38 protein-coding genes (1 of these 38 only partly in view) are annotated in these 57671 nt (G+C 43.8%); 17 read left to right on the top strand and 21 right to left on the bottom strand.

The genetic code is table 11. The annotated features are described in order from the left end of the window. Positions 1-444 carry the start of an NADP-dependent oxidoreductase gene (locus AC59IL_RS25145; protein WP_496554971.1) on the bottom strand. It extends 492 nt beyond the left edge of the window, so only the first 444 of its 936 coding nucleotides appear in the window; its start codon is at positions 442-444; its stop codon lies beyond the left edge, outside the window. An 86-nt stretch (positions 445-530) separates the two neighbouring features. Between AC59IL_RS25145 and AC59IL_RS25140 the strand changes: the two genes are divergently transcribed. After that, positions 531-1385: an AraC family transcriptional regulator gene (locus tag AC59IL_RS25140; protein WP_496554970.1), complete on the top strand. Its 855-nt coding sequence runs from the start codon at positions 531-533 to the stop codon at positions 1383-1385. A gap of 78 nt (positions 1386-1463) precedes the next feature. On the opposite strand, the gene AC59IL_RS25135 is transcribed toward AC59IL_RS25140, so the two are convergent. Together AC59IL_RS25135 and AC59IL_RS25130 are read right to left on the bottom strand one after the other, a co-directional pair. Further along, entirely contained in the window at positions 1464-3071 is a 1608-nt protein-coding gene (locus tag AC59IL_RS25135) for a tyrosinase family protein (RefSeq protein WP_496554969.1), read from the bottom strand. Between the two features lie 23 nt (positions 3072-3094). Beyond that, entirely contained in the window at positions 3095-3559 is a 465-nt protein-coding gene (locus AC59IL_RS25130; protein WP_496554968.1) for a hypothetical protein, read from the bottom strand. 479 nt (positions 3560-4038) lie between these two features. On the opposite strand from AC59IL_RS25130, the gene AC59IL_RS25125 reads away from it, so the two are divergent. Further along, entirely contained in the window at positions 4039-4263 is a 225-nt protein-coding gene (locus AC59IL_RS25125; RefSeq protein ID WP_496554967.1) for a hypothetical protein, read from the top strand. A gap of 467 nt (positions 4264-4730) precedes the next feature. Here the strand turns inward: AC59IL_RS25125 and AC59IL_RS25120 are convergent, their stop codons facing one another. After that, positions 4731-5027 (bottom strand): hypothetical protein, encoded by a 297-nt coding sequence (locus AC59IL_RS25120; protein WP_496554966.1) that lies wholly within the window; start codon positions 5025-5027, stop codon positions 4731-4733. Positions 5028-5467: 440 nt separating this feature from the next. Between AC59IL_RS25120 and AC59IL_RS25115 the strand changes: the two genes are divergently transcribed. From AC59IL_RS25115 to AC59IL_RS25105, 3 genes are all read left to right on the top strand, one after another. Continuing rightward, positions 5468-5821, top strand: a complete 354-nt coding sequence (locus AC59IL_RS25115) for a hypothetical protein (RefSeq protein WP_496554965.1) — start codon at positions 5468-5470, stop codon at positions 5819-5821. 225 nt (positions 5822-6046) lie between these two features. Further along, positions 6047-7543 (top strand): 2OG-Fe(II) oxygenase, encoded by a 1497-nt coding sequence (locus AC59IL_RS25110; protein WP_496554964.1) that lies wholly within the window; start codon positions 6047-6049, stop codon positions 7541-7543. A 79-nt stretch (positions 7544-7622) separates the two neighbouring features. Beyond that, positions 7623-8084 (top strand): hypothetical protein, encoded by a 462-nt coding sequence (locus tag AC59IL_RS25105; protein ID WP_496554963.1) that lies wholly within the window; start codon positions 7623-7625, stop codon positions 8082-8084. A 103-nt stretch (positions 8085-8187) separates the two neighbouring features. Here the strand turns inward: AC59IL_RS25105 and AC59IL_RS25100 are convergent, their stop codons facing one another. Next, on the bottom strand, positions 8188-10122 hold the full coding sequence (locus AC59IL_RS25100) for a Kelch repeat-containing protein (protein ID WP_496554962.1): 1935 nt from the start codon (positions 10120-10122) through the stop codon (positions 8188-8190). Between the two features lie 358 nt (positions 10123-10480). Here AC59IL_RS25100 and AC59IL_RS25095 point away from each other — a divergent pair, with 358 nt between their 5' ends. Further along, positions 10481-11059 (top strand): hypothetical protein, encoded by a 579-nt coding sequence (locus AC59IL_RS25095; RefSeq protein ID WP_496554961.1) that lies wholly within the window; start codon positions 10481-10483, stop codon positions 11057-11059. A gap of 204 nt (positions 11060-11263) precedes the next feature. Here the strand turns inward: AC59IL_RS25095 and AC59IL_RS25090 are convergent, their stop codons facing one another. The 10 genes from AC59IL_RS25090 to AC59IL_RS25045 all read right to left on the bottom strand — a co-directional run bounded on the left by AC59IL_RS25090 (position 11264) and on the right by AC59IL_RS25045 (position 36267). Next, on the bottom strand, positions 11264-16018 hold the full coding sequence (locus AC59IL_RS25090) for a LamG-like jellyroll fold domain-containing protein (RefSeq protein WP_496554960.1): 4755 nt from the start codon (positions 16016-16018) through the stop codon (positions 11264-11266). Between the two features lie 231 nt (positions 16019-16249). Beyond that, the gene (locus tag AC59IL_RS25085) at positions 16250-18043 is read right to left on the bottom strand and encodes a RagB/SusD family nutrient uptake outer membrane protein (protein WP_496554959.1); all 1794 of its coding nucleotides are present in this window, start codon (positions 18041-18043) and stop codon (positions 16250-16252) included. 48 nt (positions 18044-18091) lie between these two features. Then, on the bottom strand, positions 18092-21214 hold the full coding sequence (locus AC59IL_RS25080; protein WP_496554958.1) for a SusC/RagA family TonB-linked outer membrane protein: 3123 nt from the start codon (positions 21212-21214) through the stop codon (positions 18092-18094). A gap of 41 nt (positions 21215-21255) precedes the next feature. Next, positions 21256-22968 carry a RagB/SusD family nutrient uptake outer membrane protein gene (locus AC59IL_RS25075; RefSeq protein WP_496554957.1) on the bottom strand — a complete coding sequence of 571 codons (1713 nt, stop codon included), beginning with the start codon at positions 22966-22968 and terminating at the stop codon, positions 21256-21258. An 11-nt stretch (positions 22969-22979) separates the two neighbouring features. Continuing rightward, positions 22980-26018, bottom strand: a complete 3039-nt coding sequence (locus AC59IL_RS25070) for a SusC/RagA family TonB-linked outer membrane protein (protein WP_496554956.1) — start codon at positions 26016-26018, stop codon at positions 22980-22982. 547 nt (positions 26019-26565) lie between these two features. Beyond that, a complete protein-coding gene (locus AC59IL_RS25065; RefSeq protein WP_496554955.1) occupies positions 26566-29097 on the bottom strand; it encodes a zinc-dependent metalloprotease in 2532 nt (843 codons plus the stop codon). 21 nt (positions 29098-29118) lie between these two features. Further along, positions 29119-30489: a RagB/SusD family nutrient uptake outer membrane protein gene (locus AC59IL_RS25060; protein WP_496554954.1), complete on the bottom strand. Its 1371-nt coding sequence runs from the start codon at positions 30487-30489 to the stop codon at positions 29119-29121. A gap of 13 nt (positions 30490-30502) precedes the next feature. Further along, entirely contained in the window at positions 30503-34159 is a 3657-nt protein-coding gene (locus tag AC59IL_RS25055) for a SusC/RagA family TonB-linked outer membrane protein (protein WP_496554953.1), read from the bottom strand. A gap of 156 nt (positions 34160-34315) precedes the next feature. Next, positions 34316-35566, bottom strand: a complete 1251-nt coding sequence (locus AC59IL_RS25050) for a FecR family protein (RefSeq protein WP_496554952.1) — start codon at positions 35564-35566, stop codon at positions 34316-34318. 107 nt (positions 35567-35673) lie between these two features. Continuing rightward, a complete protein-coding gene (locus AC59IL_RS25045; protein WP_496554951.1) occupies positions 35674-36267 on the bottom strand; it encodes an RNA polymerase sigma factor in 594 nt (197 codons plus the stop codon). Positions 36268-36446: 179 nt separating this feature from the next. Between AC59IL_RS25045 and AC59IL_RS25040 the strand changes: the two genes are divergently transcribed. From AC59IL_RS25040 to AC59IL_RS25030, 3 genes are all read left to right on the top strand, one after another. Further along, on the top strand, positions 36447-36896 hold the full coding sequence (locus AC59IL_RS25040; RefSeq protein WP_496554950.1) for a MarR family winged helix-turn-helix transcriptional regulator: 450 nt from the start codon (positions 36447-36449) through the stop codon (positions 36894-36896). Positions 36897-37035: 139 nt separating this feature from the next. Beyond that, a complete protein-coding gene (locus AC59IL_RS25035) occupies positions 37036-37959 on the top strand; it encodes a DUF6268 family outer membrane beta-barrel protein (protein ID WP_496554949.1) in 924 nt (307 codons plus the stop codon). A 26-nt stretch (positions 37960-37985) separates the two neighbouring features. Next, positions 37986-38210 (top strand): hypothetical protein, encoded by a 225-nt coding sequence (locus AC59IL_RS25030; RefSeq protein WP_496554948.1) that lies wholly within the window; start codon positions 37986-37988, stop codon positions 38208-38210. 69 nt (positions 38211-38279) lie between these two features. On the opposite strand, the gene AC59IL_RS25025 is transcribed toward AC59IL_RS25030, so the two are convergent. Further along, positions 38280-39329, bottom strand: coding sequence for a hypothetical protein (locus AC59IL_RS25025; RefSeq protein WP_496554947.1), 1050 nt, complete (start codon positions 39327-39329; stop codon positions 38280-38282). Between the two features lie 368 nt (positions 39330-39697). On the opposite strand from AC59IL_RS25025, the gene AC59IL_RS25020 reads away from it, so the two are divergent. Genes AC59IL_RS25020 through AC59IL_RS25010 form a run of 3 tightly spaced genes read left to right on the top strand, consistent with a single transcriptional unit; the run spans position 39698 to position 45638 of the window. Further along, positions 39698-40231, top strand: a complete 534-nt coding sequence (locus AC59IL_RS25020; protein ID WP_496554946.1) for a YfiR family protein — start codon at positions 39698-39700, stop codon at positions 40229-40231. 33 nt (positions 40232-40264) lie between these two features. Then, entirely contained in the window at positions 40265-42538 is a 2274-nt protein-coding gene (locus AC59IL_RS25015; protein ID WP_496554945.1) for a TonB-dependent receptor plug domain-containing protein, read from the top strand. A 22-nt stretch (positions 42539-42560) separates the two neighbouring features. Further along, the gene (locus tag AC59IL_RS25010) at positions 42561-45638 is read left to right on the top strand and encodes a response regulator (protein ID WP_496554944.1); all 3078 of its coding nucleotides are present in this window, start codon (positions 42561-42563) and stop codon (positions 45636-45638) included. Positions 45639-46207: 569 nt separating this feature from the next. Here AC59IL_RS25010 and AC59IL_RS25005 read toward each other — a convergent pair. Next, positions 46208-46696 (bottom strand): hypothetical protein, encoded by a 489-nt coding sequence (locus AC59IL_RS25005; RefSeq protein ID WP_496554943.1) that lies wholly within the window; start codon positions 46694-46696, stop codon positions 46208-46210. A gap of 199 nt (positions 46697-46895) precedes the next feature. On the opposite strand from AC59IL_RS25005, the gene AC59IL_RS25000 reads away from it, so the two are divergent. After that, complete coding sequence (locus AC59IL_RS25000) at positions 46896-47714, top strand: helix-turn-helix domain-containing protein (RefSeq protein ID WP_496554942.1); 819 nt, start codon at positions 46896-46898, stop codon at positions 47712-47714. 43 nt (positions 47715-47757) lie between these two features. On the opposite strand, the gene AC59IL_RS24995 is transcribed toward AC59IL_RS25000, so the two are convergent. From AC59IL_RS24995 to AC59IL_RS24980, 4 genes are all read right to left on the bottom strand, one after another. Continuing rightward, entirely contained in the window at positions 47758-48210 is a 453-nt protein-coding gene (locus tag AC59IL_RS24995) for a YybH family protein (RefSeq protein WP_496554941.1), read from the bottom strand. Between the two features lie 85 nt (positions 48211-48295). Beyond that, the gene (locus tag AC59IL_RS24990) at positions 48296-49171 is read right to left on the bottom strand and encodes an MBL fold metallo-hydrolase (protein ID WP_496554940.1); all 876 of its coding nucleotides are present in this window, start codon (positions 49169-49171) and stop codon (positions 48296-48298) included. 424 nt (positions 49172-49595) lie between these two features. Continuing rightward, on the bottom strand, positions 49596-50837 hold the full coding sequence (locus tag AC59IL_RS24985) for an MFS transporter (RefSeq protein ID WP_496554939.1): 1242 nt from the start codon (positions 50835-50837) through the stop codon (positions 49596-49598). 37 nt (positions 50838-50874) lie between these two features. Then, positions 50875-51543, bottom strand: a complete 669-nt coding sequence (locus tag AC59IL_RS24980; RefSeq protein ID WP_496554938.1) for a FadR/GntR family transcriptional regulator — start codon at positions 51541-51543, stop codon at positions 50875-50877. Between the two features lie 473 nt (positions 51544-52016). On the opposite strand from AC59IL_RS24980, the gene AC59IL_RS24975 reads away from it, so the two are divergent. The 4 genes from AC59IL_RS24975 to AC59IL_RS24960 all read left to right on the top strand — a co-directional run. Then, on the top strand, positions 52017-53459 hold the full coding sequence (locus tag AC59IL_RS24975) for a hypothetical protein (RefSeq protein WP_496554937.1): 1443 nt from the start codon (positions 52017-52019) through the stop codon (positions 53457-53459). A 583-nt stretch (positions 53460-54042) separates the two neighbouring features. Next, positions 54043-54222, top strand: a complete 180-nt coding sequence (locus AC59IL_RS24970; protein WP_496554936.1) for a hypothetical protein — start codon at positions 54043-54045, stop codon at positions 54220-54222. A gap of 157 nt (positions 54223-54379) precedes the next feature. Continuing rightward, the gene (locus tag AC59IL_RS24965) at positions 54380-55567 is read left to right on the top strand and encodes an ATP-binding protein (RefSeq protein WP_496554935.1); all 1188 of its coding nucleotides are present in this window, start codon (positions 54380-54382) and stop codon (positions 55565-55567) included. After that, a partial coding sequence (locus tag AC59IL_RS24960; RefSeq protein WP_496554934.1) for a tetratricopeptide repeat protein occupies positions 55560-57671 on the top strand: 2112 nt, incomplete at its 3' end. The genes AC59IL_RS24965 and AC59IL_RS24960, both read left to right, overlap by 8 nt.

The following is a 57671-nucleotide window of genomic DNA, read 5'->3' as shown; positions in this document are numbered from 1 at the left end:
TACCCGCTGACCTTTAACTACATTGGCATTTTTTACCAATGCCTGATAAGCGGTGAGCGCCGCTAACGTTGCGGCGGCAGCCTGTTCAAAGGAGATGTTCGCAGGTTTCAATGCCAGCTGATTGGCCGGCACCGCCACATACTGTGCATATGCTTTACCATGACCGGGAAAATTCACCATACCAAATACTTCATCCCCAGGCTTGAAATCACCCGTATTACCTTCAACTACTACACCGGCGATATCCCAGCCCAGGATGAGCGGGTTTTCTGTTTTAAGCATTTCATATCTTCCTTTGCCTGAGCGCGTTTTCACATCTGCAGGGTTAATGCTGAACGCTTTTACTTTAACAAGCACCTCCCCTTCCCGGATGGTGGGTTTCTCTATTTCCACAACTTGAAGATTTTCAATTCCTCCAGGCTGTGCCAATACTATTGCTTTCATATATTCCCTATTTTGTTGTGTAAAATTATACCAGACAAAACTCATAATTTTGGTATAAACATTACATTTTCCGGTAAATTCATGACATGAATAAAGAAAATTTGCACGAACCTTTTTCAATTATTTATAAAACACTGCACGAATGTGAGAAACAGGCACATCAACATAGTTTCTTTGAACTGGTGTATATCGTTTCAGGAACGGGTACCCAATGTATCAACAAGAGCAACTTTAACTACCGTGAAGGGCATATGTTTCTCATAACACCGGAAGATTGCCATTCTTTAGAGGTAGCAACGACGACCACATTTTTCTTTTTACGCTTCAACAACATTTACCTTAAGGAGGGCGGACTTCCCAAAGAAAATATTCAACGGCTGGAATTCATTCTTCAAAATGCCAATCATCGCCCTGGCTGTATTTTGAAAAATCAAACCGACAAGCAGTTGGTACGACCGATGATAGAAGCGATCATCCGCGAATATGCGAACAGGGATATTTATAATAGAGAGCTGATACAGCAATTGGTGAACACGTTGATCATAGTTGTAGCACGTAATATTGCCAAATACCAGCAGGTTGAAATATCCGAACATACAGAAGAAAAGGCACTTGACATCCTTCATTATTTACAGCGGCACATTTATGAACCTTCGAAGCTACGTGCTGAACACATCAGCAAGGAGTTCAACATTGCGCCCGCCTACCTGAGCCGGTATTTTAAGCAACATACGGGGGAAACCATGCAGCAGTACATAGCCGGTTATAAAACAAAACTGATACAGCACCGTTTACAGCACAGTGATAAACGCATTAACGAAATCGCAGAAGAGTTCAATTTTACAGATGAAAGCCACTTAAACAAATTCTTTAAAAACCAGGTGAGCGTAAGTCCCAAAGAGTATAGAAGGAAGTTGAAAGCGCAGACTGAAAACGCCTAAAAATGATCTCCCTATAAAAAACTAAAAGCCACCCCGGTTGAAGGGATGGCTTTTAGTTTTTGCAAAACAGTGACTACCCTACCGTATTTCAATACGCGGTTCTTTGGGCGCATTCAAAGCTTCGGCAAAACGCAAACCACCGCCCTGCGTGCGTTTGCGAATGATTACCTCCAGCTTCATCTGATCAACCTGCTCGCTCCGGAAAGCATGTAATGGAAAAGCAGATTTCACTTCAAGATGGGTTTGACAGTTGGCGCATCGCATCACATTCCAGCGGCTGAGAATGGAATCATAACCCACCAGCACTTTTTTACCATCAATATTTGCATAAAGCTCTATGATAAACGACCCGTTGATGGGCGCACGGCTGAGGCCCGACACGTAGGCATTCCGGGTGCTTTGGCCCGGAGCCGCCATAAACGCTTCCTGCGGCTCTTCGAGCGAGCCGGGGCTGTAGCTATAGCCCAGCTGCTTTTCTATATTGATGCAATCATTCGACGTATACACTTTGGCTTTGCCATCTATTGTTTTTGTAAACGGGTACAACGGCGAATCGAGGTCAAGGATCGTATTAGGCGGAAAACCGGGCACAGGCTGCTGCGCATCGCTTGAATTGGTGCCCGGATAAAAAGGTATCACATCGAGGTGATCGGTATGACCGTTTTGTTTTTGCCACAGCCAGAATACCCGGTCCACATTGCAATGGTGAAAATAGAATATAGGATCCAGTCCGGCGGTATCATTCTCGCCCATATCGCCATTGGCATCATTGATGGCCGACAGATCGCCCTGGCCGGGCACATCAAATCCACCAACGGCAAGGTGTATGTCGTTGTGCGGCGCTTCTAGTGCAACTACCGGTGTACCTCCCTGCTGGTTATTCCATTCGCCGGCGGAGGTTTTGTTTGAAAACACCGTGTAGTTTGGCGCTTTCAGGCAGTCTTTATACAGCTGGGCTACATTGGCTGGCCGGCTGGTTTTGCCATCGGAACCGGTATACGTTTCATTGTGCAACCAGGCCAGTACATTTTTATTGAGGATGCCGGTATTGGTATTCCAGTCAGGATACTGTGCATTGTGAATGGCCGTTTTCGTGCGTGCTTCTTCGGTACCAACCAGGCCCGACAACGGATAGCGCACCGTTTCGTAGCCTTTGGGTTTGCTGTAAATGCTATCGTCACCCACCACTTTGTCGGTAATATTCACCGGCAGTACAAATGAACGAAGCGGGTTGGGAATAGTTTTACCGTCGAGCACAAAGAATTTATCAGTTAGTATAGTGGGGATGCCGTTCTGCAAACTATATTCATCGGTTTCGTCCCAATAAGGCAGGGCCACGCTTTCACAACCCTCAATGCTTCGCAGGGCTTCTTCCAGTTTGATCAGGTAAACCCGGTGCCAGGTAGGGAACAGAATATTGCCATGGTTACAATAGCCACCCCAATAGGCGCTGTCGGTAGACCCGGGCCCACGGAACGGCTCGCCATGAAAACCGCCGAGTGTGAAAAAAGACATGGGATGGTTGAAAGGAAGTTCCTTAATACCCTTCCATGCGCGCATCAGGTCTTCGAGCGGTTTTTTATTACCATTTTCGTATTCGCGTTGCAGCTCCAGTAAAGAGCGGCGAACCCTTACGGCTGATTTTTTTTCCTTTTTTGGAACCATTTCGGTTGATTGCTTTTCCATTGTACAATATTTGATTGTGATTTTTAGTTGGTTTTATAAACAGGCGCCGCAGGCCGTGCAGCAATAAAGTTGCTCAACAGCGACCCGGCAGCGATGGCGAGCATACCGCCAATCAGTACATATTTGTCACCGGGGAAATACAATCGGGCAATGATGATGGTGATGCCGCCGGCCAGGCTAACGGCAAAGGGCAGGTAACCTTTCGTAGCAGCTTTTTTGTACAATACAAACACATGAATGCCCAGCAGCACTATCAACAGCGGCAGCAGCCAGGGCAGGTATGGCAGTCGCGCCAATCCCACACTACCGAACATGCTCATATAAGCCGCCCAGCACAGCGGACATTTTGGAAAAAACGCTATGACCAAACTTAGCAGCAGCGACAGCAGGGTTTTGGAGGTTTTCTGTGCACCGTTTACCAGCTTTGTTTCTGCCACAGGCGATGTTGTATGGCAATGGCAGTCCCGGCCATCATGCGTATGACTCATGGAGCAATATTTTAATTGATTTGATGGAATCTTTCTGCTGCCGGTTGGTGATCCGATACGGGTGTTGGGAAACGTTTTACGAAGGTGCGGCGTAAATGCTTAATCAGAAACCTGATGCTCCGGATCATTTATTACGCTACCTGAAATAATGATGAAGAAGCTTACGGAAAAGAAACTGAACGTTGAAAATGCGTTACAAGATAAGGCATGTTGGTTAACGATAGTACCGTTTTTTAACGGTAATTAGGAGGATGATAAAGGTTAACGTATGGCCGGTAATGTTTAAAAGCGGCTTATCTTATATGAAAAGAAAAAGAACCGGCAGTTGTACACCCTGCCGGTTGCAATCGCTAAAACGATGTTTACAATGAAGCAACAATACTTAGCGGGTATCCCGGCAGGTATTACAGATTACTCAAACTACCTTGTGTGTACCTGCCCCATCCCCTTGTAAGCAAACAAAATTTGCTTTTAGCACGATGTTCATCAAAATTGATCACATTGCTTACGATGTAGCGCACATGAATGGTGTAATAGATAACATTTTACACCAAATGGAGCACATGACCGGCAAAGTAGATAACATGTCCCCCCATGTAGAGCACATAACCGGAAAAGTAGATAACATTGTCTTCGATGTAGAGCACATGTCAAACGGAATAGTGAACATTTTTAAAAATGTGCGATATTTTTTTGCGTTGTAAGCTATCTTTTTTGTTTTTGTATTCAACATAGCCGGTTTGCGCTCATGTTTTGAAGCCAATGTGCGCAACAATGCCGGCCTGATGTTCAACAATGCAGTTTTGCATTTGAACAATGATGGTTTCTGACTTAACATTCATGCTTTTGGTTGCTACCTGGAGGTCAGGATGTGCTACAATTGGGGATAGTGTGCTACAATGGGGTGAAGGGTTCAAACAATGGAGAGCTGGGGGTAAAGATGAGTGCGTGAGGGTGATACAATGATTGAAGGAGGCGATGCAGTTTGGGGCGTGAGTGCTACAACAGGCGTGTCTGGTCCATTTTACTTTGGTTAAACGGCATTTTTTGATAATTAATACAGCAAAATCCCAAACCGTTAAGTTTGGGACTCGTTTTTATGTTGTTTGTCTTTGGGAATTTATCCTTGTACCCCTGGTGGAGTGGAGTTCGAACCATGTGATTGAATCTTTTAGCTTGTGCGTTGCAAAGCCGGGATAAATATCGCATGAACAGGAAAGGTTTCTACTTTTGGCTGGCTCGTGATTCCTATTTTCGCAACTTCAGGCATCAGGCGGTTTTGAATGAAGCCGTTCATTTCATCCAAAGATTCCCAAATGTCTGTTACATGAATGGCATTATTGCCAAACGCAGCAACATGAAAAACTGCGCCGCCGGGAATGTTCCCTTCCCAATGAACAATTTTCCTAAGTTCTTCATAATTGGCTGGCGTGATGCCTTCCCATTTCATTAACATTACAATTCTCATAACATGTAAGTTTTGGTGAAAAATAAATCCTATTCAGGAGGCTTTTTCGCCACTATTTTAAATGGCGGTCTGCCTTCAATTTCGCTTTTATCCTGCCAAACATCAATGGATGTCAGGAAGAGTCATACTTAATTTTCTTCTTTCCTGTTTCAGGTTTTGCCGTTACTTAGGTATAACTAACAAGGAACAGGTTTTGCGATGGTTGGATATTCAGTTTTCCCTCATGCTGGCATTGGGATGGGGTGCAAAAATGAAATTGCAATTCAATAAGACCAGACACCGAGATTACAAAGATTTGAAGTAATAAAAGCAGGTGTTTTTCACGTATTTTATTTGCCAATTATTCAGTAAAAAAGCCCCTGTAACTCACAACTTTTTTGGCTCTTTTGTAATTTTACAGAGGATGCGTCTTTTTTTTTAACATAAAAACGGAGGTTTAAATGAAAGCCTTAAAGCTTCTATTAGTATGCCTCATGTGTTGGGTAAGCAGCAGTCTCGCTCAGCCAAATCCGAGTGCGGGTAAAATCAACCATTACCTTGTACAGTCTCCACATAGCCAGGAGCAGTGTATGAAAGCAATGGATGAAATGAAAGCCCGTGGCGATCAGTATCTTTCAAAGTTTTATTTTGGTTGCATGTCAGGCGATCATACAGCTTATGCATTTCTTGAGGCACCATCAGAAGATGCTGCCCGGAAAATGCTGCCGCAAGACCTTCAGCAAAATGCCAGGATCACGAAAGTTGACAAATTTTCTACCGCTCAAATTGAAAAAATGCATAAAAAAATGCGTTGAGTCTGAGGCAAAATATCAGGCGGTGGCGGCTGCCATCGCCTTTTTTCATTGATAGCATATATATACCCTATCGGGAAGAGCGAACCCGGCCCCCACTCCCAGGTCAGGCTTTCCATTGGGGGTGCTTTATCTTTTCAGGCAGGCTATTTTGACCCTGGAAATAAATTTTGATAAGTTTGAAACGAATTAGTAATAACCCAAAACGCCGGAATCAGCGTTACTCTTATGAATTCAAAGATAGAAATACAGCACTTGTTACCCGACGCTTCATTTATATGCTTCGTAATTCCTGCGCTGTTTAACAAAAGCGAATGCGAAAGATTATTGAGTTCAAATGTTAAGGACTCGTTTCAGAAGGCTATTTCCAATTACCCCGTTTATTATCGTAACAATGAGCGGCTGGTAGTAGACGACGAGGAATTATCAGCTTATCTGTTTGAGAAAGTAAAGCCGTATTTGCCTCAAACAATTGAAATAAGGTCAGATATTCAGGCTGAAAACGATCATTGGACCTTATCAGCGTTGAATAGCCGGTTGCGGTTTTGCAAATATTCGGCCAACCAGTACTTTCACCGGCATCTCGACGGGGTATATTATCAATCAGAAACGAAACAGTCGAAACTGACATTTATGATTTATCTCAACAGTGCTGCTGATTTTGAAGGCGGCAGAACACTGTTTTATAAGACTAAAGAGGCGCCGGAAACCTGGGCAGTATATATTCCCCGGCAGGGTGACTTAATCGTTTTCGATCATAATGTTTGGCACGAAGGCGAAATGCTGGTGAGTGGAGAAAAATTTGTTCTAAGAAGTGATATAATATATAGTAAAAATGATGCAAATAAAAACAGGCTACCTTTTGAAGCACACCTCGGATACATTTGGAAAATAAAGATGATTGATGAGAATACTATACTAAGCGGAGGAAGAGATAAGGTAATAAATGTTTGGAATAAAGAAGGGAAGCTGATTGAAAGCCTTCATGGACATGCGAACTCTATTTTTTTTATTGAAAAGATAAATGAGCAGGTATTTATTTCCGGATCAAGGGACAAACAGATTAAAGTTTGGAAAAGAAAAAATAATACGCATTTCGAATTGCAGGGAACGATTAGTATTCATTCGGCTGTTGTATTGACATTATGCAGGCTTTCGGAAAACTCTTTTGCTTCCGGCAGCGGCGACAATACCATTAAAGTGAGCAATCTGGAAGGTGAGGTAGCGCAAATATTAACAGGACACGAAGGTTGGGTATGGCAAATAATATCCCTGAATAACTTTTTTATCGCCTCCTGCTCAGAAGACAATACGGTGAAAATATGGGATTATCGTAAAGGAACCGTAATAAATACCTTTTCCGATGATTGCGCTACCATATGTTTAAGTTACGATGCCGCATCAAACAGGCTTGCCGGCGGAACATTACAAGGTGATATTGTAATAAGAGAACTGACAAATGATTTTAATGAAATCAGAACAAGGAGAATAAAAGCCCACAAAGGAATTATCAGAACAATAATAAATTTAAACGGCTCACTGATAGCCAGTGGCGGAGAAGACAATCTGGTGAAAATCTGGAATATTGAAAGCGGGGAATGTATTGCAACGCTTACTCATCATAATTTTGTTCAATCCTTAGAATTAATAAGTGAAAACAGCTTGTTAAGCTCTTCGTATGATGGAAAGATTTGTATGTGGAACATTCAGGCTGAGGTAGAATAACCCTCAAATATTGTTTCCTGATTAAAAATAGCGTATAATAGCAGAAATACACGATAGTTACCCTTACAAAAAGACCAATATGAAAACAACAAAAATAAATATTCCCCGACCTTGCTCCTTTGGCTGGGACAATATGACTTTGACGGAAAACGAAAAAGGCCGGCACTGCTCCTCCTGTAACAAAATAGTGGTTGACTTTACAAAAATGACCACAGATCAGCTTATCGACTTTTTTGAAAAAAATAAAGGAACAAAGGTTTGTGGTCACTTTAAAACAATTGACACTACTTCACACACCTGGTTTCAAAGACCTATATTAAATTTATATAATCATATTGGCAATACCTACCGACAAGGTGTTGTTAAGACGCTCGGACTTTTTGTGGTTGGCGTTATGATGACAATGACCGGGTGCGCAGACCAAACGGAAGGAGAAGTGATGGACCCAAATTACCGTGACACTTTATCGCATGCAGACTCTGCAAAAGCCATGACACCAGACACGACCAGGACTACACAAATCAAAAATAACGGCAACTAACACGGGTTGTAAACTCTATCAAAAGCGTTTTCATGGTAAAATAAAAAGCATCCCGCCCATGGCAGGATGCTGTGAATTAAAGAAGGTTTTGAAGAAATAACGTTTACTGTTTTACAACCGTAAATACTTTACCGTTCGAAAGCTGAAGCCATACCACCCCGTTGGGCAGATTATGCAAATCAATTTGCTGCTGCGGGCTGGTTATACGAATTTCCTTCACCAACCTGCCACCTGCATCGTATAATTTAACAAGGGTATTCAGCAAACTGTTATCGTTCGTTTGCAAAACAAGGTTGTTGCCTGCCGGATTTGGATAAACGCTGATACTACTGTTGCCTGTAACGCCCTGCACCAAAATAATCCGGGAGTAAGTCACAAATCCATCCACATCTTCGGTTTTTATCCGGTAATACCAGGAAGCACCATTGGGGTGATTGTCTGTAAACGAATACCGGTTATTACCGGTTCCTGCTGCGGCAACTATTCCTACAACCCTAAAATCAGTTCCGTTGCTGCTTCGTTCTATCCTGAACCAGGCCGTATTTAATTCATCTGTGGTTTGCCACAACAGCAGGTTATCATTGCTGTGATGCATGCCCTGCAGGGAAATATCTCTTAAAGGCAATGCATTCAATATGCTGAATTTCCAAAGATCATTAAAATCGCCGGCAATGCCGGTAGTGCCGCCGAAGATCCAAATATTGCCGGCGCCATCTATCCATCCGCTCTGACCGTCACGCCCTCCTGGTTTATTGGTAGCAGCCCCTACACCTTTTGTGCCGTACACGCCCGTGCTGCCTAATGTTTTATCACCGCTTACCCAGGTCCATTTGCCGGTAGAAGGCGTATATGCCCACAGGTCGTTCAGCTCACCTGCAGACCCTGACGCGCCATATCCCACTCCGCCAAAAAACCAGAAATTACCATTGGCGTCTGTCATCTCGCTTTGCCCCCACCGTGCTCCGGGTTTATTGGTAGTAGCCCCTGTACCCGCCGTGCCATAAACCCCGCTATTGTTTTGCGTATTATCGCCACTGACCCAGGTCCACTGGCCGGTACCCACATCATACTTCCACAGATCATTATAAAAGCTTCTGTTGAAGTTAACATCAGTACCGCCCCCAAAGATCCAGAAATTTCCGCTGGCATCTACCCAGGCGCTGTTACGCCTTCTGGGGCCGGGCTTATTGGCAGCGTCTGCAATGCCCCGGGTCCCATATACGCCGGCGGGCCTCACCGCATCATCACCGCTAACCCAGGTCCATTGACTGGTAGTGGTATTGAACATCCATAAGTCGTTTAGTTCCCCACCACTATTGGGGGTGCTGTTAAATCCGAACCCGCCAAAGATCCAGCAATTACCGCTGGCATCTGCCCAGCCTGTTACATCGGTTCGTGCTCCGGGTATATTCGTTGCAGCCGCTATTCCCTTTGTGCCGTATACTCCTAAGGTGCCTGAGGCATTTTGTTGTGCATCGCCACTCACCCATGTCCACAAACCGGTAGCAGGATTATACTTCCATAAGTCATTCAGGGTCGCCAGGTGGCCCCCGCCATCAACGCCAAATCCCCCATATAGCCAGAAATTTCCGGCGGCATCTGTCCAGGAGGCTTGTCCATATCTTGCTCCAGGTTTATTAAGGGCGTCTGCCGCCCCTTTGGTGATATATAGCCCACTGTTGTATGTACTATTATCCCCGCTTACCCAGGTCCACTGGCCGGTGGCTGTAGTATACTTCCACAGATCGTTATAGTAATCCGTATTATGATCTTCGCCGCCAAAGATCCAGAAATTGCCATCGGCATCCACCCATTTACTATTATAGTCCCTGTTGCCGGGCTTATTGGTGGCGTCAGGTATTCCCATCGTTCCATAAACCGGGGTATTATTTGTGGTACTATCGCCACTGACCCAGGTCCATACATTCGTCGTTTGAGCGTTTAATTTAGTAAGTACTATAAAAGTGGTTAATAAGAAAACGGATTTCCTAAGAAAGTTTTTTTTACATAAATCTTTGAAAAGTAAAGGTGTCATCATAGCCTATCGGATTTTATGAGGTGGGCAAAATATTTAGCGGCGCAAGTAACACTATTACCAAACGTCGGTTGCATTCGCCCGATATATATGATAAAGCCTTATACTCTTTTCGCTTCAACTCAACAGTTATTAAATAAATTGTTTCTCCAATAAATACTACTTAATAGTTGGTGTATTGCAACTATGAAAACTTATTGTTTAATTACCTTTCCGATATACTCACTACTCCTCCCTGCACAACATCGACCAACACAAAAGCTTGTTAAATTTCGTATGCAGGAGCGCAGAATTATGAGTATGCCGACATAATTTCTATATTACGTCATACCCAATGCGCGCTCAAAATTCATGAATGCTTATGAGCAAATTTGCTATTATTATACTCCTGCTGTGCAGTCAATTAACCTATGCTCAAAAAAATATACTTGAATTTAAAAAGGGAAAAAAAGTTATTGCCAGATATTGGCAGGGTACAGAAATAGCCTTCCTGTTACAAGATGAAGAATGGCAAAAGGGCATCATCAAAAAAGTCACTAATGATTCTATATATATCCAGCCTTCAGTAGTTCACTATTACCTGATGGGTACAGACACCTCAACATTCAATACAAGAGGTTTTTGTATAGCCGAAATTCGCGCTATGCCTAAGAAGGGTCTTTTAATAGACTTTAAAGATGGGCGCTTCCAAATATCCAGAACAGGAGGACACATACACTGGTATTGGGTAAAGAGCGGTGTATTGTTTAGAGCTGGAGCGGCCCTATATTTGGGCGTGGCCCTGATAAACGGACTTACTAAAAGTGAAAACAAAATAACAGCCGGCGAAATTGCTTATAGCGCCGGTGTATTTGGTTTCGGTATGCTGCTAAAATATTTATATCACCCTTATCTGAGAATTGGAAAAAAATATCATTTTAAAGTATTGAGCTTATCCTGAACCTTTACAATGAAAATTAAGGCTTCGCACATGCGCATCCTTCGGTTACGCTCAGGAAAAAAAGCTCCGCACAGCAAACCGAACAGTTATCCGGAAACCGAATAGTTATTCCCGAAGCTTTTTCTGCAAAAAAAGAGGTTGCCTCAAAATATGAGACAACCCCCTTGCTTTTACAAACCGATTGCTTAAAATAAAAAAAGCGTACTACTCCTTCACCATTTTTTTGATGATGTGCTTTTGCCCATTGACCACCTGTACGTAATACATACCGGCGGGCTGGTTTTCCATAGGTATATAAGTTGTATTGTTCACCAATGACTTTGAAAAAACGAGCATGCCCATGGCGTTGTATACATGGAGCGTTGCGCCCGTATTCAGGCCATTTAACTGAACAATTAGTTGTTGCTGCACCGGGTTGGGATACAGCCTGATCAGTTTGTCATCCTCGCTGGTAACAGCAGGCACTTCGGTAAGTACGGTTGTGACTGTTCGCGCCAGGCCGTTCGCAAGATTGCTGATATTCTCATCGCTCAGGGCATAATTGTATATCCTGAACTCATCTACCGAGCCGTTCAGCAAAGGATCAGAAAACTGCGATTTACCAATATAATTCAGGCTCGTGCTTCCCAGGTCGGATGGGTTAATGGTCATGCCTGTATTGAAGGCCACCCGGGTGCCATTGATGTACAGGCCAACGGTGTCGTGCGATCGCTTTATAACGAGGTGCGTCCAGGCATTCAATGTCCAGGTATATGCATAATTCACCTGCTGTTCCGAGCCACCATTCTTAATAGTGAAACGAACGGTAGATACTCCTGAAGAAACGCTCGCCTGGGGCGTTAGGAACATGTATTGCGAAGTGCCTGTACCGAAATCGAAGATGCGCATCCAGTTAGAAAGGGCATCCATTCGTACCCAGGTTGAAATGGTGAAATCGTTCAACGGTGCAACCAGCCCCGTACCCAGTGATACATAGGAAGTGGAAGTACCATCCAGCTTTACCGAACCGGCGCTGTACCCGGTATCGTGGGCAGCCGTTGCAGCCAGCGTGCCATGGTAACCGCCCCACGTATCACGGGCAAAGGTACCTGATGTTTCATTGAAGCTGATGTACAGGTGCTGACCGGCAACCGGCGTACCTGATAATACGGATGTTTCAGGGCTGCGTCCTGCGGCATTATACGCTACTATTTTGTAGTAATACGTAGTGCCATTGGCAGCGGTTTTATCTTCATAACGCACCGCATTTATATTGGTTGCAATAATGGTATATGTACCGGTGGCGCTGAGCGCGCGCGATATCTCGTATTTCGCATCGTACCGGAAATCCCAGGTCAATGCTATCTGATTATCGCCCGAAGCTGCATTCGGATTGAGAACGGATGTGGGCGCCACCAATGCATTCGTTGTCAGTTGCAGCACCGTTGAGTTGGCGCTTTCACCGGCCGAGTTCAGAGAGGTAACCACATAATAATACGTAGTGGATGGACTCAAAGCCGTATCCATGTATTGCAACAAGGTGGTCCTCGATGCAATGGTAGTGAAAGGTCCGCCGGCGCTCAGCGACCGTTTCAGGTTATAAGAACGCGCATTGGTCCCTGCATTCCACAGTATAGAGTCTTGCGTTGCAGAAAGAACGGTACCGGTGAGGCTGGTGGGCGCCACGGGTACGGAATCTCTTACTATTACCAGGCTTCTGCCATAGGCATATGTTGTTCCATCCATTGCATATGCTTTTATGCGATAAGTGGCTTTGTCAAAAACACTGTCAACAAAACTGATTGTACTGCCAATTGCATAACCGGTAAACGTATTGATGCCAATGAAACCGGTATCCCTGCCATCGATCAATCTTTCCAGAATATATTTCGAACCCGTTTCTCCGTTCATATCCGTGAACGTAATCGTGGTTTTGAAATAATCATCGCTATTGATGCTGTTCGCCAAAGGTGGCGCCACCAGTTGCCAGGTATGTACAAAGGCTTTTTGCGGATTGTATGCAAAAGCCGATTTATCGGCCGCATAATACTTACCGGCAGGGGTAAGCGTATCGGCCAGTACCAGCGACCGTTTGTATTGTACCCAATCGTATTCTGCATAACGTTCAACAAAGGAGGCGGTATCCAACACCTGTAAAATACCTTTGATATCGCTCAACTGTTTCTGAAGCGCCAGCGTGGTATCGGTGGGCCAGGTTTCGGTGGTCCAGTTGGCGCCATTGTTCCATTCGGTGATCCACAGCGGACGTTTTACCCGGTCGTAAATAGCTTTTAACCTGCTATACCATTGTGAAGGCGTTTGTCCACCCCAGTAGCAGTGAATGGCCACGTAGTCTACCCGGTAGTTCAGTGAATCGGTTTTAGCCAGGAAGTTGGTGATCCAACTGCTTTCGGGGTTGGCCGGTGCAGGAGAACCGATGCGGTAACCCGAATGCATGAAGTCGGGCCAATAGCCCACGGCCTGGTCTACTGTCAGGTTCGACTGGTCACTCTGATCAGGCTCATTAAAGCCGGAAAGATGGTTGATACCTGTTTTGCTGTTTATGCTGGTCCAGGAAGGCCATCCGCCATTTTGCCTGATGCCGGCATAATTATAATTGCTGGCAGAGCTTCCGGCAATATTCCAATCGTAATACCAGGTGCAATTCAGTTTATTGGGATCCCAGCCGGCCTTTCCTTTTTTGCTCACCCAATCCCATTTGAACACCCTGATAAACGACACGGTGGTATCCAATCCCTGCGGCATGGAGTTAACAATAAGGTCGCTGTCGTTGGCAACGAATACGCGGCTGTAGCCCGAACCATCTGCATTATTGGCCATGGTGGCCATATATCCCCGATGCAGTTTGAACGACCGTATTTTGTTATCGAATGCGGCGAGGCTGTCGTGATAGGTATTTATTTCATACGAGGTGGTATTACCCGCCAGGCCGGGTTGTGTAAATACTTCGAGGGCAGCCTGCGAAGTAACATTACCATTTGGAATAACCGCTGTTCCGTTTTTATAAATGGCCACGCGCACATTGGCATTATTGGCTGCCGATACCCCGTTGATGGTCACATTACTGAGCCAGTTGGCCGTCACTGTTGCAGGCGGCACGTTGTCGAAGAACAACCAGGCGTCGTTCGAGTTCAGCGCCACGGTAGAATTGATCAACGGCGAATAATCTCCTGTAAGGTGCAGTTCGGTTTTACCGGGTACAGTGAAATTGGTATTGAACGTTGGCAAATAAGAAGCCGATGTACCGGTAACGGTTACGTTTTGTGTTGCTCCCGTAACAATACCTGCCGGCGCATAAGCGCCATCTTCATAGGTGACCGAAGTAATTTGCATATCTACAGCGCCCGTAGGATAGTTCTTTCCAAAAATAAAACGGGGTGTTGCTGCAAAACGGCTTACCGATAACTCGGCAATGGAATAAAGGGCAGTGGGCCCGGTAAAAGTAATATAATAGGTGCCGGATGTTGGCGCCGTAAAAATAAAGTCACTCTTTTTGAGGTTCCTCGCCGTTGCAGAGGTAGTGAGCGTTTGGGTGGCAATGCGACCGCTGGCTGCGGTGGTGGTACCAATGCCTACCGTCATAGCCGAGCCGGCCGTACCATTCGATACATAGGCATACAACAGAGAAAAGTCGTAGGTGGTATTGGCATCGAGCTTTACAGGATAACTGTATACCGTACTGCTATAGCTGCCGTCCCAACGAAGGTACAGGATGCGGCCGGTATACGTGGAACCATTGTAGGTATGCAGGTTGCTGCCCGATGATGAATTTACATCGAGGTAGCGCGAGGTACCGGCTGTAGTGGCATTGGCCGCTGCAAACAATGAAGAAGATGTGGGGTTCAATATCCACCCGTAGTCACCGGGCTTGCCGGTGTTATCGGGCAAAATGCCTGCCCAGTTGGGAATAAAATTTGAGGGCGCATTTTTGTTTAGTGATAACTCCCCGATAGAGAACAATCCCCAGTCGCCCGTGATGGTTATATAATACGTACCGGCCGCCTGCGAAGTAAATACAAAGCTTTCCCGGTTCAATACGCGGGTGCCGCTGGTAGTAAATACATGCGAAGCAATGCGGCCGCTAACAGCGGTGGTTGTGCCGATGCCTGCCGTCATGGTTTTAGTGCCCGTTGCATTCGATACATAAGCATGCAGCATGGAAAAATCGTAGGTAGTGTTTGCTTCGAGTGTAACCGGGTAATAATAAACCGTACTGCCGATTGAACTTCCGTCCCATCGTAAGTAAAATAACCGGCCGGTATAAGTGCTATCGAGATAGGTGTGCAGGTTGCTGCCCGATGAGGAGCTCACATCGAGGTATCTCGATGTACCGGCGGTAGTGGCATTGGCCGTTGCAAACAAGGTAGTGGAAGTTGTTCCCGTATACCCCCAGCCATAATCACTGGGATAGCCGCTATAACTACTACTGGTTGCATTACCCGCCCAGTTGGAAATAAGCGTGGAACCGCCTTTACCGGTATTTACCACCGTATCGATCTCTGCGCCTGCGGCAATGTCTTTTATTTGTGAAAGGGGTTGCGACTGAATATAAGCCCCGTTTTGATAAACGAACGCTGAATCATTTTTAACGGCAACACGAATGGTATAATCCTGGGCTGCATTCGAAGCCGTCCATGCGGTGGTGGCGCTGATCGGCGCCGTGTACTTCAGGTTAACGGCATCCAGCGAAAGGCGAAAGCCTTTTGTTAAAGTATTGCGGGCTTCAATATCCATTCCACGTCCGGTAGCGGAATTGACCCTACCCACCAGCTCAAGGGTGTACGCAGACGGAAGCGTATGTACTTTGATGGCAGTATCTTCCTGGGAAGAATTTGTAAACGTTTTCGAGGAAAGAAGGGTTTCACTGAGTGTGCCCTTCGTGGGAAGATTGGGCGCCTGAGCAACCACGTTCAACCGGCACAGGCAAAGGATAACGAGCACGAATAAAAGTTTATTCATACAGCTTGATTTATCGTTATTAAATGGTATTATCTGATCGAAGGGTTTATTTAATTACCCGGCTTTATGTTCCATCAACGGAAAGAGTTATTGAAATAAGAAACCGGGCTAAAGCGAATAGATTGGTACACCTCATATGATTATGGATTCATTTTAAAATAAGCCGGGAAGAAGAATCTTGCCCGGCCTGAACAACTGCTATATGAAAACAAAATTCGAAGCTACTGACACTCACCATCCCGGGTTCTGTACCATCAAAGGCATTTTCCGTATTTCAACATCCGGTATCGGCAACAGGTACATTTCAGGGCGAAATACGTGTTGACGAATGGTATTTTCAACGGCGTAGGTAAAAGTTAATCCAACGCCGGTGGTCAGTGAACCGGTCGATCCAACACGGGTCACGTGCATGCACCGGTTATAACCAATCGCAGTGCCATTGTACAAGGTCATGGCTATCTTCCAGCGGCGAATATCATTCCAGCGATGATCTTCATAGGCCAGTTCAATCCTTCTTTCATTCTGAATAAAGGCGCGCATTTCGGCCTGCGTCATGCCGGCATTCATGCCATACATGTTGTCGCTGCCAGGATTGATGCCTGCTCTTGCGCGTAACTCGACCAGTTTGGGATAAGCCAACGAAGTTTGACCGGTTTCATTGATCGCCTCGGCATAGTTCAACAGAATTTCGGCATAACGCATAATGGGCCATGTTCTGTCGGGGCCGGCGGCACTCCCCCCCTGCGCTACAGAGCTGTCGCACATTTTTCGTATATAGTACCCGGTGTTAGTACCTGCCACATATTTATCATTGGTGGAGCCTGTTCCGGTAAATGTCCATACGAAGTCCTGTACATTCGAGTTGGTAGCATACCTGCTTCCATTATAGATCAACGTATAACGGAATCTCGGGTCCCTGCCTTCAAAAGGGTTGTTTGCATCATATCCCGATGTGGCATCTGTAATGGCTTTCCCGTTTATCATGGGGAAACAAACGGCCAGGTCATGGGTTGCTTTTGTGTAATTTTGACCGCTGCGCGTTGACGGATTATACACGCCCTCGAAGTCTTTATTCGTGGGGCGGTACTTTCCGAAGATGATCTCGTTATTCACACGGGTAAGGAACAATTTATAGAACCCGAATCCGGCCAGCGTTGTATTGTCAACATTCAAAGAATAATAGCCCGAATTGATCACTGCCGCGGCCGCATCGGCAGCAGCCTGCCAATGGCTTACACTGTATGTTGGATAGCTTACTACTTTAGCAATGTTGGCATCGGTAGTATTGGCGCCGCCATTGAACAGCGGACTGGCAGCGTACAATAACAATCTTGACTTCAACCCCAAACAAGTGCCTTTGGTTACGCGTCCGTAATCGAGGTTATCATATCCTGCCGGGTAAGCGGCGCCAGGTGTTGGCAGCAGGGTTGCTGCCTCATCCAGTTCCGTTGAAACATACGTTACCATGTCGGCGTAATTCGAGCGTGGAATGTTGATCATATCAGATATAACAAATACCGTATCGCCCACATTCGGAACACCGCCATATGCGCTCATTAATTGCATATAATACCAGGCACGCAAACATTTTGCTTCGCCTTTTATTCTCGATTGCATGGCAGCAGACAAAGGGGTAGCAGGAAGATTTTTCAACAGCAGGTTACACCTGCGGATATTTGTATAGGGCACAGACCAAAAGTCGATCATCGTAGGGTTCGTGGTGCCCAGGTTGGTGGCCGATAAAGTACCCTGGTATAACATTACCGAAGGCCTGTAGGCGGCACTGTAAGTATATTCGCCATCATCCACCGATTGTTCGGTATTTCCGTGTGAGTCCCACCGCCCTTTATTGAAAGTGAAACCGATGTCGCTGTAAAGGCCATTCAAAAACTGAATGGTGCGCAAACTGTCGGAAAACACCTGTGCTTCATTAAGGCCTGTGGTCTTGTTATCAAGAAAGCCTTCCGATTTGGTGCAGTAAGCAAAAACGCTTCCTACAGTTAGGATGGTCAGTAACTTCTTCATATGCCTTTTATAATTGTACATAAGAATTAATGTTTGAAGTGTCATGGATTAAAAAGTAGCGCTTACACCAAAGTTGATCGTACGTTGAGGCGGATAGGTTACCCTATCGGTACCTGTAGTGATCTCCGGATCGAGCTGGTATAGTTTGCTCAGTTTTGTCCATGTAAGCAGGTTGTATCCATTGCTGTAGATCTTAATATCTCTCATCCGCATCCTTTTCATCCATGATGCCGGTAAGGTGTATCCAATTTCGGCTGTTTTCAACCGGATATAGTCGCCCGGCAGCAACCAGAAGGTAGACACGTTTGCGCGGGAATCGCTGATACCGGGAATGAATGTAAGCCGGGGATATTTGGCATTGTTGCCTAATTCAGGTGTCCAGGCCTGCTGGTGAACCGAAGTCAGGTTGGAACTGAAAGCCTGTATGGCCTCGGCTCCCCCACGAACATAAAAGTCGGCAGCGCCCTGGAAAAATACGCCTACATTAAATCCTTTGTAACGTACGCCGATCTGAATACCGGCCACCCTATTCGGAATATTGGAATAGCCCTGTACTTTCTGATCGTAGCCGTCGATCACGCCGTCGCCGTTCAGGTCGGCATATTTTAAGTCGCCGGGATGTACGGTTTGCCCGGGTTTGGGGCTTTTTGCGATATCGAGGCTGTCTGCGTAAAATCCAACAAACGTATATACGCGCTGTGTGTTAATACTGTGACCGGTATAGGCCATCCAGTCGTATTTATAAGAAGGTTCATCCTGTTCGAGGATTTTATTTTTCGCATAGGAATAGGTGCCCCTCACTGAATAGCTGAAATCCTTGCCAACCTTACCGGAATAGTTCAGTTCCACTTCCCAACCTTTGTTGTTTACCCGGCCCAGGTTTACCGGGGGAAGAGCCTGCCCAAAAGCAGCCGTTATGGAAGAGCTTCTGTCGGTAAGAATGTCGAAACGGTTATTATTGAAGTAGTCGACCGTTGCCGTTAGCTTATTGTCAAAAAGGGCCAGTTCCAAACCAACGTCGAGTTTCTTTTCCTTTTCCCAGCTCACAGCCGGATTACCTAATTTTCCTTCATAAACGGCAGCGCTGCCATTGGCGCTCGGGTTACCGAAATACACTGCATTGTTCGATGTACTCCAGGTAGGGAGATAGTAATAACTATAATTGTCACCGATCTTGTCATTCCCCACCAGCCCATACGAAGCACGTACTTTCAGGCGATCTACAAAATGAACATGATCCTTAAAGAATTCTTCTTCCGAAATATTCCATCCGGCAGAAGCTGCCGGGAAGAATCCGAAACGATTTTCTTTGGCAAAACGGTCGGATCCGTTATAGGCGCCGTTAAATTCCACCAGGTATTTTTGATGGAAGTCGTATCCTATCCTTCCGGTAAAACCCCGAAAGTTATTGGGTATAAAGTTGTAGTTGACGTCGGGATTATATTTTGTTAACGAATTCTGACTAACCAGAAATAATCCGTAAGCATGGTGTTCACCTCCGAATGTTCTATCGTAATTCAATGCGATCTGGCTGGTTATGTTCCGGATGGTGCTGCCATTGAAAGAACTTCGTATCAAACGCCGAACGCGATAAATATTCGTGTTGCGCGGCGAATAGGTATTTGTTACCGGATCGTAAATAAAGGAAGGGAAATCGCTGCCAATCATTGAAACACCACTTTTGTTTTTCGGATCACCATAACTGGAGGCATATGAAAGGGTACCTTTTAATGAAAGACCGCGGGTAATAAAATCGAGTCTCTGATTGATCACACTGGCCAGATTCATATTATTCTCGAATGTTCTTACGTAACCGAGGTAGGTCAACCGGCCCACTACATTATTTGCGTCGTAGGCAGTGCCGCCTACGCCCGGGCTTTTTTGCCACTGGCTGTACCCAAACGATCCATCGGGGTTATAAACAGGATATGCAAAAGGCGCCAGCGTTAAAAAGCTGCTGTAGTCATAAAAAAGATCGTTGTATCCATTCGGACTGTTTACCTGCGGCACGTTGATCTGACTGATATTACCGGAAAGGTCTAATCGCAGGTCGGTTGTTCTGGTCACTTTGATGTCGAGGTTCGAGCGATAGTTGTAACGCTGGTTGTAGAAGTTGTTGTTAACCCCTACCTTGCTGCCGAAATTCTTTAACATACCGTCCTGGTAAAGATACCCGGCCGAAATAAAATACTTCACTTTTTCGGTACCACCCGAAATATCAAAATTACCACGGTATTGCCGGCTGAATTTTTTGAACAATACATCTCTCCAGTTCACATCAGGATGCCCGTAAGGATCGGTATGGTCCCTGTAAGCAGCAAGGTCGGCATCGGAAAAATAAGCAGAGCCTCCATCATTTATACTTGCCTGGTTATATAGTTTGGCCGATTCGTAGGCATTGAGATAATGCGGCATAAGATCGGGCTGCGACAGGCTGTTTTCACCCCTGAAAGCGATTTGCGGGGCACTGATCTTACCTCTTCTTGTAGTTACCAGCACTACCCCATTGGCGCCGCGTACACCATATACCGCGGTTGTAGAAGCGTCTTTTAAAATAGACAACGATTCAATTTCATTGGGGTCGAGCCTGGCAAATTGATCATACGAAAATTCAATATCATCCACAACGATCAGCGGCGAGTTGCTGCCTGTATTATAGGAACTGACACCGCGAATATAAAAGTCTGCACCATCGGCTCCCGGCCGGCCGGTGGTCTGTTGAGAAAAGAAACCAGGCAACCTGCCCGCCAATGTGTTCTGAACACTGGCTGTGGGGTTATCGCGGAGTTCCTTACCCGCAACTACGCTCACCGCCCCGGTCAGCGTAGCTTTTTTCTGCCGTCCGTAACCAACCACAACTACATCCGACAAACCGCCTCCGCCGGGTTTCATCATTATGTGCACCTCACCGCTACCCACTTTCACATCCAGGTTTTCGAACCCAACCATCGAAAGTGACAATATATTAGATGTGCCTCTTAATGTAAGTGCAAATCGTCCTGAGGCATTGGTAGTTGTTGCGTTACCAAATACGCCTTTTTCAATAACATTAACCCCAACAATGGGAGAACCACTTGAATCCGACACGATGCCCAATACCTTGATCTGGGCAAAGGAAGTTACTCCGGCCAGCAGTATCGGTAGAATAATGTATATAATGCGTTTCATCATATTAGCTATTTGAAGAAGTTTTTAAATCCATACTGCCCCGGTTACCATCCTTCATTCTGGATCAGTTTTGGGTTTTTTAATATCTCATCATAAGGAATGGGCATATGGTATAACCTGTTTTGGAAAACCGGGTTCGCCACGGTTACCGTTTGGTAGGTAAGCGGCGTTCCATTCGTTATTTTCATACCGGTAATAGGTGCGTTCATCACTACATCGGCAATTTTCCAGCGGCGTATATCCCAAAAACGATGTTCTTCAAAAGCCAGTTCAATACGGCGTTCATTTCTTATAAGATCACGCATTTCTGTTTGCGTTATACCAGCCTTGATACCATAACGGCTATCACTGCCTGCAATAATGCCCGCGCGTGCCCTTAGTTTTATGATCTCTGCCACCGCATTTTCCACCTGCCCCAATTCATTCAATGCTTCGGCATTGGTAAGCAGAATTTCGGCATACCTGAAAATGGGGAAATTGTGGCTCTGGTTCGAGAAGGCGGTGCTTGTTGTAAAGTTGCCCAGGAATTTGCGCAGGTAATACCCTGTTCTCGTTTGTACCTGGGCCACTGATGGATTATCGGGCTTATCGGCGCCTCCCTGGTAAGTTTGCACGGCCCGGTTCAACCAGGTAAGTCCGTTATAAAAAACGGTGGCATCGAGGCGCGGATCCCTACCCGTGTAAGGAGCGGCGGCATTATAGCCCGAAGCTGCATCGGTAACAGCCAATCCGTTTTTCATGGGAAATGCATCTACCAGGTTTTGCGACGGACTGGTAAGCCCATAGCTTTGAACATTTGAAACAATATAACCAACCGGCGATTGTTGTGTTTCGGGAATGGAGTTGTTGGCGTTCTGTTTGGCAAAAATGATCTCGGTATTCTTTTTATTGATGAACACGTTGATAAAATTCGCCGGCGCCGTTCCGGTGGTAAGTAAGGTATAATAGCCCAGCGCTTTGAACTCTGTTACCGCATCTGCTACTTTCTGCCAGCGCGTGGCATCGGTAGTGGGATAACCGGTCAACGCTTTTTTCGTTGCATCGCTTTCAACACCACCTCCGTTAAATAACGGGCTGGCAGCATACAGCAATACGCGGCATTTCAAAGCAACGGCTGCCCCCTTCGAAGCATGCCCCCACTCTGCATCGGCGGCCGGATCGGCGCGTAAACTGTCTTTGATGGCCGTACACTCATTCACGATATAGTCAACGGTTTGGGCATAGGTAGCGCGCGGTATCTCTATGTTGTCGTTCAATCCCAATACCGTATCGCCCAGCAGCGGTACACCACCATATCTTTTCAGTAATTCCGAATAGAAATAGGCTCTCAGAAATCTTGCTTCGGCTTTCCAGTATTGCATGTTGATAGCCGTAATAGGCGTTCTTACAACATATTTCAGAAAAATATTCGCCCTGCGAATGCCATTATAAGCATTACTCCAATAAGGATCAGGATTATTGGTAAGGCTAACGGTGCCCTTTGAATAGCTCTCTACCGTTGCGTTCAAACGCGAAGGCAGGGCATCATCGGTACCGGCATCCAGATAATCGAGATCAAACGAGTTATAGCCGTTGGGCAGGTAGGTATAGATGTTATTCAAATCATTGGCCGTTACCGTACCATTTTTATCAAGCGAGTCGAATGTAAGTTCATATGTATACCAGTCTTTGGGCTGGGTTTCATATTTTCTGCAGGAGCCGGTCATTACCAGTAATCCCGACGCGAAGATTGAAAGGAATAAAATTGATTTTTTCATAAGCAGCCCTCTTAAAATTTAATGTTGAGTCCAAAGTTTACCAATCGTTGAACAGGATAACCGCCGATATAAGCCTCAGGATCCCTGTTGCTGAAATCAGCCGTAGCCCATGTCAATAGATTATATCCATTGGCAAACACCCGTACGGTTTGTAATCGTATTTTACGGATCAACGATTCAGGAAGCGAATACCCGATCTCTGCGTTTTTCAGTCTGATGAAATTGTCGTTCCGTAACCAGTACGATGACGTAGCATAGTTATTGGTGTTAGTACCATAGCTCAGGCGGGGATATGTAGCGCCTGCTGCATTGCCGGGCGTCCAGCGGCCAAGGTTCTCAGACCATGCCTGGCCTAAACCATAGCCAGGAAAAGCCCAGTAGCTGCTTCCGGCCAGGTAACCCTGGTAGTTTCTTACACCCTGCAGCACAGCGCTGATGTCGAAACCTTTCCAGGTTACGCCAATCGAAATTCCATAAAAGAAAAGCGGTTTGGTAGTGCCGATGGCGGTTTGGTCGTTCTGATCGATAACACCATCTGCATTCAGATCTTTGTATTTGACATCTCCCAATTGTGGTTTATAACCAACGGTGGTTGCGTGCGTGTTGATCTCGTCCTGTGATTGGTATAACCCTTCGGAAACGTATCCAAAAAGTTGCGAAACAGGCTGCCCTGTTCTTTTCATATAATCATAAGGGCGGTCTACTTCATCGGCATAAAGCACTTTGGAGCCTATGGTTGAAACATTGGCAGCGATAAAGTATTGCAGTTTGTTACTGGTTTGTTGCCAGGTTAACTGGCCTTCCCAGCCAAAATACCGGTTCTTTCCAATGTTTTCATCGGGATAATCGTTCCCCAGCAACGTACTGTTCTGGCCACGCTGCATTAAGATGTCGTAATACTTGTTGCGGTAATATTCTACTTTAAAGGCCAGTTGATTTTTGAGCACACTGCCGCTCAGGCCAATATTCAATTTGTTGGCTTTTTGAAAAGTAATGTTGGGATTGGCAAGAGTGCCTTCGGTGGTGGTTGAAACACCGCCAGCGCTGGTACCATAATAATAACCGGGCCCATCATTAAAACGGGGATAGTAAACGAAGTAGCCCGGTTTATCCCATCCCGTTTTGCCATAAGAGCCATATAATTTCAAAGCCGATACAAATGGAACGTTGGCCATGAATGCTTCCTGGTGGATATTCCATCCTAAACCAATGGCAGGAAAAATGCCCCGTTTGGTTTTGCCTTCGGCGGGATACCTGTTCGAGCCGTTGATGCCCCAGCTGGCATCGATCATATACCGGCCTTTATAAGTATAGGCAACACGACCCGAAGTTCCTGTGATGGTATAGGGCAGATCATAACCATTCGAATAATTATCGCGGTTAACCAGCACGATAGCATTTATACCATTATCGTTATTGAACGTTTTGTCGTAACCGAGACTGAATTCCTCATAATCGAGCCTGTTTTGAAAATCGATGCCATTAGAATTTCCCTGCGTACCATTGGTGCCGAATTGCGTATAAGACGCTCCGTTCTTTTGATACACGGCAAAAGCTTTTCCACGGTAGATCGTTTCAGAAAGACTTCCGTAATAGGCTACTTTGGCTTTGGTCCACAAACCGGGTAATAATTCATTCAGGGTACGTTTCAGGTAAACATTCACCAGCACATCTCTTTTGTAATTCTGGCGATAACCGGAACCGACCGTTTGCGCCCAGATATTGTTTTGGTAGATCTGGCTGCCACCGAAAGAGCCGTTCTGGTTTAAAACAGGATATGCATTGGCCGGCGTAGCCAGTAAACTTGAAAGTATTGAAGTGGTGGTTGCACCGGGCTCGTTTGCATTTTGAATGCGGCCGAGTAAATAAATACCACCGGTGAGTTTGGGTGTAATATTTACATCAACATTCGAGCGAATGACATAGCTCTTGAAATTATTGTTGGTGTTATAGGAATTGCTGTCGACCGTTTTAAAAAATCCCGATTGGTTCACATGTTCTACTGAAACAAAATACTTTGCGAACCTGCTGCCACCCCTTGTGCTCAATGTGTAGCGATTCATCATCGAAGTATTCTTCGTGATCTCTTTCCAGTAATTCACATCCGGATAAGTGTAAGGATCGGAATGATTTTTATAAGCATCAAGGGCTGTTTGAGAATAATATAACCCCGAATTAGCACTGTCTATGCCATCGTTGCGAAGCGCCTCATTGTGCAGCCGCGCATAATCATAAGCATTCACGGCCTTCGGATAACCGAGTGGCTGCTGAGTGGCTGTTTGTGCGGTCAATGAAACCTGTTGTTTTCCCTCTATGCCTTTTTTAGTTGTTATCAGTATGGCGCCATTCGATCCGCGTACGCCCAGCATGGCCATAGCGCTGGCATCTTTCAAAACGGTAACCGATTCAATTTCTTCGAGGTCGAATTGCGTAAGGCCAATGGATACACCAGTGACTACACCATCTATAATAATTACCGGTGCTTGTCCTCTTAAATTAAAAGAAGCGCCATCATAACCTGGCTGGCCGGAAATTTGAAACGAATGTAAACCGGCCATCCTGCCTGTGAGGGCATTTCCAAAACCTGTAACCGGCGATTTCATAAGGTCATTGTTATACACTGCATCCGTTGAAGCAACCGCCAGCCTCTGAGGCACGGTTGTATACAGCAATTGAACAGGTTGCGGACTTTTCAAAGGCACCAGCGTATATTCATAATCCAGTGCAATGGAAAAGGAAACGTCTTCGCCCAGCACATATTCTTTGTCTTTAAAACCGGCTTTGGAAATAATAATCGTGGCGCCGGAATTTGCCTCAATGATAAAAACGCCGTTTGGGTCGGTACTTGCAGTTATACCGGTACCAACTACTTTTACCAATGCCCCTGCTACGGGTGAATTGGTATAGTCGAATACAGTGCCGGTATACTTTTGGGCAAGCCAGTGGGCATGGCATGGATCAGTCGTTGTTTTGGCGGGTACAGCTTTTGACGAACACGTCAGCAACAGCGTACCACAAAAAAGAATAAAACGAATAAGCATCAATTTCATAAGCAGCTATTAATTATTAAAGAATGAATAGGATATCAGATGGGGTGAATATGTGAGTATGTGATTTCCCGGAGGACGGGGAAAGTAGCTATAGTTCATATGGAAGCAGTTTTGGTTAAAATCAGAGAATAAATTGCCAATCAGAGTAAATTTCTAAACAATTTCACCCCTTAGATGGGGGGTAATTCGTATAAATCAGGGGTGGAACTGTTACACCAGGGCAAAAACCCGAAAATCCAAGTAATTGGAGAATGGACGAGGGATCCATCTGTAAGCCTTATGTAACACATAAAACATTGCCATGGCAAAACTTTCGTGCTTTTGATCGCGATTAAACACAACGCTTTAAACGTAAGTACTGTAGAGGGTTTTAAATAAAAAGGCGCAATTAAATTGCACCTGGGTATCGAATAGGAATTTCTTCAAACCAATTAAGAGAAGATTTAAAGCGCCTATATACCGACCTGTGGAAGTCTTTACTTTAAAGAGTAAGGGCCAACCAAAAAGGAAGGCCCCTGTTTTTCATAAGGAATATGTTCAATAGTTTTTATCCTTTCTTTTCGGCGTTGAAATTGATGGTGATCCTGTTCTCCAGATCCTGCAGGTGCAGGCGGGTATATTTGTCAACAGCGCCGGCTTTGGCCTGTTTTACCAGCACCAGTATCTGTTTCAGGTTATCGCGTAACAATGCATACGCATCAGAGTTTACGTAGCTGTAACCGAAAGGTACTATCATGGCAGAGATATCGCCATCGTTTATCTGCGTGAATACCTGTTGCAATAAACGGCTTACATATGCTTTTTGCAAACCACGGCGGTAAACATCTACGCTTGTGCCTGCATATACCTCAGTGAAGATTGCTTTGTTCAGGTCCTGCAGCATTTCGCCGAGGGTGTAGGCTTTTTTGCCAGCCTCATTGTTTTGCTCCATCCACAACATACGGCCCATTCTGTTCCTTGAAAGAAGTGCTGTGATGATACTGTTTTGCATTTGACTTACCTCTGCCTGGAAGTTCATGCTGGTTTTGTTCAGCATGTCGTTGTTCTTTAACCACAAAGGCGTTGTAAACACATTGTGTGCAAGGAACTGTACGGCGTTCTTTTGCTTTTCGTAGCTGGTAGCTTCGTATACTGCACCACTTTGGGCGCCTACTTTATCGTTTCTTTCAATGCTGCCTACAATATTAGCGGCATGACCCAGATACAGGTTAAACTGGCTGTACAGGGTCTTGTACATGTCGAAAGGTTTTTCAAAATCCTCGTTGGCAACGGTTGCCCATTTCAGAATATTGGGTACTAATCTTTTCAGGTTCTTAATACCGTATTCACCTGCTTTTACCACATCATCGCTCAGATCTTCGTTCTGGCAACGATAGTCGGTAAGGCTTACTTCGCTACCAAACCACAAGCGGTTGTTTTTAGCCAGGCTATCGCTTACCACTTTAACCAGTGCTTTCTGCTCGTCGAACTCATTTTTGAATTCAGGGCGCCAGGTATAACCCCACTGAATAGCCCAGTTGTCGTAATCATTGATACGGGGGAACAGGCCTTTTTCTGAAATATGATCTTCGGGTTGGGCCACGTAGTTGAAACGGGCATAGTCCATAATAGAAGGGGTGTGGCCATGTGCCTCTACCCAAACTTTATCACGCAGTTTTTCAACAGGCACGGTAGAGCTGGAACCGAAGTTGTGCCTCAGGCCCAGGGTATGGCCTACTTCATGGCTCGATACAAAACGGATCAACGTTCCCATTAAGCTATCGCTCAGCTGCAGGTGCAGGGCGTTGGGATCTACGGCGCCACACTGGGCCATATACCAACTGCTCAGCAGGGCCATTACATTGTGGTACCAGAAAATATGACTCTCGATGATTTCCCCACTGCGGGGGTCAGCTACGCTGGGGCCCATGGCGTTGGCGATCACTGAAGGGCGGTAGATGATGGCGCTGTGCGTAGCGTCATCGATGCTCCAGGTGCTGTCTTCTTCTTTGGTGGGGGCTTCGCGTGCATACACGGCATTTTTAAAACCGGCTTTTTCAAATGCCTTCTGCCAGTCGTTCACCCCTTGTATTAAATAAGGCACCCATTTTTTAGGTGTTACGGGGTCAATGTAAAACACAATGGGTTTAGCTGGTTCCACCAGTTCGCCGCGTTTGTATTTCTCTACATCTTCGGGTTTGGGTTCCAGTTTCCAGCGTACTGCATATATTTTGTCTTCAACACCCTGTGTATTAGTTTCAAAATCGCGATGGCCTACTACAAAGTATCCCACGCGTTTGTCAAACAAGCGGGGTTGCATGGGGGTAGCAGGTAACAATACCAGTGAGGAGTTCAGCTCAACGGTATAGTTGCTGGCAGTAGGGTTCAAACCTGCTGTGTATGTTTTTACTGCATGTATTTCCACATTGGAAGCATAGGAATGAACGTAGTCGATATAACTGCGGTCGTTCTGCTGTGCACCCATTCCGGCGCGGTCTTTAAATTGTTTTTTCTGAAAATAGAGTACGTCGTTGTCGCTGTTCAGGAACTCCGTTACATCTACTACCGTAGCAGACGAGTCGGGTTTATAAGCGGCTACCGGGAAGGCGGCAGAAATAGCCAGTACGTTGTTCTTTTGTACGCTGGCAAACATGGGTTGGGTACTATCGCTTTCATACTCCATGTAAAAGATGCGGCGCAGAAACAATTTCCTGTTAGGGCCTTTTTCAAAACGGAACACGGTTTCACCGATCTGGTCGCCGGCATAACCGCTGCTGCCATTGCGCATTTCGGCGCTGGCTTTGGATACGCGGCTTACGATCAGGATATCCCTGCCGAGGATGTTGTTGGGTACTTCAAAAAAGAACTTGTCTTCCTTCTGATACACAGTTATAAACCCCTTGCCCGACTTCATGTCGGCCGTAATCACATCCTTATAAGGTTTAATGGCGGGCAGGGGCACAACAGGAGGTTTACGGGTAGTGTCTACCGGTTTTATCTTTGCTGTGTCTGCCGGATGTTTATGCTGTGCCTTTACATTCATTGCCATCAGTATACTGCAAATGGCAATAAAACTCATCTTACGCTTGGTAATAAACATAATGGTGTTTGTTAAAAAAAATTAGCGGGGGTTCTGCTCTATTTCAGGGTTTAGGAGAATGTATTTGTCTGCAATGGCAAACGTATACTCATTGCTGCCGGGCGCCAGCGTATAGGTAACGCCTTTGAACAGACGGCTAACGGTTGATATAAAACCATTGTCTTTTTGCAAACGGCGCTGATCGAACCAGCGGGCGCCGGTGCCCATCAGTTCCATTCTTCTTTCTGTGATCACCAGTTGCAGTGCCTGCTGTGCATCAATGGCAGTAAGATCGGTGTATCCTGTAGTTACCAAACGCTTTTTACGCAGGTTGTTCAATATGGTTAAAGCGGCAGCAGTGTTGCCGGCGCGGGCTTCACTTTCAGCTTTAATAAGCATCATTTCGGGCACTTTGGGACCAACATAAATGCCCTGGTTTACCAGGCGGTGTTTGTAATAACCGCGGTTGGTAAAGTTAGAGGCTGGTATATCAGCGCCTGCTTTGGTGAACAGGGTATAACGCAGGTCGTTAACGGGGTCGAACAGGATCATCAGGTCATTACTTAATGGTAATGTGGTGGGCGTACCATTAACAGTTTTGGAGAAAATATTCTCCGGGTCGTTCACTTTGTTGGGGTAGCTGGTGGGCACGGCTGCATACGCATTTAAGTCTACCAGTGTATTTTTAAGCTGCAGTGCACTGTCGGCATACAGACCGGCCTTTGTAAAGTCGCGTTTGTTCAGGTATACTCTCGAAAGTATGGCATATACGGCTGCCCTGGATGGATTGGTGATTACATCTGGTGTGGGGGCCAGGTTAGGGAGCGCCGTTTGCAGGTCGCTTACTATCTGATCATATACACCTGCTACAGGCACTCTTTTTAGGTTGGAACTGAAGTTGGCCTGCAATACAACGGGTACGCCAGGATCGGTATTGGCAGTAGTTTCGTCGTATTGTTTGGCGTAATTATTCACCAGGGTATAATAAGCATAAGCGCGATGTACCAGGGCTTCAGAGTAAGCTTTGATCTTGTCGGCATCGGTGCCGCCTTCGCTGCTCATTACTTCGTTCACGACAATATTGGTGTTGTAGATGATCGTATACTGGCTGGCCCAGTCCTGGTCTTCCTGTGTTTCCGCCCATATTTTGGGCAACCAGCAATAAACATAGCCTGCATTGAGGTTCAGGTTGGCCTGCCATGCTGTTCCGTCGGCGGTCCATACTTCATCGCTGGCATATAAAGGATACAGGTAGGTTTTTTCCATTAACTGGTAGCTGTTGTACAGCAGCCCCTGGTAATCTTTGGTGTATTTTAATTCACGAACGTTTACGGGAGATATTTCAACATATTTGCGACAGGCGGTCGTTGCTAATACTGCCAGCGCTGATATGGTATATAGTAACTGTTTCATTGATGACCGGTTGTTAGAATGAGCAATTAAGGTTGAATGTATAATTCACACTGGGCGGCAGGTTGGTAAAGTTGCTGTTATTTGCATAATCCGGGTCGATGCCTTCTTTATTGGCACGCCAGATGATGCCCAGGTTGCTTACCGTAACGTTGGCATTAATGGCTTTAAACACATTTATTTTTCTGAGCACCGATTGAGGCAACGTATACCCCAGGGTTAACTGCTGAAAACGGATGTTGCCGGCATCAAGCACATTGATGTCGGCACTTTTATACCAGTCAAGACTGTTGAAGTTTATTTTGGCTAAACCGGGTACTTTGGCCGTAGCTTCGTCGCCTGCCTGGCGCCATCTGCCAGCCAGTGCCTCGCTGTTGTTCAGCAACCCGGTTACACCACCGCTGCTGCTGGGATAGCCACTGGTGATATCCATCTTTCTGAATACATAACCCATATAGAAAGTGATACGGGCGGTAAGAGTGAAGTTCTTATATTGAACGGTATTGGTGAACCCGCCAAAATAAGGAGGGGTGGAACGCCCCATATACTTCATTTGTTTTTTGGTGGTGCTGCCTGCTAATGAGTTCAGTTTTTTACCGGTTGAATCGTACAGCTGAGTTTGCCCTACACTGTCAAGGCCAGCCCATGCATACGCCCACACATTGTCGTTAGGATAGTTGTTGTAAATCTGGTTAGCGGTAACGCTGCCGGTATTGTTGGCAAAGCGGTTATCGGTTACTTTATTGGTATTGAAGGCGAGGTTGAAGTTGGTAGTCCAGCGCCAGTTTGGTGTTTTTACAGGAACAGCTGTAAGCGCTGCTTCCACACCGTGACCTTTTAATGTAGCGGCATTCACCTGTAAGATGCTGAAACCATAGGTAGCGTTAACGGGCAGGTTATACAGGATGTTCTCTGTTGTCTTTTTGTATACATCTACTGTAAGGCTGATGCGTTCGTTAAAAAAGGCTGCATCCAGGCCAAAGTTGGCAGATTTGGTAGTTTCCCAGCCCAGCATAGAATTGGCTGGTGAGCCAATAGAAGAATATGGCAGCCCGGAGTATATATCTGATGAGCCTATGTTTACCGTGGTATAGTTTTGGCCACCGTTAGGCGCATTGCCGCCAACACCATAGGTGGCGCGCAGGCTCAGCCGGTTCAATGGATAGGAATTTTGCATGAACGGTTCGCTGCTCACATTCCAGCGGCCACCCACCGACCATAATGGCTGAGCGCGGTTCCTTCTGTCAACACCAACTATATTGGCATCGTCATAGCGTAAGCTACCCGATATATAGTATTTGTTCTTCCATCCATAGTCGAGCATGCCGTAATACGACAGGTATCTTCTGATGCTTCTGTAAATATAGTTGTCCTGTGAGCCAAGAGTAGTGGTACCCCCGCTTAATAAACTATAAGCTACCCCAGGGTTAACAACCACTGAAGAGCCAAGGTCTTCATCGTATCCATACAGCGTTTGCTGAGTTCCGGTTACTTTACTTTGCCTGATCTCCGAACCTATGATCGCATTAAAGCGGTGTTCTTTAAACGACTTGTTGATATTGAACTGTCCGCGTAAACCATAATCTTCGCCACGTATACCAGACATTTTATAAATGCCGCCTACAGGAATACCGTTTACTACTTTTTTGGTAGTGGTATTATAAGTAGTGGCCATGTTTAAGATCTGGCGGGTCTGGTAGCTGTCTTTGTTCTGCAAATTGTCCTGCTGATCGGTGCTGCGTTGCAACTGGCCTGATACTTCCACACTTAACCAGTTGGTGAGAACGCCTTTGGCAGATAACCGCATGCGAACAGTGCTTTTGGCATCAATGAAATTATTGTATTTCAATTCATCGATCGGGTTATAGGTCCATGGCAGGTAACCCAGGCGCGTAAAGCTATCGGTTACTTTTTTGGTGAAGTCGATGCTTCTTTGTATGGGGGCTCCATTTTCATCTGCCAGCATATCGTAAGTGCGCAAACCCATACTGCCAATGCTCATAGCATTAATGGCAGCTGAATTTAACTTGCTTTGGGCATAGGTGTAGTTGAGGTTGGTACCAATGGTCAGGCGTTTTTTAAAGAAGTCGTTGGTGGTATTGGAGGTGATGTAATAGTTCTGATTGGCGTTGCTTTTATATACCGGCACGTTGCGGGTATAATTGCCGGCAAGATACCAGGTACTGTTGTCGCCACCGCCCGACAGGCTCAGGTTGTATTGTTGGGTAACGGCGCGTTGCAACAGGTAATCTTTTATCTGGCTCCGGTTATTACGGCTGCCGAGTACATTTAGGATAGAATCGCGTTGTGCGGCAGTGATCTCGCCGCGTTTGGCGCGGAACATCGTATTAATGGCATCGCTTACTTCCTGGTATCTCCAACTGGTGGTAGGGTCGCCATACATATTCAGGTTGAATAGCTCTTTTTCAAGATCGATATATTCAGCGCCTGACATGATTTTGATGTTTTTGAAATTGGCCGGGTTGGAAACGCTCACCGTGGTATTCAGATTTACCTGCGGCGTTCCTCTTTTTCCTCTTTTGGTTTCGATAACAATAACACCATTGGCAGCCATGGAACCCCAGATGGCAGCGGCTGCTGCATCTTTTAAAAAGGTAATGCTTTCGATATCGTTGGGGTTAAGGGTGCTAAGGATGGCGTTACCGGTGCCGTTGATGATTTTGGAGGTAGCAGGATTTCCTCTGTCTACCGATGCACTGGGTATATTGGTGAGATTTTGATCAATGGCGGGAAAACCATCAATAACAACAAGCGGGGCAACCAGGCCGGTGGTGGCATTAAGACCATTCGTACCTCTTACCTGTATGCGATTGTTACGAACATCGAACAATACACCTGGCACTTTACCTTCCAAACGCTCCATAATGTTGGTAGAAGGACTGGCTTCAATTTCTTTGGAAAGTATCACATTGGCGGCGCCGGTTTGGGTGGCTTTGCTTTTTGACTGGTAACCGTTGTTCATTACTACTTCCACTTCCTTTTGCTCATCTGTAAAAGGAACCATGCTTAGGTGCACTGAAACCGGGGCGTCGGTTACTTTTACTTTTCTATCAACCCGGTTATAGGTAACGTGTGTAACGATGATGGTGTAGGAACCGGGGGATACTTCGGGAAAGGAGAAAACACCCTGCTCATCGGTATTAGTGTACCGGGGATTGCCCTGAGTGGAAGCAGTGGTAAGCGCCACTGCCGCACCGCGAATGGGTTTGCTGGTGTTTTCGAGCAGCGTGCCCGAAACGGTTTGTGTAGCGCCTGTTGCAGGGGCTTGTGGTACGGTGTCTACGCGTGTTATGGAGTGTTCTTTTTCCAGTATCACTACTGTTTTTTTCACAATGCTCCAGCTCAAAGGCTGGTCTTTGAAACACAGGTTCAGCACTTCTTCAAAGGGGCGATTGCTTACTTCCAGTGTTACTGGTTTGCCATTGCGAAGCGCAGCATCTTTATAAAAGAACTGGTAACCGCTTTGTTTTTTTAACTGTCCCAATACAAATTCCAGGGGACTGTTTTTCACATTCAGCGTAATGGTTTGCGCATACGTGTTGGCCTGTAACTGTAAGCAGGTGGCCAGGAGCAATAAAGCTGTAAACTTCATCATCAACAGCGTTTTTAGTGATGGATACGGCAATATTTTGCCGTTCGCCTGTAACTGCATAGTTTTGGTTGGTTTGGGTCATTCCGGATGGATCCGTTCAGACGGTTTAACAATAAATAAGTCTGCCCGACTTTTTATAAAAAATGACCTCGACTTACTCACCGCTCCGAACGCCAATTCGGGGTGGTTTTTTTTCGGATCATATGTATCCGGTTCTTAATTACCGCTCAGCACGATCAATTTTCTTCCTTCCAGTTTAAAGCGTAATCCAGTCATCTTTAAAATGGTCAACAGTTCTGTTAAGGTGGCCGTGCGGTCTATGCCACCGGTAAATGTATCTGCTGGTTTTTTACCCTCGTACACAATTTCTATATCATACCACCTCGCTGCATCGCGCAGCACTTCAGTAATATCGCTGCGTTTGTAATCGAACAATCCATCTTTCCAGGCCATTACCTGATCCAGATCTGGTGAATGGTGAATGGTGAATGGTGAATGGGCTCCTGATAGTGCAGCTTGCTCGCCAGGTTTCAGCAACGCCTCATTTCCTGTTTTCAATTGACCATTGACCATTGACCATTGACGAACTTTCACGCTTCCCTCTAACAAAGTCACTTTTGCATTCGCTTCATCATCATACGCCTTCACATTGAAGTGCGTTCCCAGCACGGTTACATCGCCACGATTGCCTGTGGGGCTGCTCATTTGCACCACGAACGGCACTCTTTTCGCACCGGCAGTGGTAACGTGTTTCACTTCAAAATAGGCTTCACCGGTCAACGCTACTTTTCTTTCATTGGCGGCAAAAGCAGTCGGATAAGTAAGCGAGGTACCTGCATTCATCCAAACGCTGGTGCCATCGGGCAGAGTAAGCGTAACTACCCTACTACCCCTTGGATTATTCAATGTATTATAGGCAACTATTGCCGATTGTCGATTGCCGATTGCCGATTGATATACCAGTTGACCGTTTTTCTCCATTACCACCCGCGATCCGTTTTCTGTTGCCAGCGTTCCGCTTTTCGCCTGGTCGAGCATAATTTGTTGTCCACCTGCCAGGGTTAAGGTCGCTTTGCTTTTATCGGGCGCTTTCACATCATTGGTGATCGCTGCTATATTGGGGTTGACCGGTCCTTTTGCTGTAGGCAGCGACAGGCGGTAAATTCCCAAACCAATCAGCATTACCACCGAAGCGGCGGCGGCCAAATACGGCCATAGCTTTCTTTTTCCAGGCAGGGGCACTGCCTGGTTTTCGTTCAGTATATTTTTCAGTATGGCAGCCGATCGATCTTCTGTAACAACATGACTGGGCTGGTTATAGCGCATCCATGCGCCTTCCAAAACATCCTGTAATTGTGGTTCGTCTTCCACTGTTTCAATGAGTTGAAACAGTTCCTCTTTTTCGGCGGCTGTGCAATCGTTGCTTAATAGTTTATCAAGTAGCTCCTGTAGTCTTTGTTGAGACATGGCTTAATGTGTTTCGGAAAGGTTACAAAAAGGTTATGAAATTGTGATGGTGTAAATGTGTGACAAACCGCTGGAAAGATAAGTCTAGTCACCCGGAAAATATTTTTTTAAGCCATCATCATGGCTAACATGGGAACGAGGTAGATAAGGAGGGGAGGAAAATGGAGCGCGATATATTCCCGGATGGTTTTCAGGGCCTGCACCATGTGATTGCGAACGGTAGAAGTGGAAATACCGAGAGAGCCGGCGATTTGCTCGTAGGTAAGTCCCTGTTCCTGACCCAACTGGTACACCTTGCGTTGCCGGGGCGGCAGGTTGTTAATGGCCTGTTGCAAGGCCTTTCGCACTTCCCTGACTGCGAGCAATTCATCGCCCTGAACCCCTTCCGGCGCCAGCCGCTGCACTTCGTTCAGCAGCAAGGCTTCCCGGCTTTGGCGGCGCAACACATTAATAGCCTTGTTTTGCGCCATGCGGTACAGGTAGGCGTTAAAATTGTCGATGCCGGTAAGCTGGTCGCGGTCGCGCCAGATCTTTAAAAACACATCCTGCAACACGTCTTCGGCAATGGTGGCGCTGCCACTAAGGTGGAATATAAAAGAGTAGAGCTTGTTCTTGTATTGTCGGAACAACTGTCCAAAGGCGATCTCATCGCCCTGCACTACCCGTATTATTAATTCATTGCCGTTGAATGATTGTTGCATCAATGCCTTTCTGATGCCGTAAAATTATTAAAAAGCATGTTGTAATAAAAGTGATAATGCCGGACGGCACTGTTTTAAAACTTATTGTTTACCCGCACAGTCACCTAAAAACCCTAAACCGTAACATAATTTTAAAAGATATTAGTTGATATATCAACCAATTTCACTATCTTCGCACCATGAGCCAAAACATTGAATTTCCTGTGTCTCCTTTACTGGTTACTGAAATAGGCGCCCTTTATGGCAGAGTGTATAGAGAATGTGATAAAGTTTTCCGGGAAAAGGCATTTCCTCTCGAAATGGACCAGATACCGGTCATTCTCAAATTGTATTATAAAGGAGGTGCAAGCCAGCAGGAAATAAGCGCTGCGTTACAACGTGATAAAGCATCTGTTAACAGAACCGTTTCATTTTTACTCAAAAAAGATATTGTAAAAGTAATTCAGGATACTGCCGACAAGCGGAAAACCCTCGTTGAATTAACGGCAACCGGAAAAAAGCTGGCCATGCAGGCAAATAGCATCCTTCAGGAATTTGATGCATTTCTGTCTTCTGTGCTAACAGAAAATGAAAGGCAACAATTTCATCATTTAATGCAGAAGCTTATCGATACCGTCACTTTTACCTGACAAATTTTTTCCATTTAGTTTACTGCTAACTATGCCTGTAGCATGCCCGGCATAGCTCCATTGAACCGGTAAACCGGCTCAGGGGATGGACTTGCCATTCCTGTATTTTCTATAAATAATTAAACCCAATTTAACAGAAATGAAAAGAAGCATATTTCTGGCCGGCATTTTATTGCCTGTACTTATCTATTCACAAAATGCAGATAGCTCAATACGCCCGCAATTAATTCCCGCAGCGCCACGATTAGGTAACATTACTATATCTAATTCGGTTGCTCCGGTAAATGCCAACGGGAATACATTTATAATACAACAACCCGTAGCCGAAATTGGTGTGCCAGTTTATAAATATTTTCAATCAAAACATCCGATCCTTATAAGAACCGGCATACGTTATCAGGGACTGTTTCTTTCAAATGAAAAGAATATAGGCAGCACTAACTTTCACTCGATAACGGTCCCCCTCCTATTCAACTATTCCATTTCACCTTCTACTAATATCGCGCTGATTGGTTTGGCATCGGTGAACGCTGATTTCAAACGTACCATCGAAGAAAAAGATGTTCTATATACAGTGGGCGTAAGATTGGGTTTTCGTCAAAACAAGGCATTTAAATATGGCGTTACCCTCACCTACACCAGCAACTACTCAGGCACCTATCTGTTACCCATACCAGACATCGACTGGACAATTAATAAAAAACTAAGTCTCACGGCCGTTTTACCATCCCGAATGTCATTGAAGTACAAAATTTCAAACGCACAATCCCTCGGAATTACAGGCGGATTAAATGTAAGCATGTACCGATTGAATGAAGAAAAGAAAGAACAATACCTGCATTTTCGGCAATTGAGTGCCGGGCTTATTTATGATTGTAAGTTTGGCCGGCGATGGAAATTGAATGTGATAGCCGGCCACACATTTATGCAAAAGCTGGAAACATTTAATATGGATCAAAAAATTTCATTCAACAGCCTCAGTAATGTTAATGATCGCGTTCCCAATGTATCTTATCATCAAAATTCATTTATATTTCAGGGAGGGATTAGTTACCAGTTCTGACAACTGCTTTCGTCAAATTGTATAATATGAAAATTGTAAAGGTCTTTAAGACTAATGTGCAGGATCATCTGGCGGCAAAATACATTATACTCGTTCTTCAACAAGCTTTTTCTCATTACATAATCAATTTCGACCTTGATGACTGCGACAGGATCCTGAGAATTGAAAGTCACCAGGGAGCCATCGATGAGGCTGAAATTCAATTGCATCTTGCAACACATGGATACCTTTGCGAACCATTGCCGGACTAATAATATTATTAATACAAATCTTAAAACAACTAAGCAGGTCGGTTGACCTGCTTAGTTAGAGAGATAAGCTTAATATTTATTGTAATAGATAAGTTCTCCCGCTTCCCCGGAGGCAGCTCCTTCGCTGGGAATAAATAAGGTGACCAGGATTATATTCTGACCGTTCAGTTGTGTTTTGGTAATCGTAGGATTCGCAAAAGCGGTGCTACCTCCATTTGTTCTGATGATAGTTGTATCGGCATTCCCGGTTTGATAATCATACAGGAAAACGCGCCAGGAGCTCCAGTCACCTGCCGTATATTGCCCTTCAAAAAGACCAAAATTATATCCCATGTAATTAGTATAACCATCACGATCGCCAATATTTCCTTTGACGCCCCAGTAAAGCATCGCATTATCAACATTCGACTGCGCGCCGGTGGTCCAGGAATTGAAATTTGTGAGCGTACCTCGTGCCTGACGATCAACCGTGCAGCCTGAATAAAAATGGTGCCCGATATCACAACGGGTTGAACTGGCAGTATATATGTTGGGCGTGCCTTCCGCGCAGGTAGAAAGGGTGCGTGGGCAATCGTAGCTTTTGGCAACCACCCCGGTCTGCAAATTAGTCCAGTTGCTAAAGTAAACTACCTTAATATGATTATTGGGTTCCTGCTCCCATGCCACCACAAATCCGCCATCCGATGCTACAGCTATAGTAGGCTGTGAGGCTTGTCCGTTATTGGATCCGGCCAGTTCCCGTACCCAGGTCCAGTTGACCAGATCTGTAGAAACGGCCAAATTCACTTTCAGCACTCCATTGAAACTGGCATGCGATACGCCGATAAACTGGCCACTGACATAAGGGTTAGCAATGATCTTAATACAGTCAAGAGTATGACCTGCATTATCGTGGGCGGCATAAGTATGCATGGCAGCCCCTTTAACATTATCGATCATGCCACGAAGCATTCCCCGGGCCGCATCTGAAGGAGCGCCTGCCAGCGATACCGGGGAAGTAGCCTGCGTGGCAGATAACACAGCAATTTGCGATGCAGAATGAAAGTTTTTGCCGCAGGCCAATGCCATGATCAACAGCCAGGCTGCTACAGCGTTAGTTGGGATAAGATTACTTTTCATAAAATAAGTGTTTATGTTTATGGATTTATAAAAAAAGATATTTGTACAATTGCTAATAAGGTTCTGATTTGTTGTCATCAATATTACAGAATCTCTTTTTTTCATAAATATATTCCTGAAAAATCAACCTGAAACAGTCATTGGGTTATATCCACACACCAATCCTCCACACCCGGAAGGCTATAAGTATTAACTTTAAATAATCTAATCAAAGAACTCTTATTTTCAGATTTAATACTTCCTGCACGCCCATTTAGCTGCAATAGGACTCACTTTTTCCGTTCTTATTATCGCAAACTTAAACAGATAGTCAAGGATTGACATTATGTTATTAACTAAACGTTATTGCAGTTGAGACGTGGCTAACCATGAAAAAAAGCATTCAAATATTAAGATTACTCTGTTTAACCGGCTTGTTATTATTGTCAATAGTCAAAGTGCAGGCGCAACATGAAACGGATTATACAGTACACGCTAACATTATTTACCGTTTCACCAAATATATTGACTGGCCGGCTAATAAAAAGTCGGGCGATTTTATTATTGGCATCGTGGGTGATTCGCCGCTTTATGATGATTTAAAAAGCTTTATTGGCAATAAAACCGTCGGCAACCAGAAAATAGTTGTTACAAAATTAGATCCTTCGGCAAGCTATTATAACTGTCAGATCCTTTTTATCAGTGAAGAGGAAAGCGGCAGTTTAAAAAGGATCGCTGCGATTACTGCAGGCGCTCCGGTGTTAATTATTACCGAATACAATGGTCTTGCACGTAAAGGATCGTGCATCAATTTCATTACGATCAATGAGCACCTGAAATTAGAGATCAACAAAAGTTATGTTGAACAAAGGAGTTTGCACATTGCTTCTGAATTACTTGATCTGGCGATAATTATAAAATGAAAATACACAAAACCCTGAAAAACCCAACTTCATATGCAAAAGCCCCTCATTAAAAAGGAGTTTTTCTTCTTTGCAATGGCTCTCATGGCATGTAATATATCCTATAGCCAGGTAGATACCGGTAAACTGGAAAGTTTAAACCTGAAGGAACTACTGAATGTAAAGATCACTACGGCAAGCAAAACATCTCAGAACCTGGAGATGGCCCCTGCTACTGTAATTGTGATAACGCAGGAACAGATCAAATCGCGTAGCTACCAGTCGCTGTTAGATGTGTTGTATGATCTCCCCGGCATGAAGGTGGATGATAAAGTACGCTCGCATCTGCATAATAATTTTGTAATGCGTGGCACTCCCGGACAGGAAAAATTTGTGATAATGCTCGATGGCATGCGCATCTCTTCACCTACGAATGAAACAATGCCCATCCTCGAAAATTATCCCGTTAATCTGGCGGAGCAAATCGAAATAGTATTGGGCCCTGCTTCGGCATTGTATGGTGCTGATGCCGTGTCGGGCGTGATCAATATCATTACAAAAAAGTCTCCTTCCAAAAAAGAAATCAGAGTAGAAGCCACATCGATGGCAGGTACATATGGCTATACCAATAATACGCTGTTTGTTGCAAAAAAACTGAACGATCATGCCAGCCTGATAGTTTCAGGTCAATACTGTTATAACCAGGGGGCAGATTATACGAAGCTATATAAGCATGATACCCTGTTCAATACAGATGCCTACACAACAGGAACATTCAACACCATTTTCGGGCCCATGACTCCTAAAACACCCGTAAATAGTAAGATAGAAATGCCTATAAAAGCATATAACATGTATGCATCCCTGCAAATGGATGAATTTTCATTCTCGGTTTTCAGGAACTATGCCCAAACGCCTACATTTTACGAAGAGAATCCCAACAATGCCGTTTACAATAAAGATGTTTTCATGGGTCAGCGTATCGATATGGCAAACGCTTCCTATAAAAAATCATTTGGAAAGATCACAGCCACCACCTCACTGCTGGCCAGTGACTATGTTATGAACCCGAAATCGAATTATCGAAACGTTTTTTCGGGTATGGAGCCGGCCTACAAATATTCTTTTGGTTCGTTGATAAAAGGAGAGCAGCAGGTTGACTGGAAGGCATCGGAAAAATTTAATCTTACAGGTGGCGCTACTTACGAAAGTTATTATTCCATACCCACCAGTGCAGATCTGGCAGCGCCCGTTAACCCCAACGGAGCTTTGCATGGAACGTATATCGGCACAAAAAGTTATTATATGCCAGATGGACTGGAAGCGAAATTTTATACTTTACGGTACCGGAATATCGGCACTTATTTACAGGTGCAATATTCGCCCATTCAAAAAGTACATTTCACTTTTGGCGCAAGGTATGATGTCAATTCAAGGTACGAAAACACCTTTAACCCACGCGTAGGAATTGTTTACAGGCCCACCGATAAAACCACCATTAAAGCACTTTACGGTACAGCATTCCTTGCTCCTACCACTTTTGATTGTTATGCCTATTATGGTGCATTTGAAACATCCGATTCGGGAAGAACATTCCACTCTAATTTCATGCATCTGCCCAATCCCAATCTGAAACCCATCACCTCTAAAAATGCAGAGGTAAGCGTTAGTCATTATTTCACCAACAACTTTAGTGTAACTGTTGACGGGTATTATACCGTTCTTTCAGGATTGCATGAATTTGCCGACGATAACAAATCGACCCATTTGTATCACAATATGTTTAATGGTATACCTGTTGCATATGTTGAAGTGTTTGTAAATCAAACCCGGCAGGTAAATTACGGAGGAAGCATCCGGTTAAATTATAAACATTCCCTTGGCAGCCTTCGCCTTAATTCTTTTCTGTCTGTAAACCATACAAACGGATTTGATGATTATTCACTGAAAGATCCGAATCTTCCTAAAGTGGAACTTGAATTTATTTCTCCGTTTATGTTGAATGCAGGAACCGATCTGAAAGCCGGTAAATTCAGCTGCTCGCCCCGTTTGATTGTGATGGGAAGGCAAAACCTCACGGGGATTGATAATACCCAAACAGCTATTCGTAAGCGCCAAACAATACCAGGCTATGCGCTGCTGAACATTTCGCTAAGATATAATATAATAAAAAAGCTGGCTGTTTTTACCAATATCACCAATGCGCTTAATCAGCATTACAGAAGTGTAGGGTTCAATATGGACCTCGATAAAAAGAATTCGGAACTTTTTTATGGTCAGCATGAAGACCCGATAAGGATAATGGGAGGACTTAACCTTACTTTCTAATCCATCCTATACCTGATATCCCATGAAAATGAACATTACCATAAAGAAGAGGATTTACTGGAGCTTTGCCTTATTGGTATCCTTGTTTGTGATCAATGGTATCATAACTATAGTTACCTTAAACAATAACAAGAGATCATCGGCCAATCTTTCCCAGGTGATTGACCCATCGCTTCAATCATTGGACAATTTTGAGCGGTTGATGCTCGAATCCAAAATGTATTCAACCAACTGGGTGTTTTTAAGATACAAGCAGGAAGATAAAGACCTGTTAAAAAAATTGCACCTTACCGATTACGGGGAATTAAGATCACGCATTGAGAGTCATGCCCGGTATTGGCCAAATAAAAATTGGGTCGACAGCTTACATAATGTGTATACCGAATTTAATAAGTTGCTTGCTATTGAGAAAACAATAATGAATTCTTTAAACGGTTTTGAAGATTATGATGATCCGGTAATCAAATTGGAGGCTGAACGGAAAATAGAAGAAGAAATACTTCCACGCACCGGTGCATTAATAAATTCTTTAAATAATATCAGTTCCTATGTGCAAAGTATCAGGTACCAGGAGAATATCAAGCTCAGACGTTCTACCAAAGAATTAAGGATACTTATCATTGTATTGGCTGTTACCATCATTTTTGCCGGACTTTTTCTTTCCATATACCTGGCTAAGGTGATCATTAGCCCTGTGAATAAAATACGGTCTATAATAAATGATCTGGGCAAAGGCACTATCCGCCGGATAGATTACAAAGTGAACAGGGATGAGATCGGAGAAATGGTGCAATCGGTCAATAATCTTTCTGAAAACCTGCTGAGAACAGCCAATTTCGCTTACGAAGTAGGTATCAGGAATTTTAAAATCCCTTTTAAACCGTTAAGCGATGAAGATACATTAGGTAAGGCGCTTATTTCCATGCGCGATAATTTAAAGACCAGTGAAATGGAACTGATGGAAATAACCGGCGATCTTAATAAAAAAGATCGATTACTCCAGGCAGTTGGCTCGGCGGTTCATGAACTCATCAGTAATAATGATATTGAAACCGCTATCGGCAACGCCATTAAATTATTAGGGGTGCAAATGGGGGTCGACATGATAGAAACCTACCATAATTATACCTGTAGCATCGATGAAAAAACATATAGTAATCAGCTGGCATATTGGAATAGTGTTACCAATGATGTAGAATATCATGCTCCGGCATTTCAACAGGTACTTTTTTACTTCACTTCCGATATAGAGCAAACATTGCATAAAAATGAAATTTTTCATTGCAATGTAGCGCACTTAAAAGAGTCGCTGTTAAAACAACGGCTCGAAAATGACCAGGTAAAATCGTTAACTATTATTCCCGTATTTGCAGAAGACAGCTTATGGGGATTTATTTGTTTCCATGACTGCAAAATAGAACGTAAATGGACATTAGCTGAATTTTCAATACTCGAATCATTTTCCGGCACATTAGGTTCGGCGATCGATCGCATACAAATGGAACTGCAGAAAAACAATGCAGAAGCAGCCAGCTTTGCCAAAAGCGAGTTTATGGCTAACATGAGCCATGAACTACGTACTCCTATGAATGGCATTATAGGGTTTACAGACCTTGTACTAACTACCGACCTTCAAAAAACACAGCGGGAATATCTGCAGAATGTTCGAAAATCAGCATACAACCTGCTCAATATCATTAATGATATACTCGACTTCTCCAAAATAGAAGCGGGAAAACTGATTATCGATAATGCCTGTTTTAAGCTTGATGAAGTAATTGAAGAAACTATCGATATTTTATCCATAAAAGCCCAGGAAAAAAATCTTGAGCTCATCTGCAACATCGATCCCCATGTTCCTTCCCAATTTTTTGGCGATCAGGTAAGAATAAGACAAATATTGGTAAACCTTATTGGCAATGCTATAAAATTTACGCTTAAAGGAGAAGTGTCTGTAACCGTTCACCAGGAGTCTACTCTATATGAAAAAGGTGATAAGAAATTCATGGATATAGCCATATCGGTTAAAGACACAGGCATTGGTATCGCCCCTGAAAAGATCAATACAATATTTGAAAGTTTTACACAAGGCGATTCATCAACTACCCGCAAATTCGGAGGTTCGGGTTTGGGTCTTACCATTTCGAAACGCCTGGCCGAATTGATGGAAGGAACACTGCAGGTAGAAAGCGAGTATGGTAAGGGAAGCACATTTACCCTGCGCGTTGCCATGGAGATCGTTAATGAACAGCCACGCCTTGCATTCACCCCGAAAAACCTGTTGCGCAAAGTATTGGTAGTAGACGACAATATGACCAATTGTAAATTAATGGAAGATATTTTCGGGTATTTACACGTGCCGTGTAAGATATGTTATAACGGTGCCGGGGCATTGCAGGCTATCGAAAAAGCCAGGGAAGAAAACGAGCACTTTGATCTTATAATTACAGATAATCAAATGCCGGAAATGGATGGCATTAATTTGGTGCAGCAAATTAAAAAAATAACAAACGACGATACAAAGCCTTTCATACTCATGCTCTCATCGCTTGAAAGAACAATCATCCAGCAGGAAGCGGAAAATATCGGCATTGACAAATTCCTGTCTAAACCGGTAAAATTAGGTGAGATACTTAATCTGTTATCCCAGCTATTTGAAAAATCTTATTCGAATGAAGAGCAACCCGATGAAAGGCCCGCGCCTGGAAAGAAATTTCAGGATACAAAAGTATTGGTTGCAGAAGATAGCCCGATAAACATGCTGCTTATTTCAGAAGTATTGCATAAAATGGGCGTTGAGGTAGTTGAAGCGATGAATGGCAGGGAAGCTATTGATATGTTAATGCAACACGATCCCGAAATAGTGTTTATGGATGTGAATATGCCGGAGATGGATGGTTATACAGCCACGCAGAAAATTCGCCGCCTACCCCTACCATACAGCAATGTTCCCATAATTGCATTAACGGCTGATGCAATGAAAGAAGATAAAGAACGCTGCCTGAAAGCAGGGATGAACCATTTTGTGTCAAAACCGTTCCGCCTTGAAGAAATAGAATTTGTTATGAACAATTATTTAAAAAAGAATATGGCCATATAAGATAATGCAATAAACAGGAATTTATCAACAACACACATCTATGCATACATCATTAAGTAGTATCCCCTATTTTGAAAACACTTTTTGCGGGAGAATATGAGCAACCGAAACTTAGTAGTATTATTATATATTATCATCCAATAGCCTCTGAAATAAACCCATTCCGTCACCTGCGGAATTATTTAGCATCCTAAATCGTATTGAATATGACATTGGCTGTTTCCCGCAATTGCCAAAGGCACCTGCGGATTTCATTTTTTTTGATAATGTGGACGTGTTCTTATATTCAAATGATAGACCAGCTTCGCCTGGATTTGTCTGATCTCAGATGCAATACCAAAAATCTCCAAATACCAACAATACAACCCATCATTAAACAACAATTAAAAATAATTCCCAATGAAAAAGATTATCAGGCCGGTGATTCATTTTTTTTTGTTTCGTGTTAAATACAAAGCCTTGCGGAGTATTTTTCCTTCAGTTTAATCCTATTTTACCACAATGATCAGTCCGGCGCCTAATCCCAAACTGTTATACGGGCAGGTGGAATTATTTTTATTGACGGCACGTTATTTAACAGGTTTAAAGTCCTGGTTGCTGAATGGAGGGTTTTCGGGAATTTTCACTACATTAAATTCAAATTCGGCAGTACGATGGCAATTGTTACAGGAATTGGTGAGTAAAGTGTAACTACTTTTAAACAGAGCAGGATTTTGTTGCTGAATGGATAAATTCACGCTGTCTAATGCAGGTTTTAGCAATTCTATCAGTTGGCTTTCCTTTCTTTCTGACTGATATTTCCGGATATCCTCAATTGTTTCCATAATTTCATGTACTTCAAAATCAGCCAGTTTCCAATTTTGATTTTGGCCTGCGAACCAAAGTTTGTTGTGATGAATCTGGATGCTGCTCATAAATTCTCCGAAGCCAGGTTTGTAGGATTTGTTCACCTGGTATTGCAGACTGTCTATCTTTGCCTGTAATTTCTGCAAATCACCGGCTTGCTGATTACATGCTGCAAACATCATTAAGCCGGAAAGAAAACAGATAGGTTTCATTATTTATTGATTGGTATTTGAAAGAAATGTTCACTTTACAAAAGTAATGGAAGGCATGATACCCGAGGCGCTCAATTAACCATTACCGGTAACTATTCAGGCGATCTTTCCTTAACTGACCCCACCGTTCGTATTTTGCCGAATGGTTTGTTTTTGCGGAGGAAAAGCCCTATTTTTTGAAATCATATAATACCCTGAAATGCAATTTTTCCCATCTGATATTTTGAGACCATATGTAAAGAGTTATACCGTGATTACCATTGACAGGGATCTGGCCAACGAAGTGTTTTATCCCAGCGGTTATGTTGATTTGGTAATCAATATTTCGGAAGGAAGCGCCACCACGATTATTGATGGCAGAAAAAGGAAACTACCGCAGGTTGAATTACTCGGACATCTTACGATGCCTTCCAGGCTTACGGTTTCAAAGGGTACGTCGGTGTTGATTGCCAGGATATATGCTTATGCCAGTTCTCTCTTCTTTCCTAATCCTATGTACGAGTTCACCAACTATGCCACGGATGCTTATGGCATATTTTCGAAGGAAATCTATGATTTCTACGACAGTTTGATGGAGGCAGGCACTCTCAAACATAAGATCGGGATGCTCGATAGGTTCCTGATCGGGAAGTTGATTCAACATGAAAAAAAATTGGAGAAGTCGAAGATCATTGAGCAGGTCTGCGAACATATTTGTACAGCAGGCGACACATTCGACAGCATGGCTTTGTCGAAAAGCTACGGGCTCTCGGAAAGGTATATACAAAAGTTGTTTACAGACATGGTGGGCATATCGCCGGGTGCTTTTTTTTCGGTGTATAGATTTAATAAAAGTCTTGCCCAGGTTCTTTCAACTAACCATAGCCTTACATCAATAGGCTATGACTGTGGCTACTATGACCAGGCCCATTTTATAAAAGAGTTTAAGAAATTTACAGGTATCACCCCTTTTGAGGCAAGGGCTTCGCTTATTATAAACGGAGAGGAGTTTCAGCAGGCGGTCAATATAGGCTTTTGAAACATGACAGGCATCTCCCCGGGAGACGCCTGTCATGATTTTTTTAATGTTGGGGATTGTGGTTGCTGCTAAACATATCCCGGTACATTTTCCAGCCTTCCTTTGTCTTTTTCCAGATCACGAGCACCTTTCCGTCGTCGATCTTATTGTTGTTCATGTCGAACAATTCATAGTAACTTTCTTCGGTAACAAATTCACTCCCGTTTCCATATACATTTTGAATCTTAAATATGCTATGCACTTTAGGGCCTCCTTTGAAGAAATTCAGGATATTGTCCTTCCCACAGATGGGGGCAGCATTGGGTGGCAACAAACAGGCATCATCTGTATACCGGCTCAGAATTGATCCGTCGTCCTTATTAGCTAAGTCGGAAAATATTGCATTACTGGCGGCAATCGCCTTTTTGGCTTCATTGAGTTTCTGGTCCATTTTTGACTGGGCCCGGGAAATGCAGGTTACGGTAAGCAACAACAGAGAAAGGATGAACTTTTTCATACACTCATTTTTTTACAAAAAAACTCATTTGGGCACGTTGAAAATTGTAAAATTCCGAACAAAGCGGAACAGACAGATGCAAACGCTACTTGTTTACCGGTTCTGATTTTAATATATCCGCTACTATTTTGCCGGGCAAAATGGCAAATACCGGAATATTGATGGCATACTTTTCACAAAGCTCCCGTATGCTGCGATTGATTTGTTCGGATGAATACCGCAATGAAAAATGTCCGAGAATAAGCGTTTCTATTTGTGTGCCACTTACCATTTCCATCACTTCTTCGAGATAGCTGTGGTTGCCATATGGTTGAATGCCGGCATCTTCGTCGCCGCGTAAAAATGTTGCTTCGTGTATGAGTATTTTTGAATGATGCCATCGCACGGGATCTTCTACCGGCGTATCGCCCGAATAGCTGAGCAGGTTGGTTTGTGTTTCAATATGGGTCGCTTCTATGCCCCTTTCCTCGATGATTCGTCTTATTTCTTTACCGGGTAAGGTAGTTAATTCGGGTCTCAGCTTTTTCTTTGTTTGTATTATTTTATAACTAAGACTTTTGATACTGTTTTCGGGGGTGGGTATATGTCCGTTGGGAATCGCCTGTATAAAAATATCTTCCTTGATGAAGATGTCGGTTTCATGCGTAACCGGCTGCCATACTGTTCCGCTCACATGCGGATCAAATTGAATTGAAAAATTTTTTAACATCGGAAATGAACCGCAATCTTTTGGATAATAAATCACGGGGTAGCCTGGCCGTGCATTGAGTTGGTTGAACGAAAATAAGCCGGTGAGATGGTCACGGTCGGCATGGGAAATGAAAACATGATTTATTTTGCAGCTCTTTCGTAAAAGCGCCGAGGTAAGCCCCTCCCCTGCATCGAACAACAGCCCCAGTTCGTCGATAAAATACCAGGTTGAAAAAAGTGCGGTTGAATAGCCTGTGATGTTGAATTGCATCCTATTAGATATTGGTTTAATTAGTTTTATTGTAGGGCTATTTATAATTCAAATACACTTTACAATTCGGTTTCGCCGGCAGTTTATAACCGGGTTTTCGCAATATATTGTTGTATTAAATAATTTGATTGCCTTTGCTGGCTTAATTACTTCGCCAAACACATGTATATGCGGCTATTTTGGAATGTTGTTCAATAAATTAATCAGGGGGGCTGGGGCCTTAAAAAAACTGGTGACCGGCTATACGCAAAGCCATCGCTGCATCGGCATCAGGAAATTTTGTTTAGTTAACTCAAAAAAGAGAGAGAGCGAAGTTAGCAAGGGAATGGCTAACTATCAGTAGTAATAATTGGATTGTCGATTAAAGAATTTCAGGTTAAGTACCCCTGAATAATTATAGTTTCACCTGCAATTCCTTTTTGTATTAATTGTTTGTTGTAGCCTGTTTCGGCTGCTCGATATTCGGCAGAAAACCTGTAATAATACCAATCAGGGGCAGGAATGCGCAAACCTTAAACACATACCCTACACTGGTTAAATCGGCCAGTTTTCCTAATACAGCGGAACCGAGCCCGCCCATACCAAAGGCAAAACCAAAGAACAAACCGGCAATCATGCCTACTTTACCAGGAACCAGTTCTGTAGCATAAACTAAAATAGCAGAGAATGCCGAAGCTATGATAACGCCGATAATAACCGAAAGCACTCCACACCAGAATAAGTTAGCATACGGCAGTAGTAAGGTAAATGGCGCAACTCCCAAAATTGATATCCATATAATGTATTTTCTTCCAAAACGATCGCCCAGCGGACCGCCGATCAGGGTTCCTGCGGCTACTGCCGCCAGGAAAATGAACAGGTGTATCTGTGACTGCTGTACCGATAAATGGAACTTATCAATAAGATAAAAAGTAAAATAACTGCTCATGCTGGCCATGTAAAAGTACTTTGAGAAGATCAGTACAAGCAGAATGGCCAAAGAAGTAATAACCCGTGATTTTGATAATGTCTTATGCGAGGCCGGTACAGCAACAGTCCTGCTTTTCATTTTCAGAATTAAATGACCTTTATACCAGGTACCTACTCTTATAAGCACCATGATGCCTAAGATGGCTGCCAGCGTAAACCAGATAATATAAAACTGTCCGTGAGGAACGATGATCAGCGCTGCCAGTAAAGGTCCTATGGCGCTGCCGGCATTTCCGCCTAACTGGAAAATTGATTGCGCCAATCCTTTTTTACCACCTGAGGCAAGGTGCGCCACACGGGAAGATTCAGGATGAAAAACAGAGGAGCCCATTCCGATAAGACTTACAGAAACAAGTATGGCAATAAAGCTGGATGCCAATGACAAAGAGATAAGCCCTGCCAGTGTAAAGCTCATGCCTATGGCCAGTGAATACGGTTGGGGTGTTTTGTCGGTAAAGTGCCCTACAAAAGGTTGCAGCAAAGAGGCAGTAAGCTGAAATGTAAAAGTGATCAGCCCTATCTCGGTAAATGACAAACGAAAATTTTGCTTCAACAGCGGATAGATAGCCGGGATAACCGACTGCAACATATCGTTTAACAGATGGGTAAAACTTATGGTAAACAGGATGGAATATACGGTTGTTTGCACCAGTGCTTTAGAATCAATAACTGCGGGCGAATTGGTTGTTTTCATCATAGCTGGTCAGATCATCTGATGTTTAAAAACAAATTTTTTATTGAGATATGTGTCCTATAATTTTTGCAGCCGTGTTCCAGGCTTTTTTGGTGTCGTTTGCCTCGATGCTTTTTAGTAATTGTTCGTGCAAATTTTGTGTTATCCGGAAATCGGTAGTGTTTTTATGAATGGATAAAAACCTTTTTTTTATCTGTATCGAGAAGGTCTTATACAGATCGGCCAGGATCTCGTTTTTGGAAGCTACTGCAATGGCTGTGTGAAACCGGATGTCGGCTTCAATACAAGCTTCCAGCAGGTTGTCTGCAGCAGCTTTTTTTCGTGCTGCCAGCCAATGCCGTATTTCTTTAAGGTCTTTTTCGGTGCGGTTGGCAGCCGCTTTTTCGGCGATCTTTATTTCTAACAACTGCCGAACTTCATCGAGGTCTTTAAAATCGGCCCGTTTCAGCCGTTGAGGTAAAGATTCTTTTATTCCCTCCGCTACTTCTACAAACGTACCAAGGCCCTGCTGTACGCGTAACAGGCCCGAGTTCACCAATATCTTAATGGCCTCACGGATAGTAGAGCGCCCCACCCCAAAGGTTCGCATCAATTCGGGTTCAATAGGCAATTTCGCCCCGGTTTTATATTTTCCGAGGGCAATCTGCTGTTGCAATTGGGCAGCAACTTCATCTGCCAGTGATCTGCGTGGAATAAAATTATTCGTCATATCATCTGATGATTGCAAATTTAAGCAGTCGGTTTATAATTCAAAAATATTTCCATCATTAAAAAGTAAAAACCGAACGGTCAGCAACTGATTTAACAAATTACGCAGGCCAGTATTCGCAAATATTATTATCAGGAGCAATCCAATAAAGGCAATGACGGCATCCGATGGTTGCCGCTAAGTTGAAGCAAACGATAGATAACAGAAAGTATATATTCTCAAAAATATAAGGTAGAACTACTTACCATTATCAGCATGTTTTCTCTTTGCCAAAGAATATATAAGCATAAACTTTGAAGAACATTCTCTGTTATCTGGTCCCCTCTGGAATTTTAACCTCTAATGCGTTTGAACAAGTCAGTAAGAAAAGGCTCTGCGAAGGTAGTCTGAAAGCTTTCTATTACCTCTTTCCCAACAAGCAAACGGAGTATGCCGAAAATCCGTTCAAAGAGTAGGCACTCAAAACAAAAAAAATGTCAACGCAAAATGACACCATTGCCGGCATTCAGCTGATGGCTGAAGCCCTTGAAAAGCTTGCAAACAACCCTGAGGCTTTCAACAATGCCCATGCTGCTTTTTTAGAAAAGGATGCAGCAAAGTTTGAGGCGGCCCTTAATCAGGTGGGGATTGCAGAGCATTGCCGTATCATTTGTAAATTCTTCTGCCGGAAACATTGTGGAGGTCGCTGTCTGAAATTTTGCCCCAGGCCCAACCAGGGTGAAGTTGATGCAAAGGAAATCCTTGCTTTCACGCATGCGATTACTCCATTGCTAAAGGACGAAGCCATTGTGAAGCGTTTGCTCGATATATCAGAGTCGGAAAATGTTGAGGAATGGAACAAGCTGCTAAAGGAATATAATCTGGTAGCCTTCTGCTATCAACTCTGCATGCTCCTTTGCTCCTTACGCTGTGAAAAAAAATGCTTTGAACTTTGTCCGCCCCGCCCGCTGATCACGCATGTAGGTAGTATCCTTGTTTCACAGATCAATGCGCTCGGCTATGCAAACGGGCCAAGCGATCCGTTAGGTTTTGTTTCTAATCCTAATCCATCAGCCGGTATCGGCGATCATCCTTTTGGAGGTCTTGTTGAACTTAAAGGGATATTCAATATGTCAACAGCAACCGAATATCTTGTTGAAGTGTCGTCTAACCCCGGAGGTCCTTATAGCCCTATTATTGTAGGCCCTCAATTTGGAGCGGATTATTTTCCTATTCAGCCTCCGCCACCTGTACCTCCCGACCCTCCGTTTCCCGGGCCAGGATGGAATTTGTTCCAGCACTACCGTTCGCGCAGCCAATCTACGGGTGTGGATCCCGGTTGGTTTAAGGTAGACCAGCTTTGCGATTCAGACGGTGGCAGGCTCACTACAGGAGATAAGCGGCTCATGCTTTGGCCAACATCGGCGCCAGACGGCGTTTTTTACCTCAGGTTAAAAGTAAGGGACGCGCTTATGAATACAAGGGTCAGCAGCCCACAGGTGGTGCGGTTAGACAACACCGGGCCATTCCCTCTCCCACGCCCAACCATATCGCTGCAATTGCAGAAACCCGACGGCACTCTTGTACCGCTGAAGTGTGGCAAGGTTCGCAAAGGCGACGGGCTCATCCTGATCACTATTCAGGCATACGACCCCAATATGAGCTCCGTAGCGGTTACAGCCCGTGGCAATTCGGGCCTATCTGTGCCCGTTGTAGATACTTCGTCGGTTTCGTTGTCGAAAACTTATAACGGCAATATTGCAGACCAGGGTTACCCAGTGCCTACTCAGTTCCTTTGGGACCCCTGGAGCGATCCAAGGATGGTGCCCTGCTGTTACCTGATCTACGTTGAAATTAATGACAGGGCCATCCTTAACAATGCGTATTACGGAGGCCATTCCAATTCAGGATGGGAGGCCATCGAGATTGGCTTTTAAATATTCGAAACAACAAAGAACATTTAAAACAGGTTTGAACAAAAACAAAATGGTCCCGTTTTGGCGGGATCATTTATTACTTTATTATTTTTAAACCAGAAGGCTCCCCACTTACCGTTATAAATCAACGCACAAAGGATAATTTCGCATGAACAATGATATTTTTCCCAAAGGAAATGATCCTTTACTTGCATGAAATGAGCTTTTACTTACATGAAATGAGCTTTTGCTTGCAGGAAATGAGGCTGTACTTACAGGATATTGGTCATTGCTTGTGGAAATTGGATAATTGCTTTGGAAATTGTGGTCTTTGCTTGCTGGAAAAATATCTTTGCATGTAAGTTCCGAACTTTTTCTCATGAATAAAAACCTTACGCCTATACGCAAAGCACCAATTCCTGTATTACCTGACACTTTGCAACAAAGTTCTGAACCATTGCTAATGGGAAATGATGCTTTGCACATGCGCAATGAAGCTTCGCACAGGAAGCCGAACTGTTATTGCGGAAATCAGACAGTTACTCCTAAAGTGTCTATTCAATAACCTGCGTCATTAAAACACATCACTAAAGCTGTAACCATTTTGCATACTAGTCACGCAAAAGACAAGGTAAACACCACCTGGACCAGTGAAGGAAGTTCTTTCGGTTATTACAGGTTCGAAGGACTGACTTCAGACAAGCGCTACTGGTTCCGCGTTGTAGCCATCGGCCGCAACGGCCAAAGGGCCTACTCCCCTGTTGTTTCGAGGGTAATTCAGTAAAGAGAAAACAATTATTATTTAACAAAATGAGCCCCGGCCGGAAGGTTGGGGCTTTTTGGGTTGATCCAAATCAAAAACTTGACAACAATTTTGTTGTCAAACATATTTAGCAATAAATTTGTTGTCAAACTGCTTATTAACAAAATATTGCTGCTACATGATTATCAATTGGATAAACCCTAAAATCATTATAGGTAATACTGCCACAGGGGACTATTATTATGATAGACCGGCCATAGTAGCCGATATATGGGAACAGATAATAATTGGCAATCATGTATTACTCGCTGCGCCCCGGCGGGTGGGTAAATCGTCTATCATGAAACATATGATTAACAATAGTATAGATAACCATAAATGTGTATATAAAAATATCCAGGGACTCGATTCAGCTGAGCACTTTTTTAAATCGATCTATGAGCTCATCAAATCTTGCATGAATTTCAGCCAAAAGGCATCAGAGTGGTGGCTGCGCTTGTTAAAAGAAACAGATATTGAAGAAGTAAGTATTACGGGCACTTTAAAGATCCGGGAACGCACAATCAACTATTTAGAGGCTGTGAATCATTTATTGCCTAAACTAAAGCAAAATGATTTCAAAATAATTTTATTCATTGATGAATTACCCGAAGTTTTACATAACCTGAATAAGAATAATAAAAAGGAAGATGCAGTAATAATATTAAAAAATTTGAGGCGATGGAGACAGGAAGATCAATTCAGGAATTTTCGCCTCGTGCTGGCCGGTTCAATTGGCATTCATTATGTGATAAAAACAATTGAAGGAAGGAACGTTGATTGTAATGACTTTCATAAAGTAAAATTTGAAGCTTTAACAAATGGAGAAGCTATTGAATATATTCGTTGGGCAACCGGTAACAGTGCAACAATTCAATATACGGAAGCGCTTATGCAGCACCTGTTATTCAAAATAAGATACTGCCTGCCTTATTTTATTAACCTGATGCTAAATGAAATTAACAGTAAAGCACGAAAAGATAACAATCCCGCAATTACTATTAATGATATTGATAGCGCTTTTGATGAGGTGGTAAAAAACAGTGACCATTTTAAAGACTGGAAAAGCAGGCTGTTTGATTACATGTCATTGCCCGATGCTGAATTTGTGAATGAAGTATTGATTTTTATCGCTCACAAAAATGCTATCAGTAAGCAAAAACTGTATGATGTTGCAATAAGATACGGTAAGAAAGAAAACTATATGGATTTTATAGATGGCCTTGAAGAGGATGGGTATATCACTGAAGAAAACAATACTTACGTCTTTGTCTCTCCTTTTTTGCAGGCATATTGGAAACGAAATAATCCGGTTTATCATGGATAACTATAAAAAAATAACAGGTAACAAACTCGTTGACCAGCTTGATACTTATCAATCAGCCAACAGCGATTATCAAACTGTTAAAAATAACTTTATTGTACGTGTAGCTGAATTTCAATTAATCATTGACGATCTCAGAAATAAAAAAAGTAAGGATCCGCTGCAACATGAATTAATTCTGGGCAGGCGGGGAAGTGGAAAGTCTACATTGCTTAAACGTATTCAGATTGAGATAGAAGAAGAGCCGGCATTGTCGAAAAAATACATCGCTATTAATTTAGCTGAAGAGCAGGCTGGTATATACCGGCTTTTTGATCTGTGGCTTGAAGTATTAAAAGAAGTAAGCAATAAACTCCAAATTACTTTCACCCTTAAGGATTACGATACATTTAATGACGACCAAAGTTATACACGCTATTTATACGAAGAAATCAATAAAACGCTGAAAGTAAAAAAAAGGAAGATTGTGCTATTATTAGATAATCTGGACCGGATTATTGAAAATTTTATTGATGATGGCAACTTGTTGCGTGAAACGCTGCACAATTATAACGATATACAAATTATTGGCGGAAGCACCCGCATGGATGAACATTTTTGGCGATATGATAAGCCATTTTATGAATTCTTCAGGCGTCATCGATTGGGGCCACTGTCATCGCAAGAAATACACCTCCTTCTAAATCATTGGAGCCAGTTGATGAGTTTGCCACAATTGACTGCTTTTACAAAAAATAATCCCGGCAAAATTGAAGCGGTGCGCATCCTCACAGATGGATTACCCAGAACTTTGCAATTCTTTATTGATATATTATTGCAGGACTCCACCCTGTATGGGTTTGACTATATTCGAAAAGTGATGGATAAAGTAACCCCACTGTACCAGGAAAGGCTTAATAACTTACCGGCGCCTCAACGCAAAATAGTATTGGAAACAGCTTTTTTCTGGGAAGCGTGTACAGCCAGGCAATTAGTTCAAAAATGCAATATGGAAAGCAAATTAATATCTGCGCATTTGAAACAATTGTCAAATAATGGAATTGTGGAAATTTTATCAACAACAAAAAAAAATCATTTATACCGTATATCGGAAAGGTTTTTTAACATGTGGTTAATAGTTACCCAGGGAAATCCCGAACAGAAACGAAAAGCCAGGTGGCTGACCATTTTCATTGAGACCTGGTATGATACGGCTCATTTAAAAACGCTTGTTGCTAACCATATTGCTAACCTGCAGGCGAAAAAGCTTCCTTACGACAGGGCTTTAATATTAACCAAAGCTTTTAGCCAGTCGAAATATACCAGCACCATAGAAAGAGATAAAATGTTGGAGTATACAAATAAACTAAAGTCTTCAACTGGAGTAATCAATTTTTTAGAATTGCCCAAAAAATATTCCGATATCGTTAATGAAATTGTAAAGCTGGAGAAGGAAGGAAAAATAACAGAAGCTCACATGCTGGCAGATGAACTGGAAAATGAAAATGATGGAGTAAAATTCTTTATAAAGGGTTTTTTATTTAATAGAGAAGGCAATAATAAAAAATCGAAAAGCTATTACCTGCAGGCTATTGAAAAAGGGAATATTAATGCTTTAAATAATCTGGCAAACCTTTATGTTGAGGAAGGCAGAAAAAAAGAAGCGGAAGGCTATTACCTGCAGGCTATTGAAAAAGGTCATATCAATGCTTTGTACAACCTGGCTCTGCTTTATGACGTTGAAGACAGAAACCACGATGCAGAAAAATATTACCTAAAGGCTATTGAAAAAGGGCATACCAATGCTTTGTACTACCTGGCTCTGCTTTATGCCGTTGAAGGCAGAAATCAGGATGCAGAAAACTATTACCTGCAGGCTATTGAAAAAGAGCATATCAATGCTTTGTACAACCTGGCTCTGCTTTATGACGTTGAAGGCAGAAACCAGGATGCAGAAAACTATTACCTGCAGGCTATTGAAAAAGGAAATATCGAGGCTTTGTACAACCTGGCTCTACTTTATGATGATGAAGGCAAAAAAAATGATGCAGAAAAATATTACCTAGAGGCTATTGAAAAAGGAAATATCGATGCGTTGTTTAACCTGGCCATACTTTATGACGATGAA

It is taken from the genome of Niastella sp. sgz303648 (assembly GCF_059587045.1).
The sequence above is the reverse complement of the archived record's forward strand: the minus strand, read 5'-3'. Positions and strand labels throughout refer to the sequence as shown.

Excerpts from the sequence above, each read along its gene's own strand:
- AC59IL_RS25140 (WP_496554970.1), top strand. The coding sequence starts at position 531 with ATGAATAAAGAAAATTTGCACGAACCTTTTTCAATTATTTATAAAACA.
- AC59IL_RS25135 (WP_496554969.1), bottom strand. The coding sequence starts at position 3,071 with ATGGAAAAGCAATCAACCGAAATGGTTCCAAAAAAGGAAAAAAAATCA.
- AC59IL_RS25130 (WP_496554968.1), bottom strand. The coding sequence starts at position 3,559 with ATGAGTCATACGCATGATGGCCGGGACTGCCATTGCCATACAACATCG.
- AC59IL_RS25125 (WP_496554967.1), top strand. The coding sequence starts at position 4,039 with ATGTTCATCAAAATTGATCACATTGCTTACGATGTAGCGCACATGAAT.
- AC59IL_RS25120 (WP_496554966.1), bottom strand. The coding sequence starts at position 5,027 with ATGAGAATTGTAATGTTAATGAAATGGGAAGGCATCACGCCAGCCAAT.
- AC59IL_RS25115 (WP_496554965.1), top strand. The coding sequence starts at position 5,468 with ATGAAAGCCTTAAAGCTTCTATTAGTATGCCTCATGTGTTGGGTAAGC.
- AC59IL_RS25110 (WP_496554964.1), top strand. The coding sequence starts at position 6,047 with ATGAATTCAAAGATAGAAATACAGCACTTGTTACCCGACGCTTCATTT.
- AC59IL_RS25105 (WP_496554963.1), top strand. The coding sequence starts at position 7,623 with ATGAAAACAACAAAAATAAATATTCCCCGACCTTGCTCCTTTGGCTGG.
- AC59IL_RS25100 (WP_496554962.1), bottom strand. The coding sequence starts at position 10,122 with ATGATGACACCTTTACTTTTCAAAGATTTATGTAAAAAAAACTTTCTT.
- AC59IL_RS25095 (WP_496554961.1), top strand. The coding sequence starts at position 10,481 with ATGAGCAAATTTGCTATTATTATACTCCTGCTGTGCAGTCAATTAACC.
- AC59IL_RS25090 (WP_496554960.1), bottom strand. The coding sequence starts at position 16,018 with ATGAATAAACTTTTATTCGTGCTCGTTATCCTTTGCCTGTGCCGGTTG.
- AC59IL_RS25085 (WP_496554959.1), bottom strand. The coding sequence starts at position 18,043 with ATGAAGAAGTTACTGACCATCCTAACTGTAGGAAGCGTTTTTGCTTAC.
- AC59IL_RS25080 (WP_496554958.1), bottom strand. The coding sequence starts at position 21,214 with ATGATGAAACGCATTATATACATTATTCTACCGATACTGCTGGCCGGA.
- AC59IL_RS25075 (WP_496554957.1), bottom strand. The coding sequence starts at position 22,968 with ATGAAAAAATCAATTTTATTCCTTTCAATCTTCGCGTCGGGATTACTG.
- AC59IL_RS25070 (WP_496554956.1), bottom strand. The coding sequence starts at position 26,018 with ATGAAATTGATGCTTATTCGTTTTATTCTTTTTTGTGGTACGCTGTTG.
- AC59IL_RS25065 (WP_496554955.1), bottom strand. The coding sequence starts at position 29,097 with ATGTTTATTACCAAGCGTAAGATGAGTTTTATTGCCATTTGCAGTATA.
- AC59IL_RS25060 (WP_496554954.1), bottom strand. The coding sequence starts at position 30,489 with ATGAAACAGTTACTATATACCATATCAGCGCTGGCAGTATTAGCAACG.
- AC59IL_RS25055 (WP_496554953.1), bottom strand. The coding sequence starts at position 34,159 with ATGCAGTTACAGGCGAACGGCAAAATATTGCCGTATCCATCACTAAAA.
- AC59IL_RS25050 (WP_496554952.1), bottom strand. The coding sequence starts at position 35,566 with ATGTCTCAACAAAGACTACAGGAGCTACTTGATAAACTATTAAGCAAC.
- AC59IL_RS25045 (WP_496554951.1), bottom strand. The coding sequence starts at position 36,267 with ATGCAACAATCATTCAACGGCAATGAATTAATAATACGGGTAGTGCAG.
- AC59IL_RS25040 (WP_496554950.1), top strand. The coding sequence starts at position 36,447 with ATGAGCCAAAACATTGAATTTCCTGTGTCTCCTTTACTGGTTACTGAA.
- AC59IL_RS25035 (WP_496554949.1), top strand. The coding sequence starts at position 37,036 with ATGAAAAGAAGCATATTTCTGGCCGGCATTTTATTGCCTGTACTTATC.
- AC59IL_RS25030 (WP_496554948.1), top strand. The coding sequence starts at position 37,986 with ATGAAAATTGTAAAGGTCTTTAAGACTAATGTGCAGGATCATCTGGCG.
- AC59IL_RS25025 (WP_496554947.1), bottom strand. The coding sequence starts at position 39,329 with ATGAAAAGTAATCTTATCCCAACTAACGCTGTAGCAGCCTGGCTGTTG.
- AC59IL_RS25020 (WP_496554946.1), top strand. The coding sequence starts at position 39,698 with ATGAAAAAAAGCATTCAAATATTAAGATTACTCTGTTTAACCGGCTTG.
- AC59IL_RS25015 (WP_496554945.1), top strand. The coding sequence starts at position 40,265 with ATGCAAAAGCCCCTCATTAAAAAGGAGTTTTTCTTCTTTGCAATGGCT.
- AC59IL_RS25010 (WP_496554944.1), top strand. The coding sequence starts at position 42,561 with ATGAAAATGAACATTACCATAAAGAAGAGGATTTACTGGAGCTTTGCC.
- AC59IL_RS25005 (WP_496554943.1), bottom strand. The coding sequence starts at position 46,696 with ATGAAACCTATCTGTTTTCTTTCCGGCTTAATGATGTTTGCAGCATGT.
- AC59IL_RS25000 (WP_496554942.1), top strand. The coding sequence starts at position 46,896 with ATGCAATTTTTCCCATCTGATATTTTGAGACCATATGTAAAGAGTTAT.
- AC59IL_RS24995 (WP_496554941.1), bottom strand. The coding sequence starts at position 48,210 with ATGAAAAAGTTCATCCTTTCTCTGTTGTTGCTTACCGTAACCTGCATT.
- AC59IL_RS24990 (WP_496554940.1), bottom strand. The coding sequence starts at position 49,171 with ATGCAATTCAACATCACAGGCTATTCAACCGCACTTTTTTCAACCTGG.
- AC59IL_RS24985 (WP_496554939.1), bottom strand. The coding sequence starts at position 50,837 with ATGATGAAAACAACCAATTCGCCCGCAGTTATTGATTCTAAAGCACTG.
- AC59IL_RS24980 (WP_496554938.1), bottom strand. The coding sequence starts at position 51,543 with ATGACGAATAATTTTATTCCACGCAGATCACTGGCAGATGAAGTTGCT.
- AC59IL_RS24975 (WP_496554937.1), top strand. The coding sequence starts at position 52,017 with ATGTCAACGCAAAATGACACCATTGCCGGCATTCAGCTGATGGCTGAA.
- AC59IL_RS24965 (WP_496554935.1), top strand. The coding sequence starts at position 54,380 with ATGATTATCAATTGGATAAACCCTAAAATCATTATAGGTAATACTGCC.